We start from the raw sequence: 56253 nt of genomic DNA, 5'->3' as shown, positions 1-56253 counted from the left end.
CGCGGCGGCCCTGGCCATCGGCTGGTGGACCGCGCCGCACATGAACGACAACTGGTTCTACCGCCAGAACGCCGCCCAGGAACTCGGCGCCCCGTGGTGGATCGGGCCGCTGATGACGCTGGCCATGTTCGGCTGCGCGGTGCTGCTGACCGCCTGCTTCCTGGCCTGGGTGCCGGGCCGCCGCACCTGGTTCACGGCGCTCGGCGCGGGCACCCTGTACGGCTATCTGCTGCACGGCTTCGTGATCAAGAGCGTGCTCTTCCTCGGCGGCTTCGACATCGCCCAGCGCTACGGCGACTACGGCTCGGCCGTCGTCACCGTCCTCGCGGTGGCCACCGTCAGCGTCCTGTGCACCAAGCCGGTGCAACGGGTGTTCCGCTTCGCCATGGAGCCCAAGATGGCCTGGGCCTTCCTCCAGGACGCCACCGAACTGGCCCGCGAACGGCAGAACAAGGAACGGGAGCCGGTGAAGGCGGGCGTCTGAGTCCCTCGCGTCAGAGCCCCTTGAGGTGGCTCATCAGGCGCTCGAAGTCCGTCCATCCCGAGAGGTCCGAGGGATTGCCCGGGAACGGGTAGTACAGCGCCGGACGGCGCTTCGGGCCCAGCCCGCGCGGCGGCTGGGGCAACGGCGTGCGCCGGGCCCGGTCGCCGGGCATCTCCCGCACCTCGTCGGCGCCCAGAACGAAGGCGTACGGGACACCGGGCCCCTCGAAGCGCGGGGGTACGGACAGGTCACGGCGGGCCCTGCGGACCTGGACCAGCATCGACTGGAGGTCGTGCCGGGTGGCGAGGACCTCGGCCGCCCGGATCACCTCGGCCTCCGTCGGCATCTCCTCCCCCGGGCCGTAGCCGAACGCCAGCGTGACGTCCTCCTCGACACCGCCCTCGGTACGGCTGATCCGGACCGTCGCAAGCCCCGGGCGCTCCGGGCTGCCGACGGCCACCAGCCAGGTCGGCCGGGGAGCACGCTCGTACGCCACATCCGTCAACTGGCGCGGTGACCACGGCAGGTTGGCGGGCTCCTCGGTGCCCCAGCCGGCCGGCGGCTCACCGGTGAGTTCACGCCATACGGCCTCCAGCGCGCCGCCGAGCACGAGCCGTTCGTCCGCCGGGTGGATCGCCCGGAAGGACACGGCCAGCTGGCGTTCGCCGTCATCCGCGGTCGTGGGCGCGAACGCGTCCGCCATCGGGGTGCGGGGGTCCTCCGGTGTCGCCTCCGGGTCGGGGGACGCGACCGGCGCGAACATGCCGCTGTCCCAGTGCAGCACGGCTCCGGACAGGCCGTCGTAGTAGCCGTCCTTCTCGTCCTGCACCACCCAGCGCGAGGGCAGGCCGGGCAGGTTGTTGCGGACCGCCGCGGACAACCGCGTACCGGCGGGCGTGACGATCTGCAGGCCGAGTTCGGCTTCGGCGACGGCCCGGAAGGCATCCGAGAGCCAGGCGGTCATCGCGACCACCGGGCGGTCCTGGATCACCACGGCGACCCGGTCCGTGAGCACGTCCACGGCGGGCTGCGCCGCGGCCGGGGTCGGCATCGCGCGTATCCCGTCGGTCTTGACCACCGCAAGCGAGTGCGCCGCCTCCCGCGGCCAGGCGGTGCCGCCGACCAGGGTGGCGATACGGGCCGCGAAGGCCCCGGCGAGTTCCTCGGCCTGCTTGACGCCGGTGGTGGCACGGGCCTCGGTCCACCAGTACGGCACCTCCGGCTCGCTCGCCCCGAGCAGCCGCTGCGCCTCTCCCCTGACCTGCACCAGCAGGGGTGCCTCGACGGAGACCAGGGGGCGGCCCTGATCGTCGCAGAGCTGCACCACCGCGCCGCCCCCCTCGGCGCCCGCCAGCACGTCCGGGCCGCCGGCGAGCAGCGCCGCGAGCACGCTGAGCGGGTCGGGCATGTTCCTGGTGAGAGCGACGACATCCTTCGTCATGGGTTTTTCCGTCCTCTACCTGGTCTACCTGTTGCCCGCGTACACGGTCTGGATCAGCCGGTTCGGCTCGCCCCTGCGGATCAGGACGCCACGACCGGGCGGCTGCCGGCCGGCGTACACACCGGGGAAGAGCTGGCCCTCGCTGCGGTCGCCCGCCATCACCAGTGCCGAGGCACCGGACTCGCGCAGGCTCTGGAGCAGCGGCTCGTACAGGCCGCGGGAGGCACCGGCGACCCGGCGGGTGAGGACGAAGTGCAGGCCGATGTCCTGGGCCGAGGGGATGTACGGCAGGAAGGGCGCGAGCGGCTGCTGGCCCGCGGTGGTGAGCACGTCGTAGTCGTCGACCAGGATCACGATCCGCGGGCCCGACCCCCAGTTGCCCGGTTCCAGGTCCTCGCCGCCCTCGCTCTCGTCGGGCATCCGCTTCTCCAGTTCGGTGGCGATGCCCGCGGACAGGGCAGAGCACAGCTTGGCGTTGTAGGCGTAGCCGCCCCGGTACTCCTCCGGGATGGCGCCGCGCAGCCCGCGCCGCGGGTCCATGACGCCGAAGACCAGTTCGTCCTCGCTGTAGCGGTCGATCAGGGCGTCCGCGACGACCTTGAGCAGGTTGGTCTTGCCGCATTCGCTGTCGCCCATGATCAGCAGGTGCTGGTCGTGCCGGAACAGGTCGACCAGCACCGGCGCCAGCTGGGTCTGGTCCAGGCCGATCGGGACCCGGCGCGGTTCGGCCGCCGGACCGGGCAGCAGGTGCGGCTCCAGGAGGTGCGGCAGCACCCTGACCGGCTGGGCGGTCTCCCCGGTCCAGGTGGCGCGGATCGTACGGGCGGTGCGCTCCAGGACCGCGCCGAGGTCGGCCGTGTCGGCGACGCCGTCGGTACGGGGCAGGGCGACCTGGGCGAAGAGTTTTCCGTCGGTGAGGACGCGGCCCTTCTCCTCGGGCGAGAGGGTCTGGGCGAGCCTGCGCTCGATGCTGGACTCTCCGGCGTCGTTCAGCCGCAGCTCCACCCGGGTGCCGAACTGGGACTGGGCGGCGATGCGCACATCGTTCCAGCGGAGCATGCCGGCGACCACGTGGATGCCGTAGCCGCTGCCGCGCCTGAGGATGTCGCCGACCGCGTCGTCGAGTTCCTCGAAGTCGTCGCGCAGGGCACCGAAGCCGTCGATGAGCAGCACGATCTCCGTGGAGGCCAGCTCGGGGACGCGTCCCGCGGCGCGCAGGGTCCGCAGCTGCTCCAGGGAGTCCACGTTGTGCAGGCGGAACAGTTCCTCGCGCTGGTCCAGCATGCCGCGCACGGAGTCGATGGTGCGGGCGCACCGCTCCCGGTCCGCCCGGCCGGCCACCCCGCCCACATGCGGCAGGACGGACAGCGCCTGGAGGCCGCCGCCGACCAGGTCGAGGCCGTAGACGCCGACCTCCTGCGGGGTGTGGGTGAGTGCCAGGGACAGGGCCAGGGTGCGCAGCAGGGTGGTCTTGCCGGACTGGGGGCCGCCGATGACCGCCGCGTGACCGCCCGCCATTGTGAGGTCCAGGTACCACTGGCCCTGCCACTGCCGGGTGGGGTCGTCCAGGATGCCCAGGGGAACCTGGAGGGGACCCCGGCGCCGAGCGAGCTGCATGCCGCGGGCGCCCACCTCGACGGGTCCTGCGACCTGGTCGAGGGCGACGGCTTCGGGCAGCGGGGGCAGCCAGATCTGGCGCACCGGAGCGGTGCCGGAGTCCTCGATCTGCCGGACCATGACGCCCATCTCGGTCGGCCCGGTCTCCCGGCGCCGCATCTGCGGCTCCTCGGCCCCGGTGTCCTCGTCCTGGCCCAGGGTGTTGTACGCCGGGTACTCCAGGGCGAGCGGCCCGGTGTCCTCGGTCTCCCGCTGGACGGGGCCGCGGTAGCCGCCGGAGACGTAGCCCGCCTTGAACCGCTCGTAGTGGCTGGTGTCGACCTTGAGGTAGCCGAAGCCGGGCAGCGGCGGCAGATGGAAGGCGTCCGTGGTGTCGAGGACCGTACGGGACTCGTCGGCCGAGAAGGTGCGCAGGCCGAGCCGGTACGACAGATAGGTGTCCAGGCCCTTGAGCTTGCCGCCCTCGATGCGCTGGCTGGACAGCAGCAGATGGACGCCGATGGAGCGGCCGATGCGGCCGATGGACAGGAACAGGTCGATGAAGTCCGGTTTGGCGGTGAGCAGTTCGCCGAACTCGTCGATCACCACGAACAGGTGCGGCAGCGGATCGAGGTCGGGTCGCCGCTCGGCGCGCAGGGCGGCGTAGTGGCCGATGTCGGCGACGTTGCCCGCCTCCTTGAGCACCTGCTGGCGCCGCTTGACCTCGCCGGCGAGCGAGGCGTGGACGCGTTCGACCAGACCGGCCTGGTTCTCCAGGTTGGTGATCACACCGGCGACGTGCGGCAGGCCCGCGAAGGGGGCGAAGGTGGCGCCGCCCTTGTAGTCGACGAGGACCAGCGCGAGATCCTCCGGCGGGTGGGTGGCGACCAGCGCGAGGACGAGGGTGCGCAGCAGTTCGGACTTGCCGGAGCCGGTGGCGCCGACGCACAGGCCGTGCGGGCCCATGCCCAGCTCGGAGGACTCCTTGAGGTCGAGGAGCACGGGTTCGTGGCGGTCGCCGACGCCGATCGGGACGCGCAGGAAGGCGCGTTCGCCGCGCGGCGCCCACAGCCGGTCCAGGTCGAGCCGGGCGACGTCGTCGATGCCGAGCAGGTCCGCGAAGTCGACCGGACCGGTCAGCGGGGCGTCGACCAGGGACTCCGCGGACAGCCGCAGCGGAGCGAGCATCCGGGCCAGGCCCTCGGCGAGCGCGGTACCGGCCTCGTCGACCGTGCCGCTGGCGCTGATCGGCTCGTCCTCCCGCAGGTCCTCGATGAGGATCCGGACGCCGTCGACGGTGATCCGCACACCGACGCTGCCGGGTTCCTGCACCCGTTCGTCGAGCAGGTGCAGCACGGTGACACCCATCTCCCGCAGGCCGACCGCGTCATCGGGTCGCGGCAGGTCCACGGCGTCCGCACCGTGCGCATCCGCGACGACGAGGAGCCGGGAGGTCATGGCGAGGGCGTCCTTGTCGGACAGGCCGCGGCGCACCTCGGCCGCGTAGGAGGCGCGGCGGCGCAGCTCACCGCCGATCTGCCGGGCGAGCTGGGGCAGCGAGGGGGCGATACGGCGGGCGGCGACCGGGCCGTCGAACTGCTCGGTGTCCAGCAGGTGCGGCAGCCACTTGGTCCACTCCCAGTCGGCCAGCCGGTCGCCGGGTGCCGCGACGGCCAGCGCCACATCGTCCGGCGCGTGGGCGGCGGCGGTCTGGAGGAGCAGGGCCCGCACGACGCGCAAGGTGTCCTCGCGCGGGCCGATGACACTGATGTCGCCGACGCGGTCGAGCGGGACGGTGAGCGGCAGCTCGGAGCCGGTGCCGAAGCGGGAGGTCAGCGCGGAGGCCTCATTGAGCATGAACCGGTCGGGCGGGGTGAGCACGGAGGAACCCTGCTGGGCGATCTTCAGGTCGCGCACCGGCATCCGGCCGGTACCGACCCGCACCCGCAGAAAGTCCCCGTCCGTGCGGCGCCGCTCCCACAGGCGGGCGGGGTCGCGCACGATGTCGTAGAGCGCGTCCGGCGGCGGGTTGAGCACCTGGGCGCTCTCGCGTCGTCCGCGTTCCTCCTCGGCCAGTTGTTCGCGCAGTTCCTCCAGGTAGGCGAGATAGGCCTCGCGCTGGGTGCGGCGGGTGCGCTGGGCCTTGCCGCGCTGGGAGAAGGCCATGGCGAGGGAGCCGGTCAGGGTGACGACGAGGATGATCGCGCCCAGCCCGGCGAACTGGCTGTTGCGCACGACGGTCATCATCACGACGGACGACATGACGCCGGCGATGGGCAGCAGCGAGTGCAGCACGGAGCCGGCCTTGCCCTCGGGCAGGTTGGGCGGCGCCTCTATGGTGCGCGGCTCGGGCGCGGCCGGCGGCCGGGTGGTGCGTGCCGGGCGGTGGATCAGTCGGGTGCTCATCTTCGTTGCCTCGTCCTCGAGTTCTTCGTGGCCCTTCCTGTCGGACGGTCAGCGCTGCTTCTGGGAGAGCTGGAAGACCTCGGCGGCCAGGCGGGTGACGGCGTCCCGGGTGGCCCGGGCGAGGAGTTCGGTGCGGATGGTGCCGCCGGCCGCGAGGTGGCGGTCGTAGGGCAGGACCGCCACCGCGGCCCCGGCAGCGGTCAGTTCCTCGGTGGCCTTGCGGAGGTCGAGGCCGGGGTGCGGCGCGACCTCGGTGAGGACGACGACGGTGGAGGCCAGCACGTGCCGGGGCAGATTGCGCATCCATTCCAGGACGGCACGGGTGCTGGCGACGCCCTCCAGTGTCGCGGGCACGGTGAGCACCCGGGCCTGCGCCGCGGACAGCGCGGTACGGGCGACCTCGGCGGGCAGGGTCTCGCAGTCGACGACGGTCACCCCGAAGTAGCGGCGCAGCGACACCATGACCCGCTCGTAGGCCTTGGTGTCGAGCATGGCGCCGACCTGCCCCTGGCTGCCGGGCAGCAGCCAGGCGTTGCCGGGGAGTTGCACCAGGTATCCGGTGACGTCGAGCAGCGACATCTGCGGTTCCACCAGCCCGGCGAGGTCGCCGGTGGTCCAGCGCAGCGCCTGGGCCCCGACCCGCAGCGGCAGCGAGCCGAGCGCCGGGTCGGCCTCGACGACGAGCACCGGATCCTGGCGGTAGTGGGCGTAGGCGGCGCCCAGCAGCGCGGTGACGGTCGTCTTGCCGGAGCCACCGCGGATGGATGTCACCGCGATCTGGCGGCCGGTGGTGACGGCCTGCTGGAGCGCTTCGGCGGTCGCGGCGGCACCGGCGACCTCGCGGGCCGCGGAGGAGGAGACGGTGCGGCGTACGGCACGCAGGGCACGCGCGGCGAACGCCTCGCCGTGGCGTGGCTTGAGCGCGGCGGTCGCGAGCCGTTTGTCGAGTACCGGCCGGGAGTCGGGGGTGGCGCGCCGCGCGGCACCGGCTTGCCGCTGTTGCCGGGCGGCCTGCTCCTGCTGCTGGTGGTGAGCCGGCGCGTCCGTGTACGGCTGCTGCTGTGGGTGGCTGTACGCCGGTCCCTGCACGGGTCTGTCCGGCTGTTCCGGGGCAGCGGCCCCCTGTAGCGGCTGCTCCGGCACGGGCTGCTGCGGCGTGCCGCCCCTCAGCTCCCGCAACACATCGCCCTGCCAGTTGTCCCCGTTCGGCATGTCGCCCTTCACTCCTGCCCTGGCCTCAGAATTTGTCGAGCAGTTGCCCGTATATGCCGAACACCCCGACGGCGAGCGGGAAGAGCCCGATCAGGCCGACGGACTCGATCAGGTCGCCGACCCGCCGCAGCCGCACCCGCACATGCTCGGCCGGCTGGGCCACGAGGGCCAGCAGCGGGAGCGCGCCGGCAGCGCACAGCAGCACCAGTGGGCCGGCGCCGCCCGCGTGGTCCATCCATTCCACGGCGAGCCGCAGGACGAGCAGCGCGGCCGCGGCGAACAGCGCCACAACCTCGGCGACCAGGGGGAAGGCCCGAGCCCTGGACAGCAGTACGACGGTGGTGAGCGAGGTGAGGGTGATCGTCCACGCCGTCGGCCGCCCGGCCGAGGTCAGCAGCCAGCCTCCGGCGGCGGCCGAGGCGACGGTGGCGATGGTGGCCAGCGCGAGCCCCCGGTGGGTCGCGGCGAGCGCGTTGGAGACCTGGTGGCGACTGACCGATGCGCCCGCGGAGCGCCGGTCGTCGAGTGCGGTCAGCCCGGAGGCCATCAGCGCGATCCGGGGCAGCAGTCCGAGCAGGACGACGGAGAACACGGCCATCACCGCGCCCAGCCGGTCCGGCCGGTCCTGCACCGCGGCGACCGCCTCCCACACCAGGGTGATACCGGCCCCGGCACCCGCCCCGATGAGCGCGCCGCGGCCGAACGGTGAGGAGTACGCGAGCAGCACGAGGGTGAGCACCGGCGCCGCGGCGACACCGGCCAGCCGGGCCGGTCCGGACCAGCCGTGGGCGTCGGCGGCGGTCCAGGCGGCGAGCACTCCGAGTCCCCCGGCGGCGAACAGCAGCGCCGTGGCGAGCCCCCGGTTGCCCTCGCCGATCCTCGCGACGAGCGCACCGGCCGCCAGGAACACGACGGTGACGACGGCGAGTACGACGGTGACGGACTCCAGCGCGAACTCGCGTCGGGCCAGCAGGGCCGCGGCCACGGTGAACAGGACGGTGGCCACCCCGGCGCCGGCCCGGCGGGCGGCGGGCCGCCAGCGCCAGGCGCGCAGATCGAGGTCGTCGGCGACCTGGTCGGTGACGTCGTGCACGACGGGCGCGGGCGGCGCGGCATGGGCGCGCACCAGCTGGAGCACGGCACCGTCGGGCACCTCGGCCGACGACAGTGTGGCGTCGTGCGGCAGCACCGAGCCGTCGGAAGTGACCAGTTGCCGGGTCATGGGGCGGGCGGCGGCCCGGTCGTCGAGCAACTGGAGTATGTCGGGCAGCAGTTGACCGATCGGGGTGTCCGACGGCAGGACGATGTCGGCACGTCGACGCTCACCGACCAGCGTGACCCGGCTCAGTTGCGTTCGGGACGTCGTTGCTGTGCTCACCACTCACCGGAACCTATCATCGCGAAGTCGAGGCCGAGGATGCCGAGGACGGCTGTGCGGAGGGGGTGCCGTACTGCTGTTGTTGCTGCTGCTTCTGCTGGGCGAGGGTGGCCTGGAGGAAGGACCATCCGACGCAGCCGGCGCACAGTACGGCCGCGATGGCGATGCCCGCGAACACCTTGCCGAGCCGTTCGTCCGTCGAGCGCCGGGCGCGCTGCGCGCCGAACAGCAGGGCGTCGCGCATCCGGCGCCGGCGTACCGCCACCGACTCCAGCAGCTGGCTGTCGTAGTCCCGTGCCATCGAGTTGGTCCCCGTGCCTGTGTTCTCTGTGGTCGGTCGTCGGTCAGTCGTCGGAGGTGGTGGGAGCGGAGGCCGTGGCGCCGTCGGAGGTGAGGCCGAGATGCTGCCGCATGGTGGCGTACTTCCTGGTCAGCCGCCGCGCGGTGGGCTCGTCGAGGGCGGCCAGCCGACGCGGGTCGGCGTTGTGCGCGAGGTCGGCCGCCTTGACCAGCCGGGCGCCCGGGGTCGCCAGAATCCGCTCCGCGTACGCCCGTGGCTCCTCGCCCGGCCGCTTGGTCACGGCACGTACGACGTCCTTGGTACGCCGGGTGAGCGGGGCGGCCGCGAGCCATTCCTCGCCGAGCACGCCGTCCTCGACCGCGTCATGCAGCCAGGCGGCGGCGATGAGTTCGTCACCGCCACCGCGGGCCCTTACGCCTTCGGCGACGGCCCGTAGGTGTTCGACGTAGGGGCGCCCGGCCTTGTCCCGCTGCGCGGCGTGCGCGGCACACGCGACGGCCTCGACCTCGGCGAGCGTCATACCCGGCGCTTCGGGCAGCCCGTCGTACGGCATACAGAGTCCCCCTCACTTTGCCCGTGCAAGATAAAACATGAAGGCGGGGGCGGCACAGCCGGGTCGGCCGGGTTCACGGACGCGACCGGGAATCCTCCGCGGATCCGGCATACCCAGGGGGCGGGGGCGTATGCGGCGCACGCCGATCGGGTCCAGGACCGCCGCAGCAGGGCCCGCGCGGAATGTACTCGGACTCGGCTTCGATCGGCATACCCGCGTCGTAGGCCATGCACGCGACGGCGAGGGGAGCGAGCGCGACCAGGCCCTCACCGCTGCGGGAACGGGCCTCGTTCGCCGTCCAGTACTCCTTGTACCAGGTGAGGGCCTCGGCCAGGTCGTGTTGAACTCCTCGGCCTCCCGCCGCCCGAACCAGCCAGGTCGGGAACTCACCTGCCGTCGGGTTCGTCAGGCAGCGCCACTTGGCGACGGCGAGCGTGGCGGACAGGGCGTCGTAGCGGTCGTCCTCCGAGGTTTCGACGTGGTCGAGTACGTCCTTGGCGTTCTTGACGTGCGGGTGACCACTCGATCTCCTCGGATCTGGCCTCCGCTTCGCGAGACGGAAGGCCAGTGTCGTTTTCTACGTGGGGAACTCACCGCACCAGTTGCGTTCGAGGAGGGCGATGGGCAGGTAGTCGGACTCGACTTCGACGGCAATGCCGACGTCGTAGGCGAAGCAGGCGATCGCGAGTGGGGCGAGCGCGACGAGGCCCGAGGCCTGGAAGGTCCGGCTTTCCTCGCTCCAGTACTCCTTGTGCCATTGGAGGGCGTTGGCGAGGGCTTGGTTGAAGCCGGCGTGGTCCTTGCGGATGAGACGGTGGAACATCTCCATCGGCGGGTACAGCAGCTTGCCCACCGTCTCCGGATCGGTGACGGCTTCCGGGTCGGTGCCGTCGACCGCGGCGACCAGCTTCTCACCGAGGTCCTGGCTTCCCAGCCAGTAGGCCCGCAAGCTCTCGATCCACGCGTAGTGGTACTCCTCCCAGCGCGATCCGTTCTCCCGCAACAGCGACATCGGCACCTGGCACAGGGCGGTGATCCTGTCCCTTTCCCGGCAGACCGCGGCCAGGTAGAAGGCGGTTGTCCAGGAGCCGGGAGTCACGTACCACTGCGGACCGGTGGCTCGAAGGACGCGCTCCTTGTGCGCGATGCGGCACCGCACCTGCTCCTCGGTGGTCGCCGCGGCGGCAAAGACCGCGGAACCGATCTGCATCGCGGTCACCCAGGCGTCCCAGGTGGGGTAGACCGCTGCCTCCGGGTCCAGGAGGCAGTGGGACTTCGCCAAGGTGAGTGCGATGCGCTGGGCGTCACCCAGGCCGGTGGAGTCCGTCTCCAGACCGTCGATCGACTTCCGGGTGCCCTGCTGGAGCACGGCGATGCCCTGTTCCGCGTTCCTCGCCAGGAAAGGGAGGCGGGCGATGATCGTGGCCAACGCGTTCTCCTCAGGAATTCTTGAAATACGTGGCCACGGCCCCAGCGTACTTACCGCCTCCGCCCCGATGTCGCGGCCGGGAGACCAACCGTTCGCCACGATCCAGCTGCCCACCCCACCCTAGTGTCAGCCACTCGACGTCATGGGCTCATACCTCGAACTCGCCCAGCCAACCGCGCTCGAGCAGGTAGTCCGTTTCCACCTCAATCGGCATACCGCCGTCGTAGGCGAGACAGGCGATAGCCAGCGGTGCGAGGGCGACCATGCGGAGGGGCTGTCCGTCCTCTCGTCGTCGGCGGTCCCGTAGCCTTGTGCAGTTCCACGGCTTCCACCAGTGCCTGGTTGAATCCAGGGCCGTCCTGGCGCAGGAAGCGGTAGAAGAGGTTGATGGGCGGATAGAGGATGTTCTCCAGCAGGGCGCGGGGAGCGACGCGCGCCGCGTCGGGGTGTGAGCCCTGGAATGCCTGGGTCAACTCATCGTCCAGTTCAGGTCGTTGCAACCAATAGGCCTGCAGCGCCGCGACCCAGTGGTGGACGTACTCGTCGTACGATCCGCCCGACGAGCGCAACTGGTCCAGGGGGACTTCGCACAGCAGGGTCAGACGCTTCTGGTCACGGCGGATCACGGCCAGCCAGAAGGCGGTGAGCCAGTTCCCCGCGTCGGCATAGTCGCGCGGTCCGATGGCCGCCAGGGTGCGCACCTCCTGCGCGATACGGCACTGGACCGTCCCCTCGCTGACGCCCGTCACCGCGAACACGGCGGAGGAGATCTGCGTCGCGGTGACCACCGCCTCCCAAGTCTCCAGCTTGGCCGCCCGCGGGTCGACGGCGCAGCGGGCCTGGACATGAAGCAATGCGGTGCTCAGCATCAGGTCGAAGGAGCCGGGGAACTCTTCCAGGTCCTGGACGTCCTCAAGTACGTCGTCACCCAGGCTCGCCGCATAGCCCTCGTCGTCGGGGCCGGGTGAGCTGTGATGCGAGATGGTGACGGTCACTGGGCACCTGACGGCGAGTCGGAGCCCTGGCTCGTTGCGTGTACGTTCAGTACCCGGATTTCTGAGCCATGCTCCTGAAGCCATTTCTGAAGGTCCACACCCGAAAGTTACCGCGAGCCCTCATCGTCCTCGATCGCGGCGGGCTTCGTAAGCTGATCCAAGGTCACCCGGAACGGATTCTCGCCGAATACCGAACCGCTCAGATCCGCAGAGCTGAATTCCATATTGGCGCCGTCAAGAATCGTCTTCCGCTAGATCGCGTCATCGAGGTTTCTGCCCGAAACGACTCCCGGTCCGGAATCGCCATCGATCGCCCTCATCAGCTCTTCCAGGAGACGTTCGCGAGGGACTCTTCATCGATCGATCACTGGCGTGAGATGCAGTACGGCCTCTGTATTCGCGACCATTCTACTGATCTCGATCGGGAGGTTCTCGAATTCCTCCATCACCACATCATACGGTTCAACGCGGTATTCTTTTCCGTCCCGCCCCGTCGATTCCACGAAATACCGGTAACCGGCAGGTGAAAGCGCGTTGTCGATCCTCGCCCAAACCGCGCCGTGACGACGCACGAGGAGATCGCCGAGGTACGAAGCCAGGTCCGTGTGAAGACTGATCCAGTCGGACTGCTCGAACTCACTCAGCGGGAGACGGTCCACATAGTTCTGCAACCCAGGCAGAAGAACCAAAGGGTCTTCGTCATACTGTCTCGGCGACACACCAAGCACCGAAGCGAGCCCGGCAGCATTGCGGTGCGCCCCCTCCGCCCACTCCGTCAGCTCGGCGGTCGAGTTGTCCGGTGTCTTGCTCTGCATCGCACACAGCCTTACAGTTGACTCGGATCCAGTCTAATTCTTCCCGGGAGGCAAACCCCACTGATCCTTCTTGGGAGCGGGATTATATTCGTGGAATATAATCTTCGCCTCCTTGGGATACTCGCGTAGTTCACTGGAATGCCCGGCTTGCGGGAAAGACCAGCGAGGGTCAGCGAGGGTCGCATCCTGGATTCATTCTGCGCAGCGCAACATCCTTGTGTATCTGCTCCGACCGGAACGTCGACCTTGCGTCCGCCCCTGGCAGTCACCGGAGACCTGTGGTCGGGAGGCTTCGCCAGCGTTCCTGTGATCCTTCACAGCAGGTCAGTCAGGTCCGGGCCGTGCCCGTCCGCAGCCTCCGGCTCACCGACTCCGTAGCCTTCGGCCCTGCCAAAATATGTCGGCTGACCGGGCTCAGCCGGCACACCGAGCAACCCATCCAGGTCCTTGAGCGCGGCGGCGAGCCGCGGGGCGTTCTGCTGGTGCACTTCCGGGTGCGGTGTACCGCGGAAGTCGAACGGGCCCCAGATATCGTGATGGACGGCGACATCGGCCGACAGGCCCAGAGGCTCCGCAGAGACCGTCAATTCCACCAGGCCGTATTCCCAGCGCTGCGCACCACGTTCATCGAGCCACATACCAGGCCCGGTGACGAGAAATCCGCTGAACTCGGCCTGCGGGAACGCTACAGGGCGCAACTCCTCGACACATGCCGCCAACTGCTCGCCATCAAGGGGTTTCGGCAGTTGCAGACGAGTCTTCGCGATCGAACCTCTGCCCGGCACGACCCAGTGCCACTCCAGGGCACTCGGTTTCAGCAGATCGTAGCCCCGCAAAACGTCCGACATACGTGCAGCGGTGCCGAGCGCCGAGCGCAACCCAGGGGAGGCGTAATCTTCCAAGTCCCAAAACCAGGAAGCACATTCGCGCGGCGCGCGCATGAGCATGGACATAGATTACTTCCTCACGGATACGTAGGGCCATTGGCCGGGACGGTGATCGAGCCATCCTCAAAGCGCAGAACGAAGGTGGCGTTCGTGATCCTAGCGCGATGAGCGATGCGCCCAAGGATCTTGTCCGTCAGCGCTTCCTTGGTGTCATGCACGTCCAGAATGGCGACCTTCTGGCCATCAATGCTACCGATCAGCTGCTTCTCAGCAATACCTCTCGTCGCACTGTTGAGTCCCGAAGCACTCGCGACGTCCTTTAGCTGCGCACCATATTCGATCCGGTCGCCGGACTTCACCAACACATCCAGGTCCAGGCCGTCTTCCGGTACCTTCATTTCCAGTGCAAGCCCCTGCACACCACGGTTTTGCAGATCTGTGGCGTGTTCCATCGCCATATAGACCGCAGGGCTCATATCACTATGCTTGCTGACCTGCTTGCATTGAGACAGGAGATCGTCGTAGCCAGGAAGGTCCGCAAGGTTTCCGTCACTGATGTATTTAGCGATTCCGGCGCCGTACTCACTCCTACGGAGTCCTGCGAGTGACTTCTCGATATCCGCCGGTGGCATCTTGGCAGATGCGAGTTGCTCGGCAACCGTCGCCTCCTGATCCGGCTGCATGCCTCCAGTCGGCGCGGACGGCCTCTCGTCCCCCTCGCTGTAATCCACGCGCGGGGGCTCGTGACCACCACCAGCCCCGGAGTGGCCGCTTCCTCCCGGGTCATGGCCTTGCCCGCCCGTCACTTCCGAGGACCCACCGGTGGCCGGGGCATGGTGTACCACCTGAGGATCGTCGCCATGTCCCAGGGGGCCATCCGTGGGGTGACCGCCTTGGCCGCTGTGCGGCGATTCATGGCTGGCTACAGGACCCGTTCCGTGTTCGTGTGCTGTGCCACCGGGCAGGTGGTCGCCGCTGTGGCTGCCGGGGAGGTGGTCGCCTGCGTGGATGGTGGGGGTGGTGGGGTGGTCGGGGGTATGTCCGGTGTCGCCGAGGTCGTGGCTGGTGCTGTCGCCGAGTTTGATGTGTTCGCCGGCGTGTGCCGCAGTGTCCGCGCCATGGGCGCCCGCGCCGACCAGGACCGGTTGCTTCGCCGGGGACGGGGTGTGCGGGACGTCCGAGCCGGAGTGGGGCTGGTTGGTGATGTCCGGGGGGCCGCCGTCGTGGTGCATCAGCACATCGCCCTTGTGGTCCACGATGTTGCCGTGCTCGTCGGCGAACAGCGGAGGCTCGCCCTCGGGGGTGTGCAGCGGGTCCGTGCCCGCCGGATGCAGGGGTGCGTCGTGTGGCAACCGGACGGTGCCGTCCGGGAGTTCGACGGCGCCCTTGGGGATCGAGGCTCCCTCGGGAAGGTGGACCGTGCCGTCCGGGAGGTGCACGGTGCCCTCGGGCAGGGTGATGGCGTTGTCGGGGAGCTTGGGGATGTCGATCTTCCCGGCGCCCTTGAGGGCCTTGCCGATGTCGCCGATCTTCGACAGGCCGGCGCCCGCGCCCTTCATGACGTACGTCATCGGGTCGATGACCCGGCCGGCCTTGCCCGCGAACGAGATCGCCTTGGCCACCGCGCCCGCCTTGCCCGCGCCCTCGGCCGCGGCGCCCGCACCGTCGGTGAAGACCGCGGTGAGAACGTTGAAGGTGACCCCGCCGGCCGCGCGGGCGGGGTTCTTGCCCCACTCGTCCCACGCCAGCAGCGCCTTGCCGGTCTGCTTCATCGTGTTGCGCGACTCACGCAGCCACGACGGCATGTACTTGTCCGGCGTGGCCCAGAACGCCACCGCCAGCACGGGGTTGCTCATGAACGCCAGACCCGTGGCCAGCTGTGCCAGGCCCTTCCAGGCCGTCTTCATCGCGTCCCAGCCGTCGACACCGACCAGGGTGCCCAGACCCTTGACCGTGCCCCAGATGCCGTCCACCACGATGCCGTCCCAGACGAACGACTTCACCCAGTGCCCGACGTCGTACCAGTGGTGCTTCTGCTCCACCGGATCACCCCACGGCAGCCCCTTCGCGCCCTTCAGATCGGACGCGCTGTAGCCGTACATGTTCTTCTTGTCGCTGCCGTCACCGGCGATCATCTGCGTGCCGTGCCACAACGCCGTGATCTTGTTGTGGCAGGTGCGCTCCGCCGCCCAGAACGCCGCGACCGTCGCCGTGACATCGTCGCGCAGCTGGTTGTTCTTCTTGACCTTGTCCTCGTCGTACTGCCAGTCGTCATCGTCCTCGACCGAGTCGACGAACGTCTGCGCGTCGTGCTTGAGCTGCTTCAGCTTCGCCACCAGCGGCCGGATCTCGGTCGCGTACCCCGACAGCGCCGAGGACACCGTCTCCAGGTCCGTCCCGAACGTGTCCGCCCGGTCCGACACCGGCTTCGTCGAGGCGAACAGCTGATCCGCCTCCGGGGCCTTGTAGTACGCCGACAGCCCCTGGAACTGCGTATGCACATCCGCACCCGTGGAACGGACCTGCCCCGCGTCCTTCTTCAGGGCGCCGTAGTCCTTCTCCAACTGCTCAAGGTCACCGGTGAACTCGGGTATTTCCTCCGGCTTGATCACGACTTGCCCACTCCAGGCATCTTCACCCCGGGCGTGGACGCCTTGCGCTGTGCCTCCGCCGCCATCGCCTCGTCACCGTTCATGTAGGCCGTCGTCGCGTCCACCGCGCCCTGCAACGACTTACCGGCCCGCGCCGCGATGAACTGGAGGTCCTTGGTCGCATGCTCGGCGTACTCCGACAACGCCAGCGCCACGAGGCCACCCTGCGTCTTGCCGCCGTCCTTGCCGCCCTGACCGCCCTGGCCGCCGGAGCCGCCCGAGCCGTCGCCCGCACAGATCGTGCCCGCGCTCGACGCCGCCGACTGGAGATGCTTGCCGAAGTCCTTGGCCTGCGTCTCCAGATGCGACGCCGTCTTCCCCGTCGTCGTCAGTACCTGACTGATGCCCTGCGGATGCAGATCCCAGCCCGTCATACCCAACCCCCCGTGACCGCCGTGAACCGACTACCGGTCAACCGATGTTGTCGACCGCCGACTTCGCCTTCGCCAGGGTCGAATGCGCCGTCGAGTCGTTCTTCTCCATCGTCGTCTTCAGCAGGTGGATGATGTTCCGCACCTCCTGCGACGCGTTGTTCCAGCGCTGCTCCTTGCCGTGGTACTCGTCCGCCACACCGTCGGCCGTGAAGTCCGCCATCGCCTTCTTCACCTGCTTGTCCCGCGCCGCGATCACCGACTCCAGCTGGGCGATCACCCCCGCGAGGTTCCCCTGCACATCCGCCGACGCCCCCGTGTCGTACGACCGACGATCCGCGCCAGAACCCGCCATCACACACCACTCCCCGTGAAGAGACCGAACGTCTCGAAGAATTCAGAACAACCCGGACACGTGCGGCTCAGCGGCCCGAGAACCGCGCCGCGTCGAAGTTGGCGGCGCCCATCTGCGACTTGGCGTTCTCGCCCTGCTCCTGGTCACCCGAGCTGAAGGCGCCCTCCATCCCGGACTGACCGCCCAGGATCGCCGCCAGCGAGCCGTTCAGCTCCTTCGTGATGCCGTCCGCGCGCGCCTTGAACTGGTCGAACGCCGTACGCCCCGCACCGTTGAACTTCCCTTCCAACGGCTCGGCCGCCTGCACCAACTGCCGGATCAGCGTGCCCAGATCCTGGCTGGACCCGCGTGAATCACGCATCAGCGTCGAGAGCGTCTGCGCACCCATGTCGAACTTCATGTCGCCTCCCCCGTATGGGCTCCCACGGCGTCTGCCGCTCCTGTCACATACCGCCTACGATTATGAACTCCCGGGCGTGAGCGGGCGAGCCAGGGTCCGGTCTGTCACAGGATCAGCGAATTTCCGTGACAAAGGCTTGGCGGGAAGCGGCTTCGGCAGCCGGTGTCAGCGGGCGTGCGCCGCGGACTCGCGGCAGATCAGGAGCAGTGCCCTGTCGTCGTTGACGTCCTTGGCGACGGCCTCGATGAGGTGCCAGGCGGCGCCGTGGAAGCCGCCGGCGACATAGCGGTCGGCTTCGCCGGTGAGGCGGTCGATGCCTTCCACGATGTCGCGGTCGGAGGTCTCCACCAGGCCGTCGGTGAAGAGCATCAGGACGTCGCCGGGGCGCAGCGAGCCCTTGACGGAGTCGAACTGGGCGCCGTCGTAGACGCCGAGGAGCGGGCCCTCGGCGGACTTCTCCTCCCAGCGGCCGGTGCCGGCGCTGAGCTGGAGGCCCGGTGGATGGCCCGCGGAGTACAGCTCGTAGTCCCCGGAGTCGAGGTCCAGGACGAGGTGGATGGAGGTGGCGAAGCCCTCGTCCCAGTCCTGGCGGAGCAGATAGCCGTTGGCGGCGGGCAGGAAGGCGTGCGGGGGCAGGGAGCCGAGCAGGCCGCCGAAAGCGCCGGACAGCAGAAGGGCGCGGGAGCCCGCGTCCATGCCCTTGCCGGAGACGTCGGTGAGGACGACCTCCAGGGTGCGGCCGCCGTTGGTGCGGGCGGCCACCACGAAGTCGCCGGAGAAGGACTGGCCGCCGGCCGGCCGCAGCGCCATCTCGTGGTGCCAGCCCTGGGGCAGCTTGGGCAGGGTGGACTGCACCCGGATCCGCTCGCGCAGGTCGAACAGCATGGTGCCGCCGCGCCGCCAGGGCACGCCGACGCGGCTGCGGAACTGGGCGGTGAGCAGCCCGAAGAAGCCGCAGGCCGCCACCACCAGGACGACGCCCGGGGTGACCCGCGAGGGGCCCTCGGTATACGGGCCGAGGCGTACCGACTCCACGATCAGCGCGGTGGCCGCGGTCGCGTACAGGCCGAGCAGGCTGGCCGGGCGCAGCAGCAGTCCGCCGGCGACGATCGGCAGGACGAGCATGGCCGGGGAGCACCACACGGAGTCGAACAGGGTCAGGGCGGCGAAGACCGGGATGGTCAGGAGGAGCCCGGCGAAGGCGATCCAGTCGGAGCCGTCGCCGCGGAAGTAGTCGACGGCGCTTCTGCGCAGCCCGACGCGGGCCCGGTGCCACTGCATCTTCCACCGGGCCGTGAGTGTGTCGGCCTTCGCGCGCGTCTCTCGTCCTGCTGCCATTAGTTCGGGACCCTATCCATCGCACCGGCCCCTTGGCACGGGAGGTCCTGCTTGTCCCCCGTGCGGGGCTCGGGTTCACAGGTTCGCTCAGGCACCGGAATTCCGTAAACCCACCCGAAGGAGTGTCAGTGCTTCTGACAGGTGGGGCACCAGAAGAGGTTGCGGGCGGCGAGCCCCGCGGTGCGGATGTGGTCGCCGCAGATGTGGCAGGGCTGGGTGGCGCGGCGGTAGACGTAGACCTCGCCGCCGTGGTCGTCCACGCGGGGCGGGCGGCCCATGGCCTCGGGGGTGTGCTCCGGCCGTACGGTGTCGATCCGGTTGTTGCGCACGCCCTCGCGCATCAGGGCGGCGAGGTCGGTCCAGATCGCGTCCCACTCGGCGGGGGTGAGGTCGCGGCCCGCGCGGTAGGGGTCGATGCCGTGCCGGAAGAGGACCTCGGCGCGGTAGACGTTGCCGACGCCGGCCACGATCTTCTGGTCCATGAGCAGGGCGGCGATCGTCGTACGGCTGCGGCTGATCCTCCGGTACGCCGCCGCCGGGTCGGCGTCCTGCCTGAGCGGGTCGGGGCCGAGGCGGGAGTGGACGGCGCGTTTCTCGTCGTCGGTGATCAGGGCGCAGGTGGTGGGGCCGCGCAGATCGACGTACGACAGGTCGTTCGCGAGCCGGAGCCGGACGGTGTCGGTGGGCGGGGGCGCGGGGGCGTCGCCGAAGCCGACCTTGCCGAACAGGCCGAGGTGGATATGGACCCAGTCGCTGTCGCGGAACCGCAGGAACAGGTGCTTGCCGTGGGCCTCGGTGGCGGTCAGCTCGGCGCGGTCCAGGAGGGCGGCGGCGTCGGAGAACTTGCCCTGGGGGCTGGTGACGCGGGGGGCGGTGCCCTGGAAGCGGGCGGCATAGTCCTGCGCCAACCGGTGAATGGTGTGCCCTTCCGGCAAGGCGGGCCGTCCTTTCCTCTTCTTCTCTTCCCGCCCGCCACTCGACTCACTCGACCGGCGGGCAGCCCTCGCCCCTCAGCCTAGGCGTGTTCCCCGGTCGCCCCGCCCGCATCCGGAGGATCCCGCCACGCACGGCGCCCACCCGTCGCCGAGCGGATCGGCGGGGGTGGGCGCAGGTGGGAGTGGGGGTGGGTTACTGCTGGGGGTGGTGGGCGGGGACCGGGGGGAGGTCGCCCGTCGTCTCGTAGTCGCTCAGCATGTCGATGCGGCGGATGTGGCGCTCGTCACCGGAGAACGGGGTGGCGAGGAACGTCTCGACGAACTTGGTCGCCTCCTCGGTGCTGTGCATGCGCGCGCCGACGGCCACCACATTGGCGTTGTTGTGCTGACGGCCGAGCGACGCCGTCTCCTCGCTCCAGGCCAGCGCCGCGCGCACGCCCTTCACCTTGTTCGCGGCGATCTGCTCCCCGTTGCCGGAGCCGCCGATCACGATGCCGAGGGCGTCGGCGTCGGCGGCCGTGCGCTCGGCGGCGCGCAGGCAGAAGGGCGGGTAGTCGTCCTGGGCGTCGTAGATGTGCGGCCCGCAGTCGACGGGCTCGTGCCCCGCCGCCTTGAGCCACTCGACGAGGTGGTTCTTGAGTTCGAAGCCCGCATGGTCGGAGCCGAGGTACACGCGCATGGGACGAGTGTGACACGCCGGAATCGGGGCAGCAGCCCGGGGTCCACGGCATTCGAGGGGCGTCCGTCAAGGCATCCGGGGGTGACTCATACGACACCCGGTGACCTACGGATTTCGTCGTCAAATGTGAGCGGGGCCATAGAACCTCAAGGGAACCTCAAGTAACAATCCGGATTCAGAGGTTCCCGAATTCGTTCACCTCGGATTCACTGGACCGACTCGTACACCGCTCGTACGAATCCCGTACCGGACCCCACAACGGCACCCCCGTTTCCGTGCGAGAACCCCCGCTCAACAGGCGCAAAGGAATCCGTCCATGACCCCTCCTGGTTCCGGACTTCAAGCAGGCCTCAAGAACCGACACCTGACGATGATCGCCATCGGCGGTGTGATCGGCGCCGGCCTGTTCGTCGGCTCCAGCTCCGGCATCGCCGCGGCCGGACCGGGCATTCTGCTGTCCTACGCCCTCGTCGGCACCCTCGTCGTCCTCGTGATGCGCATGCTGGGCGAGATGTCCGCCGCCAACCCGACCTCCGGCTCCTTCTCCGAGCACGCCGACCGCGCGCTCGGCCGCTGGGCCGGTTTCTCCATCGGCTGGCTGTACTGGTTCTTCTGGGTCGTGGTGCTCGCGGTCGAGGGAACGGCCGGCGCGAAGATCCTTGAGGGCTGGGTACCCGCGGTACCGCAGTGGGGCTGGGCCCTCATCGTGATGCTGGTGCTGACCGCGTCGAACCTCGTGTCGGTCGGTTCCTACGGCGAGTTCGAGTTCTGGTTCGCCGGTATCAAGGTCGTGGCGATCGGCGCGTTCATCGTCGTCGGCCTGCTCGCGATCTTCGGTGTGCTGCCGGGCGCGCACACCGACAACGCGTCCTTCTCCAATCTCACCAGTCACGGCGGATTCCTGCCGCACGGTCCGGGCTCGATCCTCACCGGTGTGCTGCTGGTCGTCTTCTCCTTCATGGGCAGCGAGATCGCCACCCTGGCCGCCGGTGAGTCGGAGGACCCGCAGCGCGCGGTCACCAAGGCCACCAACAGCATCATCTGGCGTATCGGTGTCTTCTACCTCGGTTCGATCCTCGTCGTGGTCACGCTGGTGCCGTGGAACGACGCGTCGCTCGGGAAGCAGGGCTCGTACGTCGCCGCGCTGAACTCCCTCGGGATCGCGCACGCCGGTGAGATCATGAACGTCATCGTGCTGACCGCGGTGCTGTCCTGTCTCAACTCGGGTCTGTACACGGCCTCCCGGATGGCCTTCTCGCTCGGCCAGCGCGGCGACGCGCCGAAGGCGTTCGCCCGCACCACCTCCCGCGGTGTGCCGATGGCGGCGATCCTCGCGTCGGTCGTCTTCGGCTTCGTGGCCGTGTTCTTCAACTACAAGTTCCCGAACACCGTCTTCCTGTTCCTGCTGAACTCCAGTGGCGCGGTCGCCCTGTTCGTGTGGCTGGCCATCTGCTTCTCGCAGCTGCGGATGCGCCGGATCATCCAGCGCGAGGCGCCGGAGAAGCTCGTCGTGAAGATGTGGCTGTACCCGTACCTGACCTGGGCCGCGGCCGCGCTGATCGTCTTCGTCCTGGGCTACATGCTCACCGACACGGAGGGCGCGAGCAGCGGCCGCAAGACCGTGCTGCTGTCGCTGGGCGTGGCGGCGGTCGTGGTGGTGCTCGCCTTCGTGAAGCAGGCGGTCCAGTCCCGCCGTGCCCCGGCAGAGGCCGCCGAGGCCGCGACGGACAAGGTCTCCATCGGCTGACCCGGTCCGCCCTCGTACAACGGCCGCGGGGCCCGACGAAGTTCGTCGGGCCCCGCGGCCGTTGTCCTGTGCCGGTGGGCGGCTAGCGCTTGCCGGCGAACTTCCACGTGGTCGGCAGCAGACCCATCGCGAGGGCGGCCTTGAGGGCGTCGCCGATCAGGAACGGGACGAGACCGGCGGCGACCGCCTGGCCGAGGGAGAGATGGGCGGCCAGGGCCAGGTAGGGGACGCCGACGGCGTAGATGACGGCCGAGCCGAGGATCATCGTGCCCGCCATGCGCAGCGGGGAGCGGTCGGCGCCGCGGCGGGCGAGGGCGCCCACGACGGCGGAGGCGAGCAGCATGCCGAGGACGTAGCCGAAGGAGACCGCGCCGGTGCCGGAGTCGCCCTCCGCGAACCACGGCACGCCGATCATGCCGGCCACCGTGTACAGGGCGAGGGAGAGGAAGCCGCGGCGGGCGCCGAGCGCGGTGCCGACCAGCAGCGCGGCGAAGGTCTGGCCGGTCACCGGCACCGGGGAGCCGGGCACGGGCACCGACAGCTGGGCGGCGAGCCCGGTGAGCGCGGCACCGCCGAGCACGAGGGCGGCGTCACGGGCGCGGGACGCGGGCAGCAGATCGGCGAGGACGGCACCCGGACGGGCGCTGACGGTGGCGGTGCTCATGGGGACTCCGCGGGGTGGAGGGGACAGGGGCCAGGTGGGACATCGCGACGCTATACCGGCGCCCCGAGGCCGATCACCGTCAGCGCTCGACAAAGGGTTGATCGACAGCTTGGTGGGCTCCGCACAAAAGTACGGCTCACACCGGGCACGGCGTGACGGTGGTCACTGAGGTGGGGTGCTTCAGCAGACCCCGCGAGCTGCCGACGCGACTGTAGGGATCCCCCAAAGCGGGGCGGCTCCTGGTGACGACGGCCCCGGTCGTCTCGGTCGGTGGGCGCGGGGTGGGCAGCGCTCGGGGGGTTTGCTAGCTTCGGTGCCATGGTTGCGCAGGCCCGGTATTTCACGTCGCGTCGCTATGTCGACCTGCGGCGCCAGGGCGCGGCCACCTGTCGTCGTTCGGGATAGGGGCGGCCCGCCGCTCGGCGCCGCGCCGCCTCGTCCTTTCCGGTCTTCCGATGTACCGGCTCCGGTCCCGAGGACGGTTCTCCATGCCCCGCAGTGCGGCGTCCACCCTTGTCTCCCCCGTGCCCCGCGCCGCCGAGCGCGACCGGCGGCGCACCAGCGCCAGTTCCGTGCTGCGGTCCGTGCTGGAGCACGGCCCGGTGGCGCGCAGTACGGTGGCGCGGCTGACCGGCCTGTCCCCCGCGTCGGTGACCGAGCACTGTGCGCGGCTCGCCGGGCTCGGGCTGATCCGGGAGTCCCAGGCGCCGCGCCGCTCGCGCGGGGTGGGCCGGCCGCATGTGCCGGTCGAGCTGGACGACGCCCGGTTCGTGGTGGGCGGGGTGCATGTGGCGGTGCCGTACACCACCGTGGCGCTGCTGGATCTGCGCGGCCGGGTGCTGGCCCGGCGCGAGCTGAAGCATGAACGGACCGATCCCGGGCGGGTGCTGGCGCGGGCCGCCGAGGGGCTCGCCGCGCTGTTCGCCGAGGCGTCCGGGCGGCGCCCGCTCGGGGTCGGGGTCGCCGTCGGCGGCTGGGTGGACCGGGAGACGGGCACCGTGGTGGAGCACGAGCTGCTGGGCTGGCGGGAGGTGCCGGTGCGGGAGCTGCTCGCCGCCCGTACCGGTCTGCCGGTCCATGTCGACGGGCACGCGCGGGCGTTGGTGAACGGCGAGCGTCTGTTCGGGCGGGCCCGGGGCAGCCGGAGCGTGCTGCATCTGTTCGTGGGCAATGTGGTCGACGCCGCGTTCGCCACCCATGACGAGGTGCACCACGGACCCCGGTCCGCGGCCGGTGCCATCGCGCATCTGCCGGTGCCGGGCGGTACCGAGCCGTGCCCGTGCGGCCGTACCGGCTGCCTTCAAGTGGAGCTGGGGGAACGGACGTTGTGCCGCAGGGCGCGCGCGGCCGGGGTCACCGACTCGGCGAATCCGATGCGTGTCGTGGCCGCGGCGGCGGCCGGGGACGCGGTGGCCCGGCGGCTGCTGGTGGAGCGGGCGCGGGCGACGGGGCGGGCGGCCGCGCTGCTGCTCGATGTGCTCAACCCGGAGACGGTCGTGGTCACCGAGGTGGGGGTCATCCACTTCGAGGAGTGCCTGGACGCGCTGCGGGAGGCGGCCGGGAATTCCCGCTCCGCGGCGGTCCTGCCGACGAGTTTCCCGGATTCCGTACTCGCCGTCGCGGGCGGTTCGGTGCTGCTCGACGCATTGTTCCGGGATCCACTGAGCGCCTCACCTGAGAGTATTTAATTCAGAAACTCGGAATGTTGACATGGGTCGCTCGGGGCCTGGAACATGCTGGTCATGCACCCCTTCACGAGCTGTCGAACCGAGTGTCACGCCTTCTGTTGCTGACATCTTGCCGCGTGTGACGCGCGTGTTGCCGTGAATTTCCCAGGGCTTCTTCGCATTTCCCTGAGTTTCTCTGTGTTTCCGTTGACCGGCTCTTTCCGGGAGACCCCCATGCACCGTCGTCTCTTTCTCACCTCCTTGCTGGGCGCGTCCGCCGCCGTCGCCGGACTCGACGGCTGCGCCAAGGGCGTGGCCACCGCCGACACCGGTGGCGCCGCCGCCACCCGGCCCCTCGCGGCCAAGGTCCCCGCCGGGACCAGCCTGAAGATCACCTCGTACCAAGGTGTGGAGCAACTCCAGTTCAGACTGGGGAAGTTCCCGCCGCTGCCGTTCACCGTGTCCGACTGGGTGAACATCGGCGCCGGTCCCGATGTCATCAACGCCTTCCGCGCCAGGTCCCTGGATGTCGCCAACAACGCGGGCATCCCGCCGATCCAGGCGCAGTTCCAGGGCCTCGCGGCGAAGATCGTGGCGATCGAGCTGACCCGCAGGCCGAACTACCTGTTCGCGACCCGGCCCGGCAGCGACATCCGTACCGTGGCCGACTTCAAGGGCAGGCGGCTCGCCTTCTCGCAGGGGCAGGCGCAGGGCGTGGTCCTGCTGCGGGCCCTGAAGAAGGCGGGTCTGGCGTACGACGACGCCGAGCTGGTGCCGCTGACCAGCAACCAGTTCCTGACCGCCCTCCAGTCCGGCCAGGTGGACGTGGCCCCGCTCGCCAACAGCCAGGCGCCCGCCTATCTCAAGCAGTACGCGGCGAAGGGCGCCCGCACCGTCACCACCGACGTGGTCGACCTGCTCAATCTGCTCTGGGCGCCGCAGGCCGCGCTGAACGATCCCGCCAAGGCCGCCGCGATCGCCGCGTACATCCCGCGGTGGGCCCAGGGCCAGGTGTGGCAGTACGAGCATCCGGACCGGTGGAACGAGGAGTTCTACGTCAAGACGCAGAACCTGACCCTCCCGCAGGCGAAGTCCATCACCGCGCTCGCCAACAAGCCGCTGTTCCCGCCGCGTTGGGACGAGGCGATCACATGGGAGCAGGAGACCGCCGATCTGCTCGCCGAGGGCGGCTTCGTGAAGAAGACGGATGTGTCCGGCCTGTTCGACCACCGCTTCGAGGCGATCGCCGCACGGGCCGTGCCCGAGGAGTACCGGAGGTGACCGCCATGACGACCACGACGACCAAAGCGACCACCACGACCGTCGCGTCCGCCCCCGCGTCCGGGGAGCTGCCTCCGGTCCGCCGCCGGCGCCGCCTCTCCCCCGGGCGCCGGCTGCCCGCCGCCCGGCTGGCCGGGCCCCTGCTGGTGCTGGCCGCCTGGGCGATCGCCTCGGCCGCCGGGCAGCTGGACCCGGCCGCGATACCCGCGCCCTGGACGGTGCTGCGCACCCTCGGCCGTCTGTGGACCGACGGCACCCTGCCCACCGATGTGCTGACCTCGCTGCGCCGGGCCGCGTACGGCTTCACGATCGGGCTGGCCGCCGGGGTGCTGCTGGCGCTGGTGTCCGGGCTCAGCCGCACCGGGGAGGCGCTGATCGACGGGACGGTGCAGCTCAACCGGGCGATCCCGACCCTCGGGCTGATTCCGCTGTTCATCCTCTGGCTGGGCATCGGGGAGACCTTCAAGGTCGCCATCATCGCGATCGTCGTCTACGTCCCGGTCTATCTGAACACGCATGCCGCGCTGGCCGGCATCGACAGCCGCTATGTCGAACTGGCCGAGGTCCAGGGCCTGTCGAGGCTCGGCTTCGTGCGGCAGGTGGTGATCCCGGGGGCGCTGCCCGGGTTCTTCGTGGGGCTGCGGCTCGGGGTGACCGGCTCCTGGCTGGGCCTGGTGGTCCTGGAGCAGATCAACGCCACCAGCGGACTCGGCTACATGATGTTCCAGGCGCAGAACTACGGCCGTACCGACACCATCCTCGTCGGCCTGCTGATCTACGGCGTCTTCGGCCTGGTCTCCGACAGCGCGGTCCGTCTGATCGAACGGAGGGTGCTGTCATGGCGCCGCACACTGAGCAGCTGACCCGGCCCGCCACCGCCGTCCAACTGCGGTCCCTGCACCGGTCGTTCGGGGAACGTACGATCCTCGACGGCATCGATCTCGAACTGCCCGCGGGACAGTTCACGGCGCTGCTCGGGCACTCGGGGTCCGGGAAGTCCACCCTGCTGCGGGCCGTCGCCGGGCTCGATCACGGGGTGGCCGGGTCCGGGCAGGTCGCGGCGCCGAGACAGGTCTCGGTGGTGTTCCAGGACTCCCGGCTGCTGCCCTGGCGCCGGGTGCTGGACAACGTGCTGCTGGGCCTGGAAGGGAAGGACGCGGCGCGGCGCGGCCGGGCGGCCCTCGCCGAGGTGGGCCTCGAAGGGCGGGAGCGGGCCTGGCCGGGCGAGCTGTCCGGCGGTGAGGCGCAGCGGGCCGCGCTGGCCCGCGCCCTGGTGCGGGAACCCGAACTCCTGCTGGCGGACGAGCCGTTCGGGGCGCTGGACGCGCTGACCCGGATCCGGATGCACCATCTGCTGCGCGAGCTGTGGGAGCGCCACCGGCCCTCCGTGCTGCTCGTCACCCATGACGTGGACGAGGCGATCGTGCTCGCCGACCGGGTCCTCGTCCTGGAGCGGGGCCGTATCGGCCTCGATCTGACCATCGACCGTCCCCATCCGCGCTCCTACCGGGAGCCGGTCCTGGGCGAGTACCGGGAGCGGCTGCTGGCCGCCCTCGGTGTCACGGAGGACCACCGATGACCACCCGCCGACTCCACCTGAACGCGTTCCTGATGAGCACCGGCCACCACGAGGCGTCCTGGCGGCTCCCGGAGAGCGATCCGTACGCGCATGTCGATCTGCGCCACTACACACGGCTCGCGCAGACCGCCGAACGCGGCACCTTCGACAGCCTGTTCCTCGCCGACAGCCCCCAGTTGTGGGGCGAGCTCGGCCAGCGTCCGGCCGGTGCCCTGGAGCCGCTGACCCTGCTGACCGCGCTGGCGACGGCCACCGAGCACATCGGGCTGATCGCCACCGCGTCCACCTCCTACAACTCCCCCTACAACCTGGCCCGCAGATTCGCCTCGCTGGACATCGTCAGCGGCGGCCGGGCGGGCTGGAACATCGTCACCACCGCGGGCGCGGAGGCGGCCCGCAACTTCGGACTCGACCACGAGCCCGCGCACGCCGAACGGTACGAGCGGGCCGCCGACTTCCTCGATGTGGCGCTGAAGCTGTGGGACAGCTGGGAGGACGACACGATCGTCGCCGACAAGGCGGCCGGTGTCTGGGGCGACGACGGCAAGATCCATCCGCCGCGGCACGAGGGCCCGTACTTCCGGGTCGGTGGCGCCCTCAACGTGCCGCGTTCCCCGCAGGGTTACCCGCTGCTGGTGCAGGCGGGCTCCTCGGCGGACGGCAAGGCGTTCGCGGCGCGGTACGCGGAGGCGGTGTTCACCGCGCAGCAGACCCTCGCCGACGCGCAGTCCTTCTACGCGGACATCAAGGACCGCACCGAGCGGGCCGGGCGGCACCCCGGGCATCTCAAGGTGCTGCCCGGGATCGTGCCCGTGCTCGGCTCGACGGAGGCCGAGGCGCGGGCGGCCGAGCAGGTCCTGGAGGACCACATCGTGCCCGAGCACGGGCTGCGACGCCTGGAACGGCTGCTCCAACTCGCCCCCGGTGACCTGTCGTTGGACAGACAGCTGCCCGCCGAGCTGCCGCCCGAGTCCGCGGTGGAGGGCGCCAAGAGCCGGTACACGCTGGTGGTGGAGCTGGCCCGGCGCGAGCGGCTCACCGTGCGGCAGCTGATCGGCCGGCTCGGCGGCGGGCGCGGGCACCAGACCTTCGCCGGGACGCCCGAGCAGATCGCCGACCGCATCGAGACCTGGTTCACCCGGGGCGCGGCCGACGGCTTCAACATCATGCCGCCCGTGCTGCCCTCGGGCCTGGACGCCTTCGTGGACCACGTCGTACCGATCCTGCGCGCCCGGGGCCTGTTCCGCACGGAGTACGGCCCGAAGCGGACCCTGCGCGAGCGCTACGGCCTGCCGCGCCCCGCGAACCAGTACCTGTCCCCCGCCTTCGCCTGACATTCCCTTCCGGAAAGGAACTCCCATGTCCCTGGAGATCACCAAGGTCACCGCGCGCATCGGCGCCCGTGTCTCGGGCGTCGACCTCACCCGGCCGCTCACCGAGGCGGAGGTGACCGGCATCCGCGAGGCGCTGAACGTCCACAAGGCGCTGGTCTTCGCCGCCGAGGGCCTGGACGACGCCGGCCAGCAGGCGTTCGCCCGGCACTTCGGCGCGCTGACCACCGCCCATCCGACGGTCGGCGCCGTCGAGGGCGCCCCGAACGTGCTGCCCGTGGACAGCGAGCGGGGCCGCGCCAACCACTGGCACACGGACGTCACCTTCGTCCTCAACCCGCCCCAGGCCAGCACCCTGCGCTCGATCACGATCCCGCCGTACGGCGGCGAGACCCTGATCGCCAACGCGGCCGCCGCCTACCGCGATCTGCCCGAGCCGCTGCGCCGCTTCGCCGACACGCTGTGGGCCGAGCACACCAACGACTACGACTACGCCGTACCGGACGAGGACGTCGACGCGGAGCAGGCGGCCCACCGCGCCGAGTTCACCTCGATCACCTTCCGCACCGCCCATCCGGTGGTGCGGGTCCATCCGCTGACCGGGGAGCGCGGGCTGTTCGTCGGCGGGTTCGCGCAGCGGATCGTGGGCCTGTCGACCGGCGAGTCCCGCAAGATCCTGGACCTGTTCCAGTCGTATGTGACCCGGCCCGAGAACATCCTGCGCCACCGCTGGGCGGAGCGGGAACTGGTCCTGTTCGACAACCGGATCACCCAGCACTACGCCATCGACAACTACGACGGCCTGCCGCGCCGACTGCACCGGGTGACGGTCGCCGGTGACGTCCCGGTCGGCGTCGAGGGCAAGGAGAGCTACTCCATCGAGGGCGACGCCGCGCACTACACCCCCGTACACACTCCGGCGGACACCCCCGCGCCCGAGCCCGCGGCGGTGTAACCGGAGTCTCACTCTCCGAATGGTGGGTGTCCGGATACTGGGCGGTCCCTCCGTGTGAGCGGACGGGCCGCCCAGACTGGGTTAGTTTTTGCCCGCCTATTGCACGCCCGCCTATTGCATCGGGAGAGCCGCCCCCATGCCCAGCCCCACCCGCTCGGACACACCACGCCTGGCGGAGAACCCCGCCCTCTCCCATGGTCTCAAGCAGCGCCATCTGTCGATGATCGCCCTCGGCGGTGTGATCGGCGCGGGGCTCTTCGTCGGGTCGGGCGCGGGCATCGCCGCCGCCGGACCGTCCATCGTGATCGCCTACGCCCTGTCCGGGCTGCTGGTGATGCTGGTCATGCGGATGCTCGGCGAGATGTCGGCCGCGTACCCGTCCTCCGGCTCCTTCTCCGCGCACGCCGAGCGGGCGATCGGGCCCTGGGCCGGGTTCGCCGCCGGGTGGGCGTTCTGGGTGCTGCTGTGCACCGCGGTCGGCCTGGAGGGCATCGGCGCGGCGAAGATCGCGCAGGGCTGGGTGCCCGGCAGCCCGCAGTGGCTGTGGGTCGCCCTGTTCATGGTGGTCTTCCTGGGCACGAACCTGGCCGCCGTGAAGAACTTCGGCGAGTTCGAGTTCTGGTTCGCCGCACTCAAGGTCGGTGCGATCTCGCTGTTCCTGGTGCTCGGCGTGCTCGCCCTCACGGGTGTGCTGCCCGGCACGGACTCCCCCGGCACCGCCCATCTCACCCAGTTCCTGCCGCACGGCGGCCAGGGCCTGGTCATCGGCCTGCTCGCCTCGGTCTTCGCCTACGGCGGCCTGGAGACGGTCACCATCGCGGCGGCGGAGTCCGAGGACCCGGTGCGGGGCGTGGCGCGCGCGGTGAAGACGGCGATGTGGCGGATCGCCGTCTTCTACATCGGCTCCATGGCCGTCGTCGTCGCCCTGGTGCCCTGGAACGACCCGGAGGTCGTGGCGCGCGGCCCCTACGTGGCGACCCTGGACCACCTCGGCATCCCGGGCGCGGGCCAGCTCATGAACATCGTGGTGTTCGTGGCCCTGCTGTCCGCGATGAACGCCAACATCTACGGCTCCTCGCGCATCGCCTACTCCCTGGTCCAGCGCGGCCAGGGCCCGAAGGTGCTGGCGAAGGTGTCCGGCGGGGTGCCCCGGATCGGCGTGGCCACCTCCTGCCTGGTCGGCTTCGGCTGCGTGCTGCTGAGCTACTGGCGGCCCGACGACGTCTTCCCGTGGCTGCTGAACATGATCGGCGCGGTGATCCTGGTCGTCTGGATCTTCATCGCCGTCTCCCAGCTGCTGCTGCGCCGCCGCATCGAACGCGAGGCCCCGGAGAAGCTGGTCGTGCGGATGTGGGCGTTCCCGTACCTCACCTGGGTGGCGCTCGCGGGCATGGCCGCGGTCTTCGTCCTGATGGCACGGCAGCCCGACACCCGCGTCCAGCTGTACTCCTCGGGCGCGATGACGCTCGTGCTCGCGGCGGCGGGGTACGCCTGGCAGCGGGTGCGCGCCGGGCGCTGACCCCTCACACCGTGGCCAGCCGGGAGATCTCGGCGGCCACGGCCTCCGGGTCGGGGGCGACGGTGGCGCGGGCGATGCCGTCCAGGGCCGGGTGGGCGCCGACCCGGACCGAGTGGTGGGCGTGGCGCAGCAGATCGAGGTCGTTGATGTCGTTGCCGAAGGCGTTGTAGCGGTCGATGCCCAGCGAGGCCAGGGCCTCCCACTTGTTCGTGGTGCCGGGCGCGAAGTCGATGATCGCCTCGTCGAGATGGTGGTTGACGGTCATGCCGAGCACCCGGCCCGCCTCGGCGAGGGCGGCCATGTCGGTCGCGTCGACCACGAGGAACTTCACCACGGCGGGCAGGCCCGCGAGGTCGACCCGGCGGGCGAGCCGGCCCTGGTCGACGCGGCCGAGGATCGGGTGCTCGGCCGGTCCGGTGTAGGCGTAGTCCCAGGGACCGTCGGCGAGATAGCCCGCGCGGAAGCGGTCGGCCTCGATCAGCAGCTTGCCGAGGTCTCCCGGCTCGAACGCGGCCCGTGCCCGGACCTCGCCGCCCACGGAGACCAGGCTGCCGTTGCCGCCGATCAGCGTGGCGGTGGGGAAGGCCCCGCCGAGCACCGGCAGCAGGTCGCGGACCGGCCGGGCGGAGGCGAAGACCAGGTGGTGACCGGCGCGCTCGCAGGTCTCGATGGCGGTGCGGATCCTGCCGTCGATCGTCCGGCCGTCGAAGCAGAGGGTGCCGTCGACGTCGAAGACCGTGGTGCGGGCGCTGGAAGTGATCACCACGCGATCGTAGCGACACTAAGGGGAGCCTTCCTGTCGCCCTGATGCAGTTGTTGCTAGCGTGTAGTTGCAAGAGGTTTGCAATAAGGTTCCGGAGGGGATCCCCCATGCCCGTCTACACGCTGCCCGAGCTGCCCTACGACTACTCCGCGCTGGCCCCTGTGATCAGCCCCGAGATCATCGAGCTGCACCACGACAAGCACCACGCGGCCTATGTGAAGGGCGCGAATGACACGCTGGAGCAGCTGGCCGAGGCGCGCGACAAGGAGTCCTGGGGCTCGGTCAACGGCCTGGAGAAGAACCTGGCCTTCCACCTCTCCGGGCACATCCTGCACAGCATCTACTGGCAGAACATGACCGGCCCGAAGGACGGCGGCGGCGAGCCGCTGGCCGCCGACGGCGTGGGCACGCTCGCCGACGCGATCACGGAGTCCTTCGGCTCCTTCGCCGGTTTCAAGGCCCAGCTGACCAAGGCCGCGGCCACCACGCAGGGCTCCGGCTGGGGCGTCCTCGCGTACGAGCCGCTGAGCGGGCGGCTGATCGTGGAGCAGGTCTACGACCACCAGGGCAACGTCGGCCAGGGCGCCACCCCGATCCTGGTCTTCGACGCCTGGGAGCACGCCTTCTACCTCCAGTACAAGAACCAGAAGGTCGACTTCATCGACGCCATGTGGGCCGTCGTCAACTGGCAGGACGTGGCCAAGCGTTACGAGGCCGCCACCTCCCGCGCGAACACGCTGCTGCTGGCCCCGTGAGCCCGGCGCGCCCCGCGCGCCGCTGAAGCGCCCTGCCTCGTGATCGTCTTCTCACCCTTCACGGCGGCAGGCGGATGAGGGGAGGCCCTCCGTGAGGACGTGACTCGCGGAGGGCCTTTCGCCGTACGTGCGGGGCGCATTCAGACTTTCCCCGCTTTCCCCACACACCAGGGATTGACGCCCCTCGGGCGATCATTACAACCTGTGTTCCTGTGATGACCTCCAGTGTGCGGGTACTGGCCGCCGGTGACCGCTTCGTGCTCCCCTCGCTGATCACGGCCGCATTGGCCAGACAAGCCCACTGCGATGTGCGGGAGTTGACCCTCGGCTGGCCGCAGAAACCGTTCGGCACCGTCGCCGAGGTGGAGGAGGCCAGCGACGCCGAGGACGAGCTGATCGCGGCCCTCGCCGGGGCGGACGTCCTCGTCACCCAGATGGCACCGGTCACCGAACGGGTCCTGGCCGCCCGCCCCGAGTTACGGCTGGTCGCGGTCTGCCGGGCCCGCCCGGTGAACGTCAATCTCGACGCGGCCCGCGCCCACGGGGTCCGGGTCTGCTGCGCGCCCGGCCGCAAGGCCGCGGCGACGGCCGAGTTCACCGTCGGACTGCTGCTCGCCGCGCTGCGGCGCATCCCGCAGGCCCATGACCGCCTCACCGCGCAAGGGAGTTGGGCGGGTTCCCGGTACTACACGTACGAGCACAGCGGCCTGGAGGTGGAGGACCTGCCCGTCGGACTCATCGGGTACGGCGCGGTCGGCAGCCGGGTGGCGCGGGTGCTGGGCGCGCTCGGGGCGCGGGTGATGGTGTACGACCCGTACGCGCGCGGGGAGATGTACGGGCTGCGGATGGCCTCGCTGGACGAGTTGCTGCGGCGCTCGCGGGTGATCAGTCTGCATGCCCGGGTCACCGAGGAGACGCGGGGGCTGATCGGGGCGCGGGAGCTGGCGCTGCTGCCGCCGGGGGCGGTGGTGGTGAACGCGGCACGGGGGGCGCTGCTGGACGAGGGGGCGCTGTGCGACGCGCTGGAGGACGGGCGGCTCGCGGTGGCGGCGCTGGACACGTACGCCGACGAGCCGCTGCCGGCGGACTCGCGGTTGCGGACGGTCGGGGGGCGGGTGGTGCTGACGCCGCATGTCGGCGGGGCGAGCCGGGCGGTGGCGGAGAAGGGGGCGCGGATCGCGGCGGCGGAGGTGGGGCGGTGGGTGCGGGGGGAGGCGCTGGCGCACTGTCTGACGTGACCGTCGGTGCGGGTGCGCGCCGTAGGGGGTGCGGTTCGTCGCCGAGTGCGGGTGCGCCGTGGCTGGTCGCGCCCACGCGGCGGAGCCGCAAACAGGCACAGCCCCGCGCCCCTGAGGGAACCGCCGTTCCGTCGGCGACAAGGGCCCGGCATCCCGCCGGGCCCTCAGCCCGTCCGACCTACAGGTTGCTGAAATCGGGACCCTGCGTCCGCGTCCGCTTGATCTCGTAGAAACCCGGGACCGAGGCGACCGCCAGGGTGCCGTCCCAGAGGCGGGCGGCCGCTTCGCCCTTGGGGGCGGGGGTGACGACGGGGCCGAAGAAGGCGATCTGCTCGCCGTCGTCGCCGGGGACGGCGATGACCGGGGTGCCGACCTCCTGGCCGACCTTGTCGATGCCCTCCTTGTGGGAGGCGCGCAGCTCGGCGTCGAACTCGAAGTCCTGCTGCTCGGCGTAGTCGATCAGCTCGGCGGGCAGACCGACGTCGGCGAGCGCCCCGGCGATGGACTCCAGGGTGATGCCCTCGCCGTTGTTGTGGATGCGGGTACCGAGCGCGGTGTACAGCGGGCCGACGACCTCCTGGCCGTGCTTCTGCCAGGCGGCGGTGACGACCCGGACGCCCTGCCAGGCGCGCACGGCGAGCATCTCCCGGTACTCCTCGGGCAGCGTGTCCAGCTTGTCCTCGTTGAGCACGGCGAGGCTCATGACGTGCCAGCGGACCTCGATGTCGCGGAGCTTCTCCACCTCCAGGACCCAGCGGGAGGTCATCCAGGCCCACGGGCACAGCGGGTCGAACCAGAAGTCGACAGGGGTCTTGCCGGACGGGGAAGCGGTCTCGGACATGGCTCTCCTCAGCGAAACGGTCTTCTTGAGGGATCAACGACGTCGTCCCGGAGGGCATTCCCCGATGATTCCTGTCAGGGGCACATGGCAGGATCGGTGCTGTTCAGCCCTCAATCACGCGATCACAAGGGAGTGCCGCCGTGCCCGGTGAGAATCTTTCCCGCGACGAGGCCCGGGAGCGGGCCGCACTGCTGTCCGTCGAGGGATACGACGTGTCCCTGGACCTCAGGTCGGCCGTCGGCGACGCGGACGGCGAGCCGCGCACCTTCCGCTCGGTCACCACGATCCGCTTCCGCTGCAACGAGCCGGGCGCGTCCAGCTTCGCCGACCTGATCGCGCCGAGCGTGACCGCGGTGTCGCTCAACGGCAAGGACCTGGACCCGAGCGAGGTCTTCGACGGCACCCGGATCGCCCTTGAGGACCTGGCCGCGGAGAACGAGCTGGTGGTCGACGCCCAGTGCGCCTACTCCCGCACCGGCGAGGGCCTGCACCGCTTCGTGGACCCCGAGGACGGCGAGGTCTACCTCTACACGCAGTACGAACCGGCCGACTCCCGCCGGGTGTTCGCGGGCTTCGAGCAGCCGGACCTCAAGGCGCCCTTCCGCTTCGAGGTGCGCGCGCCCGAGGGCTGGACCGCGTGGAGCAACGGCGCCGGTGAACTCACCGACGGCGTCTGGAAGTTCGCGGAGACGAAGCCGATCTCGACGTACATCACCTGTGTGGTGGCGGGGCCGTACCACTATGTGACGGACTCCTACTCCCGTACGTTCGCGGACGGTACGACGCTGGAGATCCCGCTGGGCGCGATGTGCCGCAAGGGGCTCGCGCCGCACTTCGACGCCGACGACGTCTTCCTGGTCACCAAGCAGGGCCTGGACTTCTTCCACGAGAACTTCGACTATCCGTACCCGTTCGGGAAGTACGACCAGGCGTTCGTGCCGGAGTACAACCTGGGCGCGATGGAGAACCCGGGCCTGGTGACCTTCCGCGAGGAGTACATCTTCCGCGGCAAGGTGACGCAGGCGTCGTACGAGGCCCGCGCCAATGTGATCCTGCACGAGATGGCGCACATGTGGTTCGGCGACCTGGTCACCATGGCCTGGTGGGACGACCTGTGGCTGAAGGAGTCCTTCGCGGACTTCATGGGCACGTTCGGCAATGTCGGCGCGACCCGCTTCAAGGACGCCTGGATCACCTTCGCCAACCGTCGCAAGGCCTGGGCGTACCGCGCGGACCAGCTGCCGTCCACCCACCCGATCACCGCGGACATCCGCGACCTCCAGGACGCCAAGCTCAACTTCGACGGCATCACCTACGCCAAGGGCGCCTCCGTGCTCAAGCAGCTGGTGGCGTACGTCGGCCAGGAGGCGTTCCTGGAGGGCGCCCGCCGCTACTTCAAGCGGCACGCGTACGGCAACACGCGCCTGGGTGACCTGCTGTCGGTGCTCGGCGAGACCAGCGGCCGGGACATGACGGCCTGGTCGCGGTCCTGGCTCCAGACGGCCGGGGTGAACGCGCTGACCCCGCAGGTGCTCCTGGCGGACTCCCGCGTCGCGGAGCTGGCGGTGCTCCAGGAGGCCGCCGAATCGCACCCCGAGCTGCGCCCGCACCGGGTCGCGGTGGGCCTGTACCGGCTGACCGAGGGCGGCGCCCTGGAGCGGTACGCGCGGGTGGAGACGGACGTGGAGGGCCCGCGCACGGTCGTGGCGGACCTCGCCGGTGCCGAGGCCCCGGACCTGGTGCTGGTCAATGACGACGACCTCACCTACTGCAAGATCCGCTTCGACGCGGCCTCGCTGGACACGCTCCTGGAGCACCTGGGCGACCTGACCGACCCGCTGGCGCGCGCGCTGTGCTGGTCGGCGCTGTGGAACATGACCCGGGACGCGCTGCTGCCGGCCCGGGACTTCATCGCCCTGGTGCTGCGGTTCGCGAGCCGCGAGTCCGACATCGGTGTGCTCCAGATGCTGCACGCCTGGACCCACACCGCGCTGGACCACTACGCCGCCCCCGACTGGCGGGCGACCGGCGGCGCGCTGCTCGCCGAGGGCGCGCTGCGTCAGCTGCGGGCGGCCGACGCGGGTGGCGAGCACCAGCTGGCCTGGGCGCGCTTCTTCGCCTCGACGGCCTCGGCCGAGCCGGACCTCGCGCTGCTGAAGGACCTGCTGGACGGCACCACGTCGATCGAGGGCCTGGAGGTGGACCAGGAGCTGCGCTGGGCGTTCCTCGGCCCGCTGGCCGCCCATGGTGTGGCGGACGAGTCCGTGATCGCCGCCGAGCTGGCCCGGGACGACACCGCGTCCGGCAAGCGCCACCAGGTGCGCTGCCTGGCGGCCCGTCCGTCGGCGGCCGTCAAAGCGCAGGCCTGGGCGCAGGTGGTGGAGTCCGACACGCTGTCGAACGCGCTGGTGGAGGCCACCATCGCGGGCTTCGACCAGCCCTCCCAGCGGGAGCTGACCGCGCCGTACGCCGAGAAGTACTTCGCGGCCATCGACCGGCTCTGGCAGGAGCGTTCGATCCAGATCGGCATGGACGTCGTCAGCGGGCTGTTCCCGGCCCTCCAGGACCGGCCCGGGACGCTGGCCGCGACGGACGCGTGGCTCGCGGCGCACGAGGAGGCGGCGCCGGCGCTGCGGCGGCTGGTGCTGGAGGCGCGGGACGACCTGGCGCGTGCCCTGCGCGCACAGGAGCGCGACGCGCAGGCCGGCTGACCGTTGGCCTGAGCCGACCTTTGGCCTGAGCTTCGGCGGTCGGTGACCGTTACGGGACCCGTACCCGCCAGGCCGTAACCCCTGGTCCGCACCCGGGCGGACCAGGGGTTTCCGGTGCCCTTTCGGCATCCGAACACCTGACCTTTAGTACCGCCTTGTCCGCATTTCTCGACGACCGTGTAACAGCGGTTAAAGAGGGGACCAAGGGTGGGCATCCGAAGGGCATGACGCACAATGCACCGCTCTCCTCCCGCCCCCTCGGTCACCTCGGCCCGCTCGCCGAGCCCCATCAGCGGGTCCTGACCACGGCCCAGCTGCGCGCCCACGGGGTGACCGCGGCCGAACTCTCCGCACGCTGCCGTCCGGGCGGGCCCTGGTCCCAACTGCTGCCGCACGTCTACTTGTTGCACCCCGGGCCGCCGACGAGCGAGGAGCGGCTGCACGGCGCCCTGCGGTACGCGGCCCGGGAACCCGCGCCGGGCGTCCCGGCCCAGCCGACCGGTCGGCACGCGTACCGGCCGCCCTACCCGGGCGCGGTGCTCACCGGCCTCGCGGCGCTCGCCCTGTACGGCTTCACGGGGACACCGCCGCTGGCGGACCTGGAGCACGTCGACGTCCTGGTGCCCCGGCAGCGCCGGCTGCGCTCCACCGGCTACGTCCGCGTCCTGCGCACCGCCGACCTGCCCACCCCCGCCACGGTGACCGGGCTGCCGCTGGCACCGGTGCCGCGGGCGCTGGCGGACGCGGTGGCCCAGCTGCGGGACGGGGCGGCGGTACGGCGGCTGCTGACCGAGGCGGTGCGCGGCGGGCACTGCGAACCGGCCGCCGTAGTAAGGGAGTTGACGCACGCCAAGCTGCTCGGGCTGCCGCATGTGGTGGACGCGGTGGACTCGCTGGTGGCGGAGGGCCGGGCGATCGCGGAGAGCCGGCTGTACCGGATGGTGTCCGAGCACGGCCTGCCGGACCCGCTGTGGAACGTCGAGCTGCGGCTGCCCGGCGGGCCCCGCCTCGGCGCCCTGGACGCGTACTGGCCGGACCAGGCGGTCGCGGTCGAGCTGGACACCCGGGCGCAGCGCGGTCCCGCGGCGGGCGAGTCCGACGAGGAGACGGAGTGGGCGCGATACGCCCGCAAGCGGGAGCACCTGGAGCGGCTCGGCATCACGGTCGTCCATCTGACCCCGAGGAAGCTCAGGGACGCGATGGAGCAGCAGGCCGCGGTGGTCCGTACGGCCCTGATGGCGGCGGACGACCGCGAGCCCGCCGCCTATGTGGTGGTCCTGCCCCGGTAGTTCAGGCCTCTTCCGGGGTCTCGTGGTGGACGTGCAGATCGCCGTTCATCACGGTGTAGACGGTGCCGTGATCCTTGGCGGTGTTGTTCTGGACGGGACCGGCGGCCTCCCGGTCGGCCTCGGGGGCGGTCTGCCGGACCTCGACGCGGTTGTCGTTCCCGGCGACGACCGGGCCGGACGCGTCGCCGCCGATGCGGATGCTGTTGCCGGGTGTACGGGACATGGGGCCCTTCCTGGGGAGCGGGGGTCACTGCTGGCGGGTGAGGTAGAGCGTTCCGCAGCTGAAGCACTGCACGCCCTGCTGGTAGGTCTTGGTCATGGTGGTGGTGACCTTGGCGGAGTCGCCGCTGAGGGTGATCGTGGTGGTGGCCTCGCCGAGGAGGTCGGTGCAGGAGCCGCTGGTGGTGTCGTAGATGGGTCGCTCGGCGCTGTAGGTGTCGCCGCCGCCGGTGAACTCGGTGCTCGCGTCCTGGCCGCAGGCGTCGCGCCCGTGGGAGACGTATCCACCGCCCGACGCGTCGAACTCGTACGTGGCGCCGTCGCTGCCCGTCCAGCGCCCCGCGAGACCGGTGTCGGAAGAACTGGACGAACTGGACGAGCCGGAGCGGCTCTCCGCGAACGAGTGCACCGCCTGGCTGATGACGACCCGGCCCACGACGACGGCGACGATCACCGCGACGACCTTGAGCACCACGGAGGCCCCCGCCATGGAGGCCCCGGCACCGGCCGCGCCCGCACCCGCGGCACCCGCGCCCGCCGCGCCCGTCCCCGCGGCACCGGTCGCGGCCGAGGCTCCGGCGTGCGCGGCACCGGCGGAGTGCGCGGCGGCACCCGCCTTGGCCGCGCCCGCCTTGGCCGCACCGGCTTTCGCGGCCCCCGCCTTCGCCGCGCCCGCCTTCGCCGCACCGGCGTTCGCCGCGTGCGGGGCGGCTGCCGAGTGTGTCGTGGCCGCCGTGTGGGAGGTGGCCGTGGTGTGTGTGGTGGCCGTCGTGTGCTGGGCCGCCGTCGTGTGGGCCGTCGTGCCGGGGTCCATCGAGGTGGCGGGCGGGTGGGCCGCCGTACCGTGTGCGCCCGCCGCGTGGGCGGTGGACGGGTCGGGGGCGGAGGGCCCTGAGGAGGCCCCTGAGGAGGCGAGGTGGGAGGCGCCGCCGTCCGGCTGGAGCAGGGTGCCCTGGGCGTTCGCGGCGTGCGAGGGGACGTACTGGTGGGCCCCGGCGGCCGCGTTCGCGCCGTGCACATCGCCGAGTTGGCGCCACAGGACGGCCGCCTCGGTGAGCAGGACGGCCGCCATCACCCGGCGCCCGGTGAGCAGGCTGCGGATGCCCTGCTCGTGCGTGAAGTACGCGACGGCCTGCCGGTCGCCGGCCAGCTGGGCGGCGGGCAGCCCGAGGTCCAGCAGCCTGCCCCACACACCGAACCGCAGCGAGCGGGCCAGCGCCGGGGACGCGGCCCGTACGATCCGTACCGCCAGCTCGGGGCGCCCGTCCCGCTCGGCGAGTTCGGCCACCACCTCCAGGGCGCGGGCGTGCTGTTCGACCTGCGCGGCGGTGGTGGCGGGGCGGCCGATCCAGGTGGCGAAGTGCTCGCACAGCACCTCGACGGAGAACGGCTCGGGGTCGCGCTCGCGCAGCGCCGGTACGACATCGGCCACGGCGCGGTAGCCGCGCTGGGTCTGCTCCGCGAGGCCCAGGTCCACCAGGCGGCCGCAGAGCACGGCGGTGTCGGCGGCGCCGCCGAGGGCCTCGATGTGGCCGACATCGAGATCGGCGTCGTCGAGGGTGGTCAGCAGCCGCAGGACGCGCAGCGGTTCGGCGTCCAGTCGGCCGAGCAGCAGGGGCAGCAGATCGCCGACCTCGGCGGGGCGGGGCAGGGCGCCGGTGCCGGCCGGTTCCAGACGGGTGAGGGCGGCGGCGCGCAGCAGCAGCAGCGGGCGCCCGGACGACGTCTCCCACAGGTCGCCCGCCGTGGAGCCCTCCGCGCCCGCGCCCACGGGCCGCCCCAGTTCGCGTGCGAGCAGGTCGAGGGCGGGGGCGCGGCCGATGCCGTCCAGGCGCAGGGCGGTGCCGTCGCCGAGCAGTGATCTGTCCCGGCCCGCGACGACGAACGTGGCGTCGGGCGCCGCGTCCATGAGGGTGCGCAGGCCCTCCGGGGAGAAGTCGGCGTTGTCGACGTAGACGGTGACGCGCACGCCGGTCATCAGGCGGCGCAGTTCGGGGCTTGAGGGGGCGTACCCCCGGGTCTCGTAGCAGGCCTCGAACAGGTCCTGGGCGAGGTCCTCGGGTTCGCGCCGGGCCGCGTCGAGGAAGAGCACGCCGTCGCGTTCCGGGGTGAGGGTGCGGGCCGCGTGCCGCAGCAGGGTGCTCTTGCCGACGCCGGGCGCGCCCCACAGCTGGACCGGGCCGCCGTCGCGGACGGCGGTCGCGAGCCGGGCCAGATCGGTGTCCCGGCCGAGCGGCGCGTGCTGCCGCCGGGGCAGCAGGGCCACCCGGTCGCGGCGCACCGGGCGGGGCCTGCGGCCCTCCATGAGGAGGGTGACGGTGGAGCCGTGCTGGGCGTCGATGACGACGTTGTGATCACCGGCGACGACCGGGCCGCCCGCGTCGCCCGCGATGTCGATCCGCCGCCCGGACCCTCCTTCGGGCCGTCCCTCGTCGGCCGGAGCGGGCCAGCTCGTGTCCCTGTCCCTGTCTCTGTCCCTGTCTCTGTCCGTCATGACAACCCCCGTTGCGCAGGCGGCCCCGGAGCCCTGTCGCGCCGGCGCCCTGCCGCCACGCTAGCCACGGACGGGCACCGGGCTGTCGTCAAAGTACGGTTTTCCCGGGCCGATTTCGAGCGCTCCGGGGCCTGTCAACACCACTCCTGCACAAGGGAGTTCAGGGTTCCGGGTAGGCGATGCGGTGCAGCAGGGCGAGGTCCTCGATGCGGACGCTGCGGTAGCCGGTGGCGACGGCGCCCGAACGGCGCAGCGCGCGCAGCGCCTTGTGCACGCTGGGCTCGGCCGCGCCCGCCAGGGTGGCCAGTTCGGGCTGGGTGATCGGCCAGTGGATCACCGCACCGGCGCCCGCGCGCTCCCCGTAGGTCATCGCGAGATGGTGCAGCACCCGGGCGAGGCGGGTGCCGACATCGCAGCCGGTGAAGTTGATGCGATGGGCATTGGCCAGGCGCAGCTTGGCCACGATGGCGCGGTTCACGGCGTCCGCGATCCGCGCGTCCCGGCGCAGGCAGTCCAGGAAGGCCGCGCGGGTCACCATCCGGGCGACGAGCGGACCGCAGGTGGTGACGGTGGCCGAGCGCGGATTGCCGTCCACGGCGGCGAGTTCGCCCACCAGATCACCGCCCATCCGCACGGCGAGCAGGGCGTCCCGGCCGTCCTGGGTGCGGCCGGTGGCCTTCACCACGCCGTCCAGCAGGATCAGCACGAAGTCGGTGTGCTCCGCCTCCCGGATCAGGATCCGGTCCGCGTCGTAGCGCACCCGTGTCCCGAGGCCCAGTAAGCGGGCGCGCGCGTCCGCGCCGAGGCCGCCGAGCAGGCTGGGCGCCGGCCAGTCCCACTCCTCGCGCGGCCGCCGTCCGGAACGCGCGAGGGACCGTGTGCCGTCCACCATGGCCCCAGTATCCCCGCCCAACCCCGTATTCCTACGAGTTGTGCGCACACCGGCGTGGGAAGACTGGAGTACGTCACCTCCGCCGCCGAGCCGAAGCGGGTGCCATGAACGACGAGTTGGAGTACCGGGCCGTGCTGGCCGTGGACATCGAGCGGTCCGCCGGGCGCGGGGACCGGGCGCTCCTGGAGATCCGGGCGCGGCTCGCGGAGATGCTCAGGGAGGCGTTCGAGGCGAGCGGTGTCGACTGGTCCGCGTGTCTGCGCCACGATCTGGGCGACGGGCTGCGGGTGACGGCACCGGCGGGCACCCGCAAGGCGGCGCTCGTCCATCCGCTGGTGCCCGAACTCGCCCTGCGGCTGCGCACGTACAACCGGGGGGCCTCGCCGCTGACCCGGATCCGGGTGCGGATCGCGCTGCACGCGGGCGATGTCCAGGTGTCCCCGGACGGGACGGTCGCCGGGAGCCCGCTGGAGGTCCTGGCCAGGCTGCTCGACGCGCCGCCCGCGCGCGCCGCGCTGGCCGGGGCGCCACAGACGGTGCCCGCGTCGCTGCTGCTGTCCGGGCACTTCTACGACGAGACGGTGCGGCACGGCCATCTCGGCCTGTTCCCCGAGGACTTCCGCAAGGTCGGCTTCACGGTGAAGGAGCACACGGCCGACGCCTGGCTCCAGTTGCCGGGCCGGCCGCCGACGGCGGAGGCCGCTCCCGAACCGGCCGACGCCCAGGAGGAGCCGGGCAGTTCGGAACCGGCCGGTTCGAAGATGGTCAACAAGGCCTCAGGGCACGGCGTCGTCTACGCCACCCAGCACGGCACCCAGCACATCCGGATCGAGAGAAAGCACTGAGGAAGGCCGTATGAACGACGAACTGACCGTGCTCGCCGAGGCCGGGGCCGCCGCCGTGGTCACCGCGATGGCCACCGATCTGTGGCAGGAGACCCGCGGCGCCGTCGTCGCCCTCTTCCGCCCGGACCGCCGTCGAAGGGCCGCCCTGGAGAGCCAGCTCGACGGCAACGCGACGCTCGTCCGGCAGGCCCCGGACCCCGACGCGGCCCGGCAGGCGCTCTTCTCCTACTGGACCCTGGAGCTGACCGCGCTGCTCCGGCGCGACCCGGCCGTCCGCGCCGCGCTGGAACGGCTCGCGGCGGCCGTCGAAGACGCGCCCGGGGGCGGGACGCGGGGGCGGGTGCTGCGGCAGACGAACACGGCACACGGCTCCGGGACCGTGTTCGCCGTACAGCAGGGCGACCAGCACGCCTACGGCGCGAAGGCTCAGTGGGAGCGGGGGCCGGAGTCGCAGGGCTAGTCGCCGCAGTACTCGGCGTCCAGCACCGCGGTCGTGTCCCCCGCCCGGTCCCCGTCGAAGTTCAGGGCCAGTGTGTGCCGGCCGTCGGGTGTCGAGGCGGCGACCGAGGCGGAGCCCAGGATGTCACCGGTGTGGGTCCAGACATGGACACCGCAGGACAGCCGCCGGTCCATCAGCCCGAGGCCGTAGCGGACGTCCGGGGCCGCCGCGATCGCCACGGTGGTCCGCAGCTCCCTCGACTGGCGCGCGGGAATCAGCCGTCCGCCGAGCAGGGCGGCGTAGAAGCGGTCCAGGTCGGCCGAGTCGGAGATCATCGAACCGGAGGCCGCGGCGAGGGCGGGATCGAGGTCGGTGACGTCGTACGGCTCCCCCACCGACCCGTCGAACGTCGAGTAGGCCCGGCTGCTGGGCCGGGGCACCTCGGTCTCCCCGACGGGCACGGACGTCGCCGTCAGCCGCAGCGGTTCGATGAGACGCCGGGTGATCTCGGTGGCGTACGACCGTCCGGTCGCCTTCTCGATGACCATCCCGGCGATCACGTAGTTGGTGTTGGAGTAGCGCCAGGAGGTGCCCGGCGCGAAGTCGGGCGCCTGGCGCAGGGCGATGGCCACCAACTGGCCCGGGGTGGGCGTGTCGTAGCGGTGCTGCCGGAAGCCGTCCTCGGTGAGGTACCGGGCACGGAAGTCCGGGTCGGCGGTGTAGTCGGGTATCCCGCTGGTGTGCCCGAGGAGTTGGCGCAGGGTGATCCGGCGGCCGTCGTTCCCATGGCCCTCGACCAGGCCCGGCAGCCATTTGTCCACGGTGTCGTCCAGGGACAGCCTGCCCTCCGCCTCCAGCTGGAGCAGGACGGTGGCGACGAAGGTCTTGGTCAGGCTGCCGATGCGGTAACGGTCGTCGGGGGAACGGGGCTTGCCGGTGCGCAGGTCGCCGGTCCCGGCGGTGGCGGACCAGGTGCCGTGGATGTCGCGGACGGTGACGGTCGCGCCGGGGACGCCCGAGCGGACCGCCGCTTCGAGGGCCCGTACGGTCGCGGTGTGATCGGTCGCGGTGTGGGCGGGGGCGGAGGCGGTCGGGGGCGCGAAGGCCGTCGCGAGGGTGGTCGCGAGGGCGGTCGTCAGGAGCAGGGCGGTGGTGCTCGCCAGGACGGTGCGGACGCGCATGTCTTCCCCCAGCCGGTGGTGTGCGGTCGGGGGAAGATACCTGTTCGACCTGTCCCGTGTCGGCCCGTCCCGTGTCGGCCCGGCGCGGGCGTCAGCCCTTCTTGAGGACCAGTTCGGCGTTGCGGTCGACCGCCGTGCCCGCAAGGTTGGTCTTCGCGCCGGGGGCGTTGAAGGCCAACTCCCGGTAGAGGGAGGCCAGTCCGGTCTGGGAGAAGTCGGTGAAGTCGGTGCGGGCCGGGGCGGCGGACTCGATCAGGGTGGTGAACAGGGAGATCGTGCCGTCCTTGTTGTCGACCAGCTCGATGATGCGGGCCAGGTGCGGGTGGTCGATGTGGGAGGCGGTGGAGATCTCCCAGAAGGAGCCGCCCGCGCTGTTGCGGTGCGGGGTGATCTCGTTCTCGTGCTTGTGCCCGTTGACCCAGGCCAGCACATTGGCGTGCCGGGCCAGCAGGTTGACCACCTCGGCGCCGGTGTGCCGCATCTCGCCGGGGCGGGCCGGGTCGGGGCGCTGGTTGGTCATCGAGTCGCTGGTGTGGTGGCTGAAGACGACCGCGTGGGAGCCCTTGTTGTCCTGGAGCGTCTTCTCCAGCCACTTCAACTGGGCGCTCCCGACGGACCCCTGGTAGTGGCCGCCCGCGTCGGTGGTGTCCAGGCTGATGCCGATGACGTCCTCGGCGATCCGGAACGCGTAGTACTGGGTGCCCGCGTCGAGGTTCGCCGAGGAGTAGCCGTGGCCCGCCGGACCGTGGCCCTGGTAGGCGGGGTCCAGATGGGCCTTGAGGTACTCGGCCGGGGTGTACAGGGCCCGCGACTCATCCGCCGTGACCGAACGCATGCCGCTCGCCTGGGACTTGAGGAAGTCGCGGTAGACGGCGCCCTTGGGGTCCTTGCCGCTCCAGATGGAGTCCTGGAGCTTCTTGGCGTCGGCTGCGCTCACGCTGAACAGCTTCTTGCCGCCGATCGCGGCCTCGGCGAGGTAGGGGTCGCCGTGGGCGCCGTAGATGCCGAGCGGGAGCGCGTCGTGGTTGCCGACTGTGGAGTACCAGGGCAGGTTGAGCCCGGGGCTGCGCACCTCGCGGATCGCGGCGGCGAGGAAGCCGTCCAGGTGCGGGAAGCCGAGCGCCTTGTCGCTGTCCCCGGCGGTGGACTCGGGCTGCCAGTACAGGGAGAGGCCGCTGTTCTGCACGCCCTCGTAGTGTCTCGGGTCGCCGGTGTTGGGGGTGATCCGGCCGCCGCTCATCACCTTCATGAACCACTCCAGTTCGGAGCGGGCGTTGTTGTCGGTGTTGTCGCCGGTGGTCATCACGAACTGGAGCGGGGCGCCGGTGACGGGGGCGCCGCGCAGCGCGTTGACCCGCTCCACCAGCGAGACGGCGCCGGGCACGGTGAGCGCCTCGTGCGGCCGCCAGACGTCCTGGTGGGCGGCGCGCAGGTACTCCAGGCGCAGCGGGTGCTGCACATCTTGCAGGTGCAGATCGGTGAACTGCACGAACGCGGCGATGGCGTGGCGGCGCTTGTCCCGGCCGACCTTGGGCTTGGCCAGCTCGGTGCGCACCACCCGCTGCCAGCCGGGGCCGTCGGCGAGTCGCCGGTAGCCGGAGCCGTGCGGGGCGGAGACGGTGGCGAGGGTGGTGCCCGTGCGGTAGGGGGCGAGCGGTGCGGCGGCGGCCGGCCGGGACTGGGCGACCGGGGTCTGCCCGGTGGCGGCGGTGGCGGCGGTGGCGGCCTCGCTGTCGGTGGGGCGCAGGGCGAAGCCGACACCCGCGGCGAGCGAGACCGCTCCGACGGCGGTGAGGACGGTACGGCGGTCGACCCCCGCTACGGAGGTGGCGGCAGAGCGTAGGCGCGACATGGTGCGATCTCCCCGAGTGCGAACGCGTCGGCAGTGGCCGCGGGCCGTCACGGACGCGAACGCCCCGCTTGCTATGGACCCTTGGCAACGGGGATGGCATTCATGCGAACGCCACGGCAACTCGGGGCGCCGATCACCGTACGTGGATCTATGGCCCCCGGCCCGGCCATGGACTCGTCCGCGCCTCGCCGAGGGCCGGTCGCCTTCCGTTCAACTACCGGGGTACGAGGGGGTTCCCGGCCTCCTGGCACGTCATCTGCCGGGCCCCGTGCAGGCCGCCTCGATCCGGGCGCGCTCGGCGGCCACCGCGGCGTCCCCGACGGTCCACCGGCTCGCCTCCCGGCCCCCGCGCCCGACCTCGACGAGCACATGCTGCCCCCGGTGCGGCGCCGGGCGCGCGTCGCCTCCGAGCAGGAAGCCGATCTCGGCCGGTCCCTGGGCGGGTTCGTGGGATCGTACGACGGCCACGGTGACCCGGTCGCCGGTCCCCTGGGGCTCGACCTCGGTCACGGTCCCTTCCACGACCGTTGCCGCACAGGCCGACTCCCGCCGCGGCGCGTCCGCTCCCCCCGCCTTCTCGCCGGGCCGCGCCGCCTTGCCCCCTTGGCCGGCCCCGTCCGCCGAGACGCCGGCGCCGCCCGGGTGGGCGCCGAGCCAGCCGATCCCGGCGACGAGACAGAGGGCGGCGGCGACGCCGAGGGAGGCGAGGGCGGCGCGGAGGGGGCGGCGGGCACGGCGGTCCCGGCCGACCGGACCGGCCGGAGGTGCGGGGCGGGCGCGGTTTGCGATGCGTACGGGGTTTGCGGTGCGCGCGGGGTTCGCGGTGGGCCCAGGGTTCGCCGTGGGCACGGGGTTCGCCGTAGGCACGGGACGTGCGAGAGCCGAGGGTGAGTCGTCCTCGCCGCCGCGCCGCATCGCCCGCGGGGCGTGGAACGTACGCGGGTGCGGGCCGTCCGTGGCCGGTCGCGCGGTTCCCCGCGCCCCTTCGAGGCGCCGAGGCGCCGGAGGGGGGTCCAGCGCCGCCGCCAGCCGCTCCAGCCCGGCCCGCAGCGCCGCGAGGTCCGCCTGGGCCGCCCGGTGCTCCGCCAGGAACGCCGGGTCCCGGCGGGCCTCCTCCGGCAGCGGCTCCCCGGTGATCGCGGCCATCAGCGCGTCCAGGCCGTCGTCGCCGTACCGCTCGCCGTCGTACCGCTCGTCCCCGGTGCTCATGTCACACCACCCCGTCCTTGTGCAGCCGGGCGCGCAGGGCGCGGACCGCCGTGTGCAGCCTGCTCTTGACCGTGCCCTCGGGGATGCCCAGGGCCTCGGCGATGTCCCGTACCGGCAGGTCGGCGTAGAAGCGCAGCACGAGCACCTGGCGCTGGGCGGGCGGGAGCTCGTCCAGGCCCTGTCCGAGGGCGAGGGAGAGCAGGCGGGACTCCTCGCCTGCCGCGGGCGCCGGTGCGGGCAGCGCGGCCAGCCGCTCCCCCAGCCGTTCCTGCCGCTTCCTGGCCCGGTGCCAGTCCATCGCGAGCCGGGAGGCGACCACCGCCGCCCACGCCGACACGTCCCGCGGCGCCTCCTGCCCGCTCGCGGAGCGCTCCAGCAGCCGCAGCCGCACCTGCTGCACCCCGTCCGCCAGCTCCGACCGCGGCACCCCGCCGAGCGCCAGCACCGCCCGCACCCGCCGCTCCTGCACGGCGTCCAGCGGATCGCCGCCGCTGCCGCCACGCGTGGCCGCCGTACCGCCGTCGTACGGTGCCCGGATCGGACCAGCCGTACCACCGCCGCCCCGGCGCGCCCCTCCCCACCGCACGGGCCACCCCCTCCCCTTCCGCCCTACGACGCCCCTACGACGCCACGGCGGGCGGAAACGTTCGGACCGGCCCGAGGGACAGGCAGAGGCGTACGTCACATCGTCGTATGAGCGCGATCCGTAGGGGCAGGGGCGGGCCAGGGGACGCCTGTGGAACCGGAACCGTCCCCACGGCCGACGGTGTCCCACTCCTCGGGCACATGTCGCAAAGAATTGGACAGGTGGACCGGGGTCGGCCGCATCATGGAAACGCCCCGGTCATCCCGGGGCCAGGCAGGAATCGGACAGAGGGAGTCGTCGTGAGGGTCGGAATCGTCGGAGCCACCGGTCAGGTCGGCACGGTCATGCGCAGGATCCTCGTGGAGCGCGACTTCCCGGTCACGCAGCTGCGCCTGTTCGCCTCGGCCCGCTCGGCCGGGACGGTGCTCGACGGCGTGACGGTGGAGGACGCGGCCACCGCCGACTACTCCGGCCTGGACATCGTGCTCTTCTCCGCGGGCGGCGCGACCTCCAGGGCACTGGCCGAAAAGGTCGCCTCGCAGGGCGCCGTGGTGATCGACAACTCCTCGGCGTGGCGCCGGGACCCCGAGGTGCCGCTGGTCGTCGCCGAGGTGAACCCGCACGCGATCGCGGACCGCCCCAAGGGCATCATCGCCAACCCGAACTGCACCACCATGGCCGCGATGCCGGTCCTCAAGCCGCTGCACGAGGAGGCGGGCCTGGAGGCCCTGATCGTCGCGACGTACCAGGCGGTGTCCGGATCCGGGCTCGCGGGCGTGGCGGAGCTGCACGGCCAGGTGCAGAAGGTCGCCGCCGAGGCCGACAGGCTGACCCACGACGGCGCGGCGGTCGACTTCCCCGAGCCGGCCGTCTACAAGCGCCCGATCGCCTTCAACGTGCTCCCGCTGGCCGGCTCGATCGTGGACGACGGTCTGCATGAGACCGACGAGGAGCAGAAGCTCCGCAACGAGTCCCGCAAGATCCTGGAGATCCCCGCGCTGAAGGTCTCCGGCACCTGTGTGCGCGTCCCGGTCTTCTCCGGCCACTCCCTGCAGATCAACGCCCGGTTCGCCCGCCCGATCTCCCCGGAGCGCGCCACCGAGCTGCTCGCCAAGGCCCCGGGCGTCGCCCTCTCCGACATCCCGACCCCGCTCCAGGCGGCCGGCCAGGACCCGTCGTACGTCGGCCGGATCCGCGGCGACGAGACGGTGGACCACGGCCTCGCGCTGTTCGTCTCCAACGACAACCTCCGCAAGGGCGCCGCGCTGAACGCGGTGCAGCTCGCGGAGCTGGTGGCGGCGGAGCTGTCCGCCAAGTAACCCGCGCGACGACGAAAGGGGCGCCCGGCGGCTTCGCCGGGCGCCCCTTCCTCGTACCGCTCGCCGCTGCTACCGGGCGGCGCCGTCCGCGGCCTGGGCCTTCAGCGCGCGCTCGATGCCCGCGCGGGACTCGGAGACCAGGCGGCGCAGGGCCGCGCCGGGCTCGGCCGAGGCCAGCCAGGCGTCCGTGCGGTCCAGGATCTCGCCGGAGATCTGGAGCGACGGGTAGAGGCCGACGGCGATCTGCTGGGCGATCTCGTGCGAACGGGCGTCCCAGGCGTCCTTGACGATCTCGAAGTACCGCTCGGCGTACGGCGCCAGCAGCTCGCGCTGGTCCGTCTGCACGAAGCCGCCGATCACGGCCTCCTGCACCGCGTTGGGCAGCTTGTCGGAGTCGACCACCGAGGACCAGGCCTCCGCCTTCGCCTCCTCGGTCGGCCGGGCCGCACGGGCGGTGGCCGCGTGCCGCTCACCGGCGGCGGTCTTGTCCCGCTCGTACTCGCCGGCGATCTCCGCCTCGTCGTACCGGCCGACGGCCGCGAGGCGCTCCACGAACGCCCAGCGCAGCTCGGTGTCCACCGCCAGGCCCTCGATGGTCTGGGAGCCGTCCAGCAGGGCCTCCAGGAGGTCCAGCTGCTCGGGGGTGCGGGCGGTCGCCGCGAAGGCCCGCGCCCAGGCCAGCTGGTGGTCGCTGCCCGCCTCGGCGCTGCGCAGGTGCGCGAGCGTGGCGTCGGTCCAGCGGGTGAGCAGGGCCTCACGGGCGGCCGGGTCGGCGTACAGGTCGACGGCCAGCTTCACCTGGCGGTGCAGCGACTGCACGACGCCGATGTCGGACTCCTTGCCGATGCCGGACAGCACCAGCGAGAGGTAGTCGCGGGTGGCCAGCTCGGCGTCCCGCGTCATGTCCCAGGCGGAGGCCCAGCACAGGGCGCGCGGCAGGGACTCCTCGAAGTCGCCGAGGTGCTCGGTGACGAACGCGAGGGACTGCTCGTCCAGGCGGACCTTGGCGTACGACAGGTCGTCGTCGTTGAGCAGGATCACGGCCGGGCGCGCCTTGCCGGTCAGCTGCGGTACGGCGGTCAGCTCACCGTCGACGTCCAGCTCGATGCGCTCGGTGCGCACCAGCTTGCCGGCCGCGTCGAGGTCGTACAGGCCGATCGCGATGCGGTGCGGGCGCAGGGTCGGCTCGCCCTGGGCGCCGGCGGGCAGCGCGGGGGCCTCCTGGCGCACGGCGAAGGAGGTGATGACCCCGTCGGCGTCCGTCTGGACCTCGGGCCGCAGGATGTTGATCCCGGCGGTCTCCAGCCACTTCTTCGACCAGGTCTTCAGGTCGCGTCCGGAGGTCTCCTCCAGGGCGCCCAGCAGGTCGGACAGGCGGGTGTTGCCGAACGCGTGCCGCTTGAAGTACGCCTGCACGCCCTTGAAGAACTCGTCCTCGCCGACGTACGCCACCAGCTGCTTGAGGACGGAGGCGCCCTTGGCGTAGGTGATGCCGTCGAAGTTGACGAGGACGTCGTCCAGGTCGCGGATGTCCGCCATGATCGGGTGCGTGGAGGGCAGCTGGTCCTGCCGGTACGCCCAGGTCTTCATGGAGTTGGCGAACGTGGTCCACGAGTGCGGCCAGCGCGAGCCGGGGGCGGCGGCCTGGCAGGCGATGGAGGTGTAGGTGGCGAACGACTCGTTCAGCCACAGGTCGTTCCACCACTCCATGGTGACCAGGTCGCCGAACCACATGTGGGCCAGCTCGTGCAGCAGCGTCTCCGCGCGCAGCTCGTACGCCGCGTCGGTCACCTTGGACCGGAAGACGTACTGGTCGCGGATGGTGACCGCGCCCGCGTTCTCCATGGCGCCCGCGTTGAACTCGGGCACGAACAGCTGGTCGTACTTCTCGAAGGGGTACGCGCAGTCGAACTTCTCCTGGAACCAGTCGAAGCCCTGCCGGGTGACCTCGAAGATCGCGTCCGAGTCGAGGAACTCGGCGAGCGAGGGCCGGCAGTAGATGCCGAGCGGCACGCTCTGGCCGTCCTTCTCGTAGACGCTGTGCACCGAGTGGTACGGGCCGACGATCAGCGCGGTGATGTACGACGAGATACGGGGCGTCGGCGCGAACGTCCAGACGTTGTCCTTCGGCTCGGGGGTCGGCGAGTTCGACACCACCGTCCAGCCCTCGGGCGCCGTCACGGTGAACTGGAAGGTGGCCTTCAGGTCCGGCTGCTCGAAGGAGGCGAAGACGCGGCGCGCGTCCGGGACCTCGAACTGGGTGTACAGATAGGCCTGCTCGTCGACCGGGTCGACGAACCGGTGCAGGCCCTCACCGGTGTTGGTGTACGCGCAGTCGGCCACGACCCGCAGGACGTTACGGCCCTCCAGCAGACCCGGCAGGGCGATCCGCGAGTCCGCGAACACCTCGGCCGGCTGCAGCCGGTCGCCGTTGAGCACGACCTCGTGGACGGCCGGGGCCACCAGGTCGATGAAGGACTCCGCCCCGCTGCGGGCGACGTCGAAGCGCACCGTGGTCACGGACCTGTAGGTACCGCCCTCCTGCGCGCCGGAGAGGTCGAGATCGATCTCGTACGAGTCAACGTTGAGCAGCTCAGCCCGCTGCCGCGCCTCTTCGCGAGTCAGGTTTGTGCCAGGCACGCGGTCATCTCCTCGTTATGTGTGGGTTGCGCCATCCTTCCATGCCGTCCGGCGGGAACGCGATGTCCGTATGCCGCCGGTGACGTGGGCCGCGCCGCCGGAAGGTGGACTCATGACGACGTACACCGTGTGCCCCATTCCGGCCGGCACTCTCGCCGCGCTGCTCACCGAGGACGACGCGGGCGTTCCCGCGGCGGGTTACCTCGACCCGGAGGGCGGCGCTCCGCTGCGCTGCTGTCTGCGCCGCAGCGCACCCGGGGAGCGCATCGCCCTGGTCTCGTACGCCCCGCTGCGCCGCTGGGCGGCGGAAACCGGCGCCCGCCCCGGCGCGTACGACGAGCGGGGGCCGGTCTTCGTGCACGCGAACGGCTGCCCCGGCCGGCCCGGCCCGGAGCTGCCCTTCACCGACACCCACCGCGTCCTGCGCCGCTACTCGGCGCAGGGGCACATCCTCGGCGGGGAACTGGTGAGCGAGGACTTCCCGGCGGCCCTCGCCTGGGCGTTCAGCGACCCGGAGGTGGCGTCGGTCCATGTGCGGGCTGTGGAGTACGGCTGCTTCCTGTACGAGGTGCGCCGGGGCTGACCGGCCGCCGCCGGTAGACGGTGGCCAGGGCGGAGACCGTGACCCGCCCGGCCACTCCGGCGGGCTCCAGGTGGCGTGCGCTCGGGGTCATCGCGACCAGGTCGAGGGCCTGCGCCGCGTCCAGGTCCAGCCCGTACTCGACCCGTGCGGTGCCGCCGTCCTCGAAGTAGGGGTCCAGCGCGCGGTGCAGCCGCCGCTCCTTGTCCGGGTCGACGGCGACCATTGCGGGCAGCCGGTCGCGCAGTTCGGCGAGGTGCCGGGCGGTGGGGCGGACGACGACCAGGCGGCCGTGCGGGCGCAGCACGCGGTGGAACTCGGCGGGATTGCGCGGGGCGAACACGTCCAGGACGACATCGGCCGTGCCGTCGGCCAGCGGGAGCGGGCGGAAGAGGTCCCAGCTCACCGCGGCGGCCCGGTCGTGGGCCCGCGCGGCCGAGCGCAGGGCGCGCGCGGAGGAGTCCAGGCCGAGGCCGCGGGCGCCGGGCAGCCGGTCGAGGACACCGGCGAGGTGGTAGCCGGTGCCGCAGCCCGCGTCCACGACCGTGGCCGGGCGCGTCCCCGTCCCGGCGGCCAGCCGGGCCACGGCCCGCCGCAGCGGCGCGTATCCGCCGGTGGCCAGGAAGCGTTCCCTGGCGCGGACCATGGGCGCGTCGTCGCCGCTGGTGGCGCGGGCGCCGGTCAGGAGGGCGGCGTAGCCGGGGCGGGCGATGTCGAAGGTGTGCCCGGCCGGGCAGCGCAGGGCGCCGGGGGCGGGGCTCAGGTGGGGTGCGCGGCAGGTGGGGCAGCGCAGCAGGTCGAGGAGGGGAAGGAGGGCGCGCGAAAGCGGCGCGGGCATGGCGGACATGGGAAAGGCACTCCTGGCGGACCGACGGGAGGGGACGGTGCCCGGGGTTCATGCCGCCGGGCACAGCGAGGAGGGCGATGCCGTACGGCGTCGCCCTCGTCGTCCTCCGGTCAGAGGAAGCAGTGGTGCGGGGTGCTCAGGACTGCCACGTGGAGAGTGTAAGCGGCGTCCCTCTCAGTGGAGTTGGCGGGCGGGGGCGGGGCCCAGGCAGGTGGTCAGGACGGATCGCAGGGCGCCCGGGGCGGGGTCGGCGTCCGTGGCCCAGGCCGCGTAGCCGTCGGGGCGGACCAGGAGGGTGGTACGGCGGGCGCTCGCCCAGTGGGCCGTGGTCAGACGGTCGGGGTGGGGCGGGAGTTCGGGGGTCGGGGGCTCTTGGACCAGAGGCTCGTGGGCCGGGGTGATCAGGACGAAGTGGCCGTCGCGCAGGGCCTCGTAGAGGCGGGTGCCGTCGGCGAGGCGGACGTCGGGGACGCGGGTGCCGGTGAGCGGGTGGGTGCCGCGGGGCACGGGGTAGCGGTAGCCGATGCCGGTGATCTGGGCGGTGGCCTTGCGGCGGGCGGGGCCGAGGGTGCTCACGAGCCCGGTGAGCGCGGCGCGGGCGGCCCGGGTCCAGGGGTGCTTGACCATCGCCAGCCGCACGAGCCCGCCGCTGCTGCGCAGGACCGCCTTGCCGACGGGGTGCCGTTCGGACTGGTAGGTGTCGAGCAGGGCCGGGTCCGCGTGCCCGGCGAGGACGGAGACCAGCTTCCAGCTGAGGTTGGCCGCGTCCTGGAGGCCGGTGTTCATGCCCTGTCCGCCGGCCGGGGTGTGCACATGCGCGGCGTCCCCGGCGAGGAACACCCGCCCGACCCGGTACGCCGGTGCCTGCCGCTCGTCGCTGTGGAAGCGGGACATCCAGCGGGCGTCGTGCATCCCGTAGTCACGGCCGAGCGCAAGCCGGGTGATCTCCTTGACCTCGGCCAGGTCCAGCGGCTCGGTGTCGGGCACATCGCGGCCGCGGTGCCAGCCGATCACCCGGTGGTACCCGTCCCCGAACGGCGCGAGGAACGCGAACGCGTCGCCCACCGCGTTGACCGTGAGCAGCCCCTCCGGCTGCTCGGCGAGCTTCACATCGGCCAGGACGACGGAGCGGAGCACCGACTTCCCGGGGAACGGCAGCCCGATCGCACCGCGCACCGCGCTGCGCATGCCGTCCGCGCCGACGACGTACGCGGCCCGCAGCGACTCCGTACGGCCGTCCGCGCCGCGGGTCTCGACCGTCACCCCGTCCGCGTCCTGGACGAGCCCGGTCATCTCGGTGTCGTACCGGAACCCGGCCCCCGCCTCGACGGCCCGCCGCGCCAGCGCCTTCTCGACCTCGTACTGCGGAAGGACGAGGACGTGGTTGAAGCGGGAGGGGAGGTCAGTGAGGTCGATGGAGAGGCGGCCGAAGAGGCGCAGCCGGTCAAGGGTGCGGCCGGTGGCCTCCAGCTCGTCGGCGAGGCCGCGGGCGTCGAGTTGTTCGAGGGTGCGGGCGTGCAGGGCGAAGGCACGGGAGAGGTTGCTGATCTTCCGGGGGCGCTTCTCCAGCACGGTGACCGGGATACCGGCGGTGGCGAGATCACCGGCGAGGAGGAGGCCGGTGGGTCCGGAGCCGACGACGATGACGCCGGTGTGGTCGGTGGTGCCGGTGGCGCGAGTGGTGCTGGTGGGATTTCCGTTGGTGCCGGTCATGGTGGCCTCCTGTGGGTGCCAACGCCCGTGGGTCAACGTTTGTTGGCCAACCTCTGTCGGCCAACGCTTGTTGGTCAACACCTGTTGGCCAACGTCCGTTGACAACGGTAGTGCGGGGCCGGAGGCGGGTCAACACTTGTTGGCCCACGCGTGTTGGCCTACGCTCGTTGGCGTGACCGAAAAGCACCCGTCCCCGCCCGCGCCCCCGCCCGCGCCCGCGCCCGCGCCCGCGCCGGAACCCACCACCTCCCCCGCGCCCGCACCCCCACCCCGCCGCTCCGACACCACCCGCACCGCGATCCTCACCGCCGCCCGCGAACGCTTCGCCGCCGACGGCTACGACCGGGCCACCATCCGCGCCATCGCCAAGGACGCGGGGATCGACCCGTCGATGGTGATGCGCTACTTCGGCAGCAAGGAGGGACTGTTCGCCGCGGCCATCGACGTCGATCTGCGGCTGCCCGACCTCACGCCGGTGCCGCGGGAGGAGGCCGGCCGCGCGCTGGTGGGCCACTTCCTCGACCTGTGGGAGGGGAACGAGCAGCTGCGGGCCATGCTGCGGGTCGGCGTCACCAATCAGGCCGGGGCCGAGCGGATGCAGGGCGTCTTCCGCGACCAGCTGCTCCCGGTGGCCCGGCAGGTGTGCCCCGACCCCGAGCAGGTCCCGGCCCGCGCCGCCCTCTGCGCCGCCCAGCTCCTCGGCCTGGCGCTCACCCGGCATGTTCTCCGGATGCCCGCCTCGCAGGCGCTGACCAGGGAGGAGCTGGTGGCCTGGATGGGACCGACGGTGCAGCGCTATCTGACCGCGCCGAACCCGTGAAACAAGATGCGGTACGCCTCCCGCCGGGAGAGACTCACTGCCCGTGAACAC

General features: G+C 71.5%; 51 protein-coding genes (2 of these 51 cut by a window edge). 19 read left to right on the top strand and 32 right to left on the bottom strand.

Translation table 11 applies throughout. The annotated features are described in order from the left end of the window. A protein-coding gene (locus AB0N90_RS12115; RefSeq protein WP_361668127.1) for an acyltransferase family protein crosses the window boundary here: on the top strand, positions 1-484 show its 3' end. The gene continues 704 nt to the left of window position 1, outside the view; only the last 484 of its 1188 coding nucleotides appear in the window; its start codon lies off the left edge, out of view; its stop codon occupies positions 482-484. Positions 485-494: 10 nt separating this feature from the next. On the opposite strand, the gene AB0N90_RS12110 is transcribed toward AB0N90_RS12115, so the two are convergent. From AB0N90_RS12110 to AB0N90_RS12020, 19 genes are all read right to left on the bottom strand, one after another. Then, complete coding sequence (locus AB0N90_RS12110; protein WP_365195352.1) at positions 495-1925, bottom strand: DUF6177 family protein; 1431 nt, start codon at positions 1923-1925, stop codon at positions 495-497. A gap of 24 nt (positions 1926-1949) precedes the next feature. Beyond that, positions 1950-5927, bottom strand: a complete 3978-nt coding sequence (gene eccCa / locus AB0N90_RS12105; RefSeq protein ID WP_365195349.1) for a type VII secretion protein EccCa — start codon at positions 5925-5927, stop codon at positions 1950-1952. A 48-nt stretch (positions 5928-5975) separates the two neighbouring features. Further along, positions 5976-7139, bottom strand: a complete 1164-nt coding sequence (locus AB0N90_RS12100; RefSeq protein ID WP_365195346.1) for a MinD/ParA family protein — start codon at positions 7137-7139, stop codon at positions 5976-5978. A 25-nt stretch (positions 7140-7164) separates the two neighbouring features. Continuing rightward, a complete protein-coding gene (gene eccD, locus AB0N90_RS12095) occupies positions 7165-8520 on the bottom strand; it encodes a type VII secretion integral membrane protein EccD (protein WP_365195344.1) in 1356 nt (451 codons plus the stop codon). A gap of 13 nt (positions 8521-8533) precedes the next feature. Beyond that, positions 8534-8818, bottom strand: coding sequence for a hypothetical protein (locus AB0N90_RS12090; protein ID WP_327230329.1), 285 nt, complete (start codon positions 8816-8818; stop codon positions 8534-8536). Between the two features lie 43 nt (positions 8819-8861). Next, positions 8862-9371, bottom strand: coding sequence for an HD domain-containing protein (locus tag AB0N90_RS12085; RefSeq protein WP_365195341.1), 510 nt, complete (start codon positions 9369-9371; stop codon positions 8862-8864). A gap of 73 nt (positions 9372-9444) precedes the next feature. Next, positions 9445-9705, bottom strand: a complete 261-nt coding sequence (locus tag AB0N90_RS12080) for an Imm49 family immunity protein (RefSeq protein ID WP_365195806.1) — start codon at positions 9703-9705, stop codon at positions 9445-9447. A gap of 243 nt (positions 9706-9948) precedes the next feature. Next, entirely contained in the window at positions 9949-10800 is an 852-nt protein-coding gene (locus AB0N90_RS12075) for an immunity 49 family protein (RefSeq protein ID WP_365195338.1), read from the bottom strand. A gap of 148 nt (positions 10801-10948) precedes the next feature. Next, on the bottom strand, positions 10949-11041 hold the full coding sequence (locus tag AB0N90_RS12070) for a hypothetical protein (protein WP_365195803.1): 93 nt from the start codon (positions 11039-11041) through the stop codon (positions 10949-10951). Continuing rightward, positions 11004-11795, bottom strand: coding sequence for an immunity 49 family protein (locus tag AB0N90_RS12065; RefSeq protein WP_365195336.1), 792 nt, complete (start codon positions 11793-11795; stop codon positions 11004-11006). Before AB0N90_RS12065 ends, AB0N90_RS12070 begins: the two co-directional genes overlap by 38 nt. A 353-nt stretch (positions 11796-12148) precedes the next feature. Continuing rightward, a complete protein-coding gene (locus tag AB0N90_RS12060) occupies positions 12149-12610 on the bottom strand; it encodes a hypothetical protein (protein ID WP_365195333.1) in 462 nt (153 codons plus the stop codon). A gap of 314 nt (positions 12611-12924) precedes the next feature. Next, the gene (locus AB0N90_RS12055) at positions 12925-13563 is read right to left on the bottom strand and encodes a hypothetical protein (protein WP_365195330.1); all 639 of its coding nucleotides are present in this window, start codon (positions 13561-13563) and stop codon (positions 12925-12927) included. A gap of 11 nt (positions 13564-13574) precedes the next feature. Continuing rightward, positions 13575-16109, bottom strand: coding sequence for a hypothetical protein (locus AB0N90_RS12050; protein ID WP_365195327.1), 2535 nt, complete (start codon positions 16107-16109; stop codon positions 13575-13577). Beyond that, positions 16106-16522: a DUF6507 family protein gene (locus AB0N90_RS12045; RefSeq protein WP_365195324.1), complete on the bottom strand. Its 417-nt coding sequence runs from the start codon at positions 16520-16522 to the stop codon at positions 16106-16108. The genes AB0N90_RS12050 and AB0N90_RS12045 overlap by 4 nt, the downstream gene beginning before the upstream one ends. Before the next feature lie 37 nt (positions 16523-16559). Next, positions 16560-16874: a pore-forming ESAT-6 family protein gene (locus AB0N90_RS12040; protein WP_086808276.1), complete on the bottom strand. Its 315-nt coding sequence runs from the start codon at positions 16872-16874 to the stop codon at positions 16560-16562. A gap of 67 nt (positions 16875-16941) precedes the next feature. Continuing rightward, the gene (locus AB0N90_RS12035; protein WP_037651814.1) at positions 16942-17274 is read right to left on the bottom strand and encodes a hypothetical protein; all 333 of its coding nucleotides are present in this window, start codon (positions 17272-17274) and stop codon (positions 16942-16944) included. Between the two features lie 165 nt (positions 17275-17439). Beyond that, positions 17440-18612 (bottom strand): PP2C family protein-serine/threonine phosphatase, encoded by a 1173-nt coding sequence (locus AB0N90_RS12030; protein WP_093678362.1) that lies wholly within the window; start codon positions 18610-18612, stop codon positions 17440-17442. Between the two features lie 125 nt (positions 18613-18737). Next, entirely contained in the window at positions 18738-19547 is an 810-nt protein-coding gene (locus AB0N90_RS12025) for a DNA-formamidopyrimidine glycosylase family protein (RefSeq protein ID WP_085564735.1), read from the bottom strand. A gap of 193 nt (positions 19548-19740) precedes the next feature. Beyond that, positions 19741-20226 (bottom strand): ribose-5-phosphate isomerase, encoded by a 486-nt coding sequence (locus AB0N90_RS12020; RefSeq protein WP_037651808.1) that lies wholly within the window; start codon positions 20224-20226, stop codon positions 19741-19743. A gap of 316 nt (positions 20227-20542) precedes the next feature. Between AB0N90_RS12020 and AB0N90_RS12015 the strand changes: the two genes are divergently transcribed. Continuing rightward, the gene (locus tag AB0N90_RS12015) at positions 20543-21973 is read left to right on the top strand and encodes an amino acid permease (protein ID WP_365195318.1); all 1431 of its coding nucleotides are present in this window, start codon (positions 20543-20545) and stop codon (positions 21971-21973) included. Between the two features lie 82 nt (positions 21974-22055). Here AB0N90_RS12015 and AB0N90_RS12010 read toward each other — a convergent pair whose 3' ends face one another. Next, on the bottom strand, positions 22056-22637 hold the full coding sequence (locus AB0N90_RS12010; protein WP_365195316.1) for a biotin transporter BioY: 582 nt from the start codon (positions 22635-22637) through the stop codon (positions 22056-22058). Between the two features lie 488 nt (positions 22638-23125). Between AB0N90_RS12010 and AB0N90_RS12005 the strand changes: the two genes are divergently transcribed. The 7 genes from AB0N90_RS12005 (at position 23126) to AB0N90_RS11975 (ending at position 30969) form a co-directional block, all read left to right on the top strand. Further along, on the top strand, positions 23126-24325 hold the full coding sequence (locus AB0N90_RS12005; protein WP_365195314.1) for an ROK family transcriptional regulator: 1200 nt from the start codon (positions 23126-23128) through the stop codon (positions 24323-24325). A gap of 213 nt (positions 24326-24538) precedes the next feature. After that, entirely contained in the window at positions 24539-25585 is a 1047-nt protein-coding gene (locus tag AB0N90_RS12000; RefSeq protein WP_365195311.1) for an ABC transporter substrate-binding protein, read from the top strand. Between the two features lie 5 nt (positions 25586-25590). Continuing rightward, positions 25591-26448 carry an ABC transporter permease gene (locus tag AB0N90_RS11995; RefSeq protein ID WP_365195309.1) on the top strand — a complete coding sequence of 286 codons (858 nt, stop codon included), beginning with the start codon at positions 25591-25593 and terminating at the stop codon, positions 26446-26448. After that, entirely contained in the window at positions 26424-27164 is a 741-nt protein-coding gene (locus AB0N90_RS11990) for an ABC transporter ATP-binding protein (RefSeq protein WP_365195307.1), read from the top strand. Before AB0N90_RS11995 ends, AB0N90_RS11990 begins: the two co-directional genes overlap by 25 nt. Next, positions 27161-28498, top strand: a complete 1338-nt coding sequence (locus tag AB0N90_RS11985; protein ID WP_365195304.1) for an LLM class flavin-dependent oxidoreductase — start codon at positions 27161-27163, stop codon at positions 28496-28498. The genes AB0N90_RS11990 and AB0N90_RS11985 overlap by 4 nt, the downstream gene beginning before the upstream one ends. A gap of 25 nt (positions 28499-28523) precedes the next feature. Next, positions 28524-29450 carry a TauD/TfdA family dioxygenase gene (locus AB0N90_RS11980; protein WP_365195302.1) on the top strand — a complete coding sequence of 309 codons (927 nt, stop codon included), beginning with the start codon at positions 28524-28526 and terminating at the stop codon, positions 29448-29450. A 136-nt stretch (positions 29451-29586) separates the two neighbouring features. Next, positions 29587-30969, top strand: a complete 1383-nt coding sequence (locus tag AB0N90_RS11975; protein WP_361668155.1) for an amino acid permease — start codon at positions 29587-29589, stop codon at positions 30967-30969. 4 nt (positions 30970-30973) lie between these two features. On the opposite strand, the gene AB0N90_RS11970 is transcribed toward AB0N90_RS11975, so the two are convergent. Then, on the bottom strand, positions 30974-31732 hold the full coding sequence (locus tag AB0N90_RS11970) for an HAD family hydrolase (protein ID WP_365195299.1): 759 nt from the start codon (positions 31730-31732) through the stop codon (positions 30974-30976). A gap of 107 nt (positions 31733-31839) precedes the next feature. Here AB0N90_RS11970 and AB0N90_RS11965 point away from each other — a divergent pair, with 107 nt between their 5' ends. Both AB0N90_RS11965 and AB0N90_RS11960 read left to right on the top strand, forming a co-directional pair. Then, the gene (locus AB0N90_RS11965; protein WP_365195297.1) at positions 31840-32487 is read left to right on the top strand and encodes a superoxide dismutase; all 648 of its coding nucleotides are present in this window, start codon (positions 31840-31842) and stop codon (positions 32485-32487) included. 215 nt (positions 32488-32702) lie between these two features. After that, positions 32703-33725, top strand: a complete 1023-nt coding sequence (locus AB0N90_RS11960) for a 2-hydroxyacid dehydrogenase (RefSeq protein WP_365195295.1) — start codon at positions 32703-32705, stop codon at positions 33723-33725. A 178-nt stretch (positions 33726-33903) separates the two neighbouring features. On the opposite strand, the gene AB0N90_RS11955 is transcribed toward AB0N90_RS11960, so the two are convergent. Continuing rightward, complete coding sequence (locus AB0N90_RS11955; RefSeq protein WP_365195292.1) at positions 33904-34566, bottom strand: DsbA family protein; 663 nt, start codon at positions 34564-34566, stop codon at positions 33904-33906. 140 nt (positions 34567-34706) lie between these two features. Here AB0N90_RS11955 and pepN (AB0N90_RS11950) point away from each other — a divergent pair, with 140 nt between their 5' ends. After that, positions 34707-37277 carry an aminopeptidase N gene (gene pepN, locus AB0N90_RS11950; protein WP_365195289.1) on the top strand — a complete coding sequence of 857 codons (2571 nt, stop codon included), beginning with the start codon at positions 34707-34709 and terminating at the stop codon, positions 37275-37277. A 224-nt stretch (positions 37278-37501) separates the two neighbouring features. Beyond that, positions 37502-38566, top strand: coding sequence for a hypothetical protein (locus AB0N90_RS11945; RefSeq protein ID WP_361668170.1), 1065 nt, complete (start codon positions 37502-37504; stop codon positions 38564-38566). A 1-nt stretch (position 38567) separates the two neighbouring features. Here the strand turns inward: AB0N90_RS11945 and AB0N90_RS11940 are convergent, their stop codons facing one another. From AB0N90_RS11940 to AB0N90_RS11930, 3 genes are all read right to left on the bottom strand, one after another. Continuing rightward, positions 38568-38789 carry a hypothetical protein gene (locus AB0N90_RS11940; protein ID WP_346079089.1) on the bottom strand — a complete coding sequence of 74 codons (222 nt, stop codon included), beginning with the start codon at positions 38787-38789 and terminating at the stop codon, positions 38568-38570. Between the two features lie 24 nt (positions 38790-38813). After that, positions 38814-41279 (bottom strand): ATP-binding protein, encoded by a 2466-nt coding sequence (locus AB0N90_RS11935; RefSeq protein ID WP_365195285.1) that lies wholly within the window; start codon positions 41277-41279, stop codon positions 38814-38816. A gap of 160 nt (positions 41280-41439) precedes the next feature. Continuing rightward, entirely contained in the window at positions 41440-42171 is a 732-nt protein-coding gene (locus AB0N90_RS11930) for a Crp/Fnr family transcriptional regulator (RefSeq protein ID WP_365195282.1), read from the bottom strand. Between the two features lie 104 nt (positions 42172-42275). On the opposite strand from AB0N90_RS11930, the gene AB0N90_RS11925 reads away from it, so the two are divergent. Both AB0N90_RS11925 and AB0N90_RS11920 read left to right on the top strand, forming a co-directional pair. After that, on the top strand, positions 42276-43016 hold the full coding sequence (locus AB0N90_RS11925) for a hypothetical protein (RefSeq protein ID WP_361668179.1): 741 nt from the start codon (positions 42276-42278) through the stop codon (positions 43014-43016). Between the two features lie 10 nt (positions 43017-43026). Next, positions 43027-43476, top strand: coding sequence for a hypothetical protein (locus tag AB0N90_RS11920; protein ID WP_361668181.1), 450 nt, complete (start codon positions 43027-43029; stop codon positions 43474-43476). On the opposite strand, the gene AB0N90_RS11915 is transcribed toward AB0N90_RS11920, so the two are convergent. The 4 genes from AB0N90_RS11915 to AB0N90_RS11900 all read right to left on the bottom strand — a co-directional run bounded on the left by AB0N90_RS11915 (position 43473) and on the right by AB0N90_RS11900 (position 48235). After that, positions 43473-44636 carry a serine hydrolase domain-containing protein gene (locus AB0N90_RS11915; RefSeq protein WP_365195279.1) on the bottom strand — a complete coding sequence of 388 codons (1164 nt, stop codon included), beginning with the start codon at positions 44634-44636 and terminating at the stop codon, positions 43473-43475. The genes AB0N90_RS11920 and AB0N90_RS11915 overlap by 4 nt on opposite strands. Positions 44637-44727: 91 nt before the next feature. After that, positions 44728-46488, bottom strand: coding sequence for a TIGR03767 family metallophosphoesterase (locus AB0N90_RS11910; protein WP_365195276.1), 1761 nt, complete (start codon positions 46486-46488; stop codon positions 44728-44730). Between the two features lie 252 nt (positions 46489-46740). After that, complete coding sequence (locus AB0N90_RS11905) at positions 46741-47697, bottom strand: hypothetical protein (protein ID WP_365195274.1); 957 nt, start codon at positions 47695-47697, stop codon at positions 46741-46743. Between the two features lies 1 nt (position 47698). After that, on the bottom strand, positions 47699-48235 hold the full coding sequence (locus AB0N90_RS11900; protein WP_361668894.1) for a sigma-70 family RNA polymerase sigma factor: 537 nt from the start codon (positions 48233-48235) through the stop codon (positions 47699-47701). A 347-nt stretch (positions 48236-48582) separates the two neighbouring features. On the opposite strand from AB0N90_RS11900, the gene AB0N90_RS11895 reads away from it, so the two are divergent. Next, positions 48583-49602 (top strand): aspartate-semialdehyde dehydrogenase, encoded by a 1020-nt coding sequence (locus tag AB0N90_RS11895; RefSeq protein WP_365195272.1) that lies wholly within the window; start codon positions 48583-48585, stop codon positions 49600-49602. Between the two features lie 69 nt (positions 49603-49671). On the opposite strand, the gene pepN (AB0N90_RS11890) is transcribed toward AB0N90_RS11895, so the two are convergent. Beyond that, the gene (gene pepN / locus AB0N90_RS11890) at positions 49672-52242 is read right to left on the bottom strand and encodes an aminopeptidase N (RefSeq protein WP_365195270.1); all 2571 of its coding nucleotides are present in this window, start codon (positions 52240-52242) and stop codon (positions 49672-49674) included. A gap of 112 nt (positions 52243-52354) precedes the next feature. Here pepN (AB0N90_RS11890) and AB0N90_RS11885 point away from each other — a divergent pair, with 112 nt between their 5' ends. After that, positions 52355-52825 (top strand): DUF1203 domain-containing protein, encoded by a 471-nt coding sequence (locus AB0N90_RS11885; RefSeq protein ID WP_365195267.1) that lies wholly within the window; start codon positions 52355-52357, stop codon positions 52823-52825. Here the strand turns inward: AB0N90_RS11885 and AB0N90_RS11880 are convergent. Together AB0N90_RS11880 and AB0N90_RS11875 are read right to left on the bottom strand one after the other, a co-directional pair. Next, positions 52746-53660, bottom strand: coding sequence for a methyltransferase domain-containing protein (locus AB0N90_RS11880; RefSeq protein WP_365195801.1), 915 nt, complete (start codon positions 53658-53660; stop codon positions 52746-52748). The two genes, AB0N90_RS11885 and AB0N90_RS11880, sit on opposite strands and share 80 nt — an antisense overlap. Before the next feature lie 183 nt (positions 53661-53843). Continuing rightward, positions 53844-55382 (bottom strand): FAD-dependent monooxygenase, encoded by a 1539-nt coding sequence (locus AB0N90_RS11875; protein WP_365195264.1) that lies wholly within the window; start codon positions 55380-55382, stop codon positions 53844-53846. Positions 55383-55680: 298 nt separating this feature from the next. On the opposite strand from AB0N90_RS11875, the gene AB0N90_RS11870 reads away from it, so the two are divergent. Then, positions 55681-56202 (top strand): TetR family transcriptional regulator, encoded by a 522-nt coding sequence (locus AB0N90_RS11870; RefSeq protein WP_365195799.1) that lies wholly within the window; start codon positions 55681-55683, stop codon positions 56200-56202. 43 nt (positions 56203-56245) lie between these two features. Further along, on the top strand, positions 56246-56253 hold the start of the coding sequence (locus AB0N90_RS11865; protein ID WP_365195263.1) for a cytidine deaminase. Its footprint extends 418 nt past the window's final position; the window shows 8 of its 426 coding nt (coding positions 1-8); it begins with the start codon at positions 56246-56248; its stop codon lies beyond the right edge, outside the window.

Origin of the sequence: Streptomyces sp. NPDC093018 (assembly GCF_040684035.1) — a bacterium.
Lineage (GTDB): Bacteria > Actinomycetota > Actinomycetes > Streptomycetales > Streptomycetaceae > Streptomyces > Streptomyces murinus.
Note: the sequence above shows the minus strand (reverse complement) of the source record. Positions and strands in the feature narration are given on the sequence as shown.

What these genes read in the sequence shown, in the direction of transcription:
- AB0N90_RS12110 (WP_365195352.1), bottom strand. Translation starts at nt 1,925, where the DNA reads ATGACGAAGGATGTCGTCGCTCTCACCAGGAACATGCCCGACCCGCTC.
- eccCa (WP_365195349.1), bottom strand. Translation starts at nt 5,927, where the DNA reads ATGAGCACCCGACTGATCCACCGCCCGGCACGCACCACCCGGCCGCCG.
- AB0N90_RS12100 (WP_365195346.1), bottom strand. Translation starts at nt 7,139, where the DNA reads ATGCCGAACGGGGACAACTGGCAGGGCGATGTGTTGCGGGAGCTGAGG.
- AB0N90_RS12090 (WP_327230329.1), bottom strand. Translation starts at nt 8,818, where the DNA reads ATGGCACGGGACTACGACAGCCAGCTGCTGGAGTCGGTGGCGGTACGC.
- AB0N90_RS12085 (WP_365195341.1), bottom strand. Translation starts at nt 9,371, where the DNA reads ATGCCGTACGACGGGCTGCCCGAAGCGCCGGGTATGACGCTCGCCGAG.
- AB0N90_RS12060 (WP_365195333.1), bottom strand. Translation starts at nt 12,610, where the DNA reads ATGCAGAGCAAGACACCGGACAACTCGACCGCCGAGCTGACGGAGTGG.
- AB0N90_RS12055 (WP_365195330.1), bottom strand. Translation starts at nt 13,563, where the DNA reads ATGTCCATGCTCATGCGCGCGCCGCGCGAATGTGCTTCCTGGTTTTGG.
- AB0N90_RS12045 (WP_365195324.1), bottom strand. Translation starts at nt 16,522, where the DNA reads ATGACGGGCTGGGATCTGCATCCGCAGGGCATCAGTCAGGTACTGACG.
- AB0N90_RS12040 (WP_086808276.1), bottom strand. Translation starts at nt 16,874, where the DNA reads ATGGCGGGTTCTGGCGCGGATCGTCGGTCGTACGACACGGGGGCGTCG.
- AB0N90_RS12035 (WP_037651814.1), bottom strand. Translation starts at nt 17,274, where the DNA reads ATGAAGTTCGACATGGGTGCGCAGACGCTCTCGACGCTGATGCGTGAT.
- AB0N90_RS12030 (WP_093678362.1), bottom strand. Translation starts at nt 18,612, where the DNA reads ATGGCAGCAGGACGAGAGACGCGCGCGAAGGCCGACACACTCACGGCC.
- AB0N90_RS12020 (WP_037651808.1), bottom strand. Translation starts at nt 20,226, where the DNA reads ATGCGCGTGTACCTCGGCTCCGACCATGCGGGCTTCGAACTCAAGAAC.
- AB0N90_RS12015 (WP_365195318.1), top strand. Translation starts at nt 20,543, where the DNA reads ATGACCCCTCCTGGTTCCGGACTTCAAGCAGGCCTCAAGAACCGACAC.
- AB0N90_RS12010 (WP_365195316.1), bottom strand. Translation starts at nt 22,637, where the DNA reads ATGAGCACCGCCACCGTCAGCGCCCGTCCGGGTGCCGTCCTCGCCGAT.
- AB0N90_RS12005 (WP_365195314.1), top strand. Translation starts at nt 23,126, where the DNA reads ATGCCCCGCAGTGCGGCGTCCACCCTTGTCTCCCCCGTGCCCCGCGCC.
- AB0N90_RS12000 (WP_365195311.1), top strand. Translation starts at nt 24,539, where the DNA reads ATGCACCGTCGTCTCTTTCTCACCTCCTTGCTGGGCGCGTCCGCCGCC.
- AB0N90_RS11995 (WP_365195309.1), top strand. Translation starts at nt 25,591, where the DNA reads ATGACGACCACGACGACCAAAGCGACCACCACGACCGTCGCGTCCGCC.
- AB0N90_RS11990 (WP_365195307.1), top strand. Translation starts at nt 26,424, where the DNA reads ATGGCGCCGCACACTGAGCAGCTGACCCGGCCCGCCACCGCCGTCCAA.
- AB0N90_RS11985 (WP_365195304.1), top strand. Translation starts at nt 27,161, where the DNA reads ATGACCACCCGCCGACTCCACCTGAACGCGTTCCTGATGAGCACCGGC.
- AB0N90_RS11980 (WP_365195302.1), top strand. Translation starts at nt 28,524, where the DNA reads ATGTCCCTGGAGATCACCAAGGTCACCGCGCGCATCGGCGCCCGTGTC.
- AB0N90_RS11975 (WP_361668155.1), top strand. Translation starts at nt 29,587, where the DNA reads ATGCCCAGCCCCACCCGCTCGGACACACCACGCCTGGCGGAGAACCCC.
- AB0N90_RS11965 (WP_365195297.1), top strand. Translation starts at nt 31,840, where the DNA reads ATGCCCGTCTACACGCTGCCCGAGCTGCCCTACGACTACTCCGCGCTG.
- AB0N90_RS11960 (WP_365195295.1), top strand. Translation starts at nt 32,703, where the DNA reads ATGACCTCCAGTGTGCGGGTACTGGCCGCCGGTGACCGCTTCGTGCTC.
- AB0N90_RS11955 (WP_365195292.1), bottom strand. Translation starts at nt 34,566, where the DNA reads ATGTCCGAGACCGCTTCCCCGTCCGGCAAGACCCCTGTCGACTTCTGG.
- AB0N90_RS11945 (WP_361668170.1), top strand. Translation starts at nt 37,502, where the DNA reads ATGACGCACAATGCACCGCTCTCCTCCCGCCCCCTCGGTCACCTCGGC.
- AB0N90_RS11940 (WP_346079089.1), bottom strand. Translation starts at nt 38,789, where the DNA reads ATGTCCCGTACACCCGGCAACAGCATCCGCATCGGCGGCGACGCGTCC.
- AB0N90_RS11935 (WP_365195285.1), bottom strand. Translation starts at nt 41,279, where the DNA reads ATGACGGACAGAGACAGGGACAGAGACAGGGACAGGGACACGAGCTGG.
- AB0N90_RS11930 (WP_365195282.1), bottom strand. Translation starts at nt 42,171, where the DNA reads ATGGTGGACGGCACACGGTCCCTCGCGCGTTCCGGACGGCGGCCGCGC.
- AB0N90_RS11925 (WP_361668179.1), top strand. Translation starts at nt 42,276, where the DNA reads ATGAACGACGAGTTGGAGTACCGGGCCGTGCTGGCCGTGGACATCGAG.
- AB0N90_RS11920 (WP_361668181.1), top strand. Translation starts at nt 43,027, where the DNA reads ATGAACGACGAACTGACCGTGCTCGCCGAGGCCGGGGCCGCCGCCGTG.
- AB0N90_RS11915 (WP_365195279.1), bottom strand. Translation starts at nt 44,636, where the DNA reads ATGCGCGTCCGCACCGTCCTGGCGAGCACCACCGCCCTGCTCCTGACG.
- AB0N90_RS11910 (WP_365195276.1), bottom strand. Translation starts at nt 46,488, where the DNA reads ATGTCGCGCCTACGCTCTGCCGCCACCTCCGTAGCGGGGGTCGACCGC.
- AB0N90_RS11905 (WP_365195274.1), bottom strand. Translation starts at nt 47,697, where the DNA reads ATGAGCACCGGGGACGAGCGGTACGACGGCGAGCGGTACGGCGACGAC.
- AB0N90_RS11885 (WP_365195267.1), top strand. Translation starts at nt 52,355, where the DNA reads ATGACGACGTACACCGTGTGCCCCATTCCGGCCGGCACTCTCGCCGCG.
- AB0N90_RS11880 (WP_365195801.1), bottom strand. Translation starts at nt 53,660, where the DNA reads ATGCCCGCGCCGCTTTCGCGCGCCCTCCTTCCCCTCCTCGACCTGCTG.
- AB0N90_RS11875 (WP_365195264.1), bottom strand. Translation starts at nt 55,382, where the DNA reads ATGACCGGCACCAACGGAAATCCCACCAGCACCACTCGCGCCACCGGC.